This is a genomic window from Nitrospiraceae bacterium, assembly GCA_020632595.1.
Taxonomy (GTDB): Bacteria; Nitrospirota; Nitrospiria; order Nitrospirales; family UBA8639; genus Nitrospira_E.
Map to the genome: position 1 here is coordinate 1 of JACKFF010000001.1, position 57,671 is coordinate 57,671.

At 51.2% G+C, this 57,671-nt stretch carries 51 protein-coding genes and 1 pseudogene (1 of these 52 running past the window's edge); 19 read left to right on the plus strand and 33 right to left on the minus strand.

What is annotated here, in order from left to right; translation table 11 throughout:
* On the plus strand, nucleotides 1-636 hold a 636-nt coding region (locus tag H6750_00005), incomplete at its 5' end, for an efflux RND transporter permease subunit (GenBank protein MCB9772692.1).
* 236 nt (nucleotides 637-872) lie between these two features.
* Here the strand turns inward: H6750_00005 and H6750_00010 are convergent.
* Genes H6750_00010 through H6750_00025 form a run of 4 tightly spaced genes read right to left on the minus strand, consistent with a single transcriptional unit; the run spans nucleotide 873 to nucleotide 4,211 of the window.
* A complete protein-coding gene (locus H6750_00010; protein MCB9772693.1) occupies nucleotides 873-1,457 on the minus strand; it encodes a hypothetical protein in 585 nt (194 codons plus the stop codon).
* The gene (locus tag H6750_00015; GenBank protein ID MCB9772694.1) at nucleotides 1,454-1,774 is read right to left on the minus strand and encodes an AbrB/MazE/SpoVT family DNA-binding domain-containing protein; all 321 of its coding nucleotides are present in this window, start codon (nucleotides 1,772-1,774) and stop codon (nucleotides 1,454-1,456) included. Before H6750_00015 ends, H6750_00010 begins: the two co-directional genes overlap by 4 nt.
* Before the next feature lie 17 nt (nucleotides 1,775-1,791).
* Nucleotides 1,792-2,808 (minus strand): hypothetical protein, encoded by a 1,017-nt coding sequence (locus H6750_00020; protein MCB9772695.1) that lies wholly within the window; start codon nucleotides 2,806-2,808, stop codon nucleotides 1,792-1,794.
* Complete coding sequence (locus H6750_00025; protein ID MCB9772696.1) at nucleotides 2,808-4,211, minus strand: hypothetical protein; 1,404 nt, start codon at nucleotides 4,209-4,211, stop codon at nucleotides 2,808-2,810. Before H6750_00025 ends, H6750_00020 begins: the two co-directional genes overlap by 1 nt.
* 785 nt (nucleotides 4,212-4,996) lie before the next feature.
* On the opposite strand from H6750_00025, the gene H6750_00030 reads away from it, so the two are divergent.
* Entirely contained in the window at nucleotides 4,997-6,256 is a 1,260-nt protein-coding gene (locus H6750_00030; protein MCB9772697.1) for a DEAD/DEAH box helicase, read from the plus strand.
* A gap of 633 nt (nucleotides 6,257-6,889) precedes the next feature.
* On the opposite strand, the gene H6750_00035 is transcribed toward H6750_00030, so the two are convergent.
* The 5 genes from H6750_00035 to H6750_00055 form a co-directional block, all read right to left on the minus strand.
* The gene (locus tag H6750_00035; protein ID MCB9772698.1) at nucleotides 6,890-7,246 is read right to left on the minus strand and encodes a hypothetical protein; all 357 of its coding nucleotides are present in this window, start codon (nucleotides 7,244-7,246) and stop codon (nucleotides 6,890-6,892) included.
* 9 nt (nucleotides 7,247-7,255) lie between these two features.
* Nucleotides 7,256-7,552: a hypothetical protein gene (locus tag H6750_00040; protein ID MCB9772699.1), complete on the minus strand. Its 297-nt coding sequence runs from the start codon at nucleotides 7,550-7,552 to the stop codon at nucleotides 7,256-7,258.
* A gap of 535 nt (nucleotides 7,553-8,087) precedes the next feature.
* Entirely contained in the window at nucleotides 8,088-9,119 is a 1,032-nt protein-coding gene (locus H6750_00045) for an IS110 family transposase (GenBank protein ID MCB9772700.1), read from the minus strand.
* 1,314 nt (nucleotides 9,120-10,433) lie between these two features.
* Complete coding sequence (locus H6750_00050; GenBank protein MCB9772701.1) at nucleotides 10,434-11,561, minus strand: hypothetical protein; 1,128 nt, start codon at nucleotides 11,559-11,561, stop codon at nucleotides 10,434-10,436.
* A gap of 312 nt (nucleotides 11,562-11,873) precedes the next feature.
* Entirely contained in the window at nucleotides 11,874-13,067 is a 1,194-nt protein-coding gene (locus tag H6750_00055; protein MCB9772702.1) for a hypothetical protein, read from the minus strand.
* A 1,216-nt stretch (nucleotides 13,068-14,283) separates the two neighbouring features.
* Between H6750_00055 and H6750_00060 the strand changes: the two genes are divergently transcribed.
* Nucleotides 14,284-16,008 (plus strand): hypothetical protein, encoded by a 1,725-nt coding sequence (locus H6750_00060; GenBank protein MCB9772703.1) that lies wholly within the window; start codon nucleotides 14,284-14,286, stop codon nucleotides 16,006-16,008.
* A gap of 257 nt (nucleotides 16,009-16,265) precedes the next feature.
* Here the strand turns inward: H6750_00060 and H6750_00065 are convergent, their stop codons facing one another.
* The 3 genes from H6750_00065 to mtgA form a co-directional block, all read right to left on the minus strand.
* A complete protein-coding gene (locus tag H6750_00065; protein MCB9772704.1) occupies nucleotides 16,266-17,189 on the minus strand; it encodes a DUF4365 domain-containing protein in 924 nt (307 codons plus the stop codon).
* A 366-nt stretch (nucleotides 17,190-17,555) separates the two neighbouring features.
* On the minus strand, nucleotides 17,556-17,861 hold the full coding sequence (locus H6750_00070; GenBank protein MCB9772705.1) for a nucleotidyltransferase family protein: 306 nt from the start codon (nucleotides 17,859-17,861) through the stop codon (nucleotides 17,556-17,558).
* 241 nt (nucleotides 17,862-18,102) lie between these two features.
* Nucleotides 18,103-18,885 carry a monofunctional biosynthetic peptidoglycan transglycosylase gene (gene mtgA / locus H6750_00075; protein ID MCB9772706.1) on the minus strand — a complete coding sequence of 261 codons (783 nt, stop codon included), beginning with the start codon at nucleotides 18,883-18,885 and terminating at the stop codon, nucleotides 18,103-18,105.
* Between the two features lie 424 nt (nucleotides 18,886-19,309).
* Here mtgA and H6750_00080 point away from each other — a divergent pair, with 424 nt between their 5' ends.
* On the plus strand, nucleotides 19,310-20,311 hold the full coding sequence (locus H6750_00080) for a zinc-dependent alcohol dehydrogenase family protein (GenBank protein ID MCB9772707.1): 1,002 nt from the start codon (nucleotides 19,310-19,312) through the stop codon (nucleotides 20,309-20,311).
* Nucleotides 20,312-20,481: 170 nt separating this feature from the next.
* Here H6750_00080 and H6750_00085 read toward each other — a convergent pair whose 3' ends face one another.
* Both H6750_00085 and ggt read right to left on the minus strand, forming a co-directional pair.
* Nucleotides 20,482-20,928: a CBS domain-containing protein gene (locus H6750_00085; protein ID MCB9772708.1), complete on the minus strand. Its 447-nt coding sequence runs from the start codon at nucleotides 20,926-20,928 to the stop codon at nucleotides 20,482-20,484.
* Between the two features lie 66 nt (nucleotides 20,929-20,994).
* Nucleotides 20,995-22,776, minus strand: coding sequence for a gamma-glutamyltransferase (gene ggt / locus H6750_00090; protein MCB9772709.1), 1,782 nt, complete (start codon nucleotides 22,774-22,776; stop codon nucleotides 20,995-20,997).
* A gap of 307 nt (nucleotides 22,777-23,083) precedes the next feature.
* Here ggt and H6750_00095 point away from each other — a divergent pair, with 307 nt between their 5' ends.
* Nucleotides 23,084-24,379 carry an MgtC/SapB family protein gene (locus tag H6750_00095; protein ID MCB9772710.1) on the plus strand — a complete coding sequence of 432 codons (1,296 nt, stop codon included), beginning with the start codon at nucleotides 23,084-23,086 and terminating at the stop codon, nucleotides 24,377-24,379.
* Between the two features lie 24 nt (nucleotides 24,380-24,403).
* Nucleotides 24,404-25,084: a nucleotidyltransferase domain-containing protein gene (locus H6750_00100; GenBank protein MCB9772711.1), complete on the plus strand. Its 681-nt coding sequence runs from the start codon at nucleotides 24,404-24,406 to the stop codon at nucleotides 25,082-25,084.
* A gap of 161 nt (nucleotides 25,085-25,245) precedes the next feature.
* On the opposite strand, the gene H6750_00105 is transcribed toward H6750_00100, so the two are convergent.
* Complete coding sequence (locus H6750_00105) at nucleotides 25,246-25,566, minus strand: hypothetical protein (protein MCB9772712.1); 321 nt, start codon at nucleotides 25,564-25,566, stop codon at nucleotides 25,246-25,248.
* A gap of 97 nt (nucleotides 25,567-25,663) precedes the next feature.
* Nucleotides 25,664-25,831, minus strand: a complete 168-nt coding sequence (locus H6750_00110) for a hypothetical protein (GenBank protein ID MCB9772713.1) — start codon at nucleotides 25,829-25,831, stop codon at nucleotides 25,664-25,666.
* Nucleotides 25,832-26,177: 346 nt separating this feature from the next.
* Here H6750_00110 and H6750_00115 point away from each other — a divergent pair, with 346 nt between their 5' ends.
* Nucleotides 26,178-26,714, plus strand: coding sequence for an Hsp20/alpha crystallin family protein (locus tag H6750_00115; GenBank protein MCB9772714.1), 537 nt, complete (start codon nucleotides 26,178-26,180; stop codon nucleotides 26,712-26,714).
* A 434-nt stretch (nucleotides 26,715-27,148) separates the two neighbouring features.
* Complete coding sequence (locus tag H6750_00120; protein MCB9772715.1) at nucleotides 27,149-27,607, plus strand: hypothetical protein; 459 nt, start codon at nucleotides 27,149-27,151, stop codon at nucleotides 27,605-27,607.
* 796 nt (nucleotides 27,608-28,403) lie between these two features.
* Here the strand turns inward: H6750_00120 and H6750_00125 are convergent.
* Complete coding sequence (locus H6750_00125; GenBank protein MCB9772716.1) at nucleotides 28,404-28,850, minus strand: hypothetical protein; 447 nt, start codon at nucleotides 28,848-28,850, stop codon at nucleotides 28,404-28,406.
* Between the two features lie 815 nt (nucleotides 28,851-29,665).
* Between H6750_00125 and H6750_00130 the strand changes: the two genes are divergently transcribed.
* From H6750_00130 to H6750_00165, 8 genes are all read left to right on the plus strand, one after another.
* Nucleotides 29,666-31,204, plus strand: coding sequence for a DegQ family serine endoprotease (locus H6750_00130; GenBank protein MCB9772717.1), 1,539 nt, complete (start codon nucleotides 29,666-29,668; stop codon nucleotides 31,202-31,204).
* 442 nt (nucleotides 31,205-31,646) lie between these two features.
* Nucleotides 31,647-32,606 (plus strand): J domain-containing protein, encoded by a 960-nt coding sequence (locus tag H6750_00135; protein ID MCB9772718.1) that lies wholly within the window; start codon nucleotides 31,647-31,649, stop codon nucleotides 32,604-32,606.
* Nucleotides 32,599-32,925, plus strand: coding sequence for a hypothetical protein (locus H6750_00140; GenBank protein MCB9772719.1), 327 nt, complete (start codon nucleotides 32,599-32,601; stop codon nucleotides 32,923-32,925). The genes H6750_00135 and H6750_00140 overlap by 8 nt, the downstream gene beginning before the upstream one ends.
* A 440-nt stretch (nucleotides 32,926-33,365) precedes the next feature.
* Nucleotides 33,366-33,554: a hypothetical protein gene (locus H6750_00145; GenBank protein MCB9772720.1), complete on the plus strand. Its 189-nt coding sequence runs from the start codon at nucleotides 33,366-33,368 to the stop codon at nucleotides 33,552-33,554.
* Nucleotides 33,555-34,015: 461 nt separating this feature from the next.
* Complete coding sequence (locus tag H6750_00150) at nucleotides 34,016-34,621, plus strand: hypothetical protein (protein ID MCB9772721.1); 606 nt, start codon at nucleotides 34,016-34,018, stop codon at nucleotides 34,619-34,621.
* Between the two features lie 70 nt (nucleotides 34,622-34,691).
* Nucleotides 34,692-35,057, plus strand: a complete 366-nt coding sequence (locus H6750_00155) for a cytochrome c (protein ID MCB9772722.1) — start codon at nucleotides 34,692-34,694, stop codon at nucleotides 35,055-35,057.
* A 132-nt stretch (nucleotides 35,058-35,189) separates the two neighbouring features.
* Complete coding sequence (locus H6750_00160) at nucleotides 35,190-35,630, plus strand: IPT/TIG domain-containing protein (protein MCB9772723.1); 441 nt, start codon at nucleotides 35,190-35,192, stop codon at nucleotides 35,628-35,630.
* 159 nt (nucleotides 35,631-35,789) lie between these two features.
* On the plus strand, nucleotides 35,790-36,140 hold the full coding sequence (locus H6750_00165) for a cytochrome c (protein MCB9772724.1): 351 nt from the start codon (nucleotides 35,790-35,792) through the stop codon (nucleotides 36,138-36,140).
* Between the two features lie 77 nt (nucleotides 36,141-36,217).
* On the opposite strand, the gene H6750_00170 is transcribed toward H6750_00165, so the two are convergent.
* The 6 genes from H6750_00170 to H6750_00195 form a co-directional block, all read right to left on the minus strand.
* Complete coding sequence (locus H6750_00170; protein ID MCB9772725.1) at nucleotides 36,218-37,450, minus strand: anion transporter; 1,233 nt, start codon at nucleotides 37,448-37,450, stop codon at nucleotides 36,218-36,220.
* A gap of 73 nt (nucleotides 37,451-37,523) precedes the next feature.
* Nucleotides 37,524-38,789, minus strand: coding sequence for an alpha/beta fold hydrolase (locus tag H6750_00175; protein ID MCB9772726.1), 1,266 nt, complete (start codon nucleotides 38,787-38,789; stop codon nucleotides 37,524-37,526).
* Nucleotides 38,790-39,109: 320 nt separating this feature from the next.
* Nucleotides 39,110-41,986 (minus strand): PAS domain S-box protein, encoded by a 2,877-nt coding sequence (locus H6750_00180; protein MCB9772727.1) that lies wholly within the window; start codon nucleotides 41,984-41,986, stop codon nucleotides 39,110-39,112.
* Nucleotides 41,983-42,156: a hypothetical protein gene (locus H6750_00185; GenBank protein ID MCB9772728.1), complete on the minus strand. Its 174-nt coding sequence runs from the start codon at nucleotides 42,154-42,156 to the stop codon at nucleotides 41,983-41,985. The genes H6750_00180 and H6750_00185 overlap by 4 nt, the downstream gene beginning before the upstream one ends.
* A 1,135-nt stretch (nucleotides 42,157-43,291) precedes the next feature.
* Complete coding sequence (locus tag H6750_00190; protein ID MCB9772729.1) at nucleotides 43,292-44,770, minus strand: tetratricopeptide repeat protein; 1,479 nt, start codon at nucleotides 44,768-44,770, stop codon at nucleotides 43,292-43,294.
* Nucleotides 44,771-45,008: 238 nt separating this feature from the next.
* A complete protein-coding gene (locus H6750_00195; GenBank protein MCB9772730.1) occupies nucleotides 45,009-45,176 on the minus strand; it encodes a hypothetical protein in 168 nt (55 codons plus the stop codon).
* Nucleotides 45,177-46,118: 942 nt separating this feature from the next.
* Here H6750_00195 and H6750_00200 point away from each other — a divergent pair.
* From H6750_00200 to ylqF, 3 genes are read left to right on the plus strand one after another with little or no spacing between them, the layout of a single operon-like run.
* Nucleotides 46,119-46,343: a hypothetical protein gene (locus tag H6750_00200; protein ID MCB9772731.1), complete on the plus strand. Its 225-nt coding sequence runs from the start codon at nucleotides 46,119-46,121 to the stop codon at nucleotides 46,341-46,343.
* A 2-nt stretch (nucleotides 46,344-46,345) separates the two neighbouring features.
* A complete protein-coding gene (locus H6750_00205) occupies nucleotides 46,346-47,953 on the plus strand; it encodes a DEAD/DEAH box helicase family protein (GenBank protein MCB9772732.1) in 1,608 nt (535 codons plus the stop codon).
* A 29-nt stretch (nucleotides 47,954-47,982) separates the two neighbouring features.
* On the plus strand, nucleotides 47,983-48,840 hold the full coding sequence (gene ylqF / locus H6750_00210) for a ribosome biogenesis GTPase YlqF (GenBank protein ID MCB9772733.1): 858 nt from the start codon (nucleotides 47,983-47,985) through the stop codon (nucleotides 48,838-48,840).
* 953 nt (nucleotides 48,841-49,793) lie between these two features.
* Here the strand turns inward: ylqF and H6750_00215 are convergent.
* From H6750_00215 to H6750_00260, 10 genes and pseudogenes are all read right to left on the minus strand, one after another.
* The gene (locus H6750_00215; GenBank protein MCB9772734.1) at nucleotides 49,794-50,153 is read right to left on the minus strand and encodes a hypothetical protein; all 360 of its coding nucleotides are present in this window, start codon (nucleotides 50,151-50,153) and stop codon (nucleotides 49,794-49,796) included.
* Between the two features lie 450 nt (nucleotides 50,154-50,603).
* Complete coding sequence (locus H6750_00220; GenBank protein ID MCB9772735.1) at nucleotides 50,604-50,927, minus strand: GYD domain-containing protein; 324 nt, start codon at nucleotides 50,925-50,927, stop codon at nucleotides 50,604-50,606.
* Nucleotides 50,928-51,125: 198 nt separating this feature from the next.
* Nucleotides 51,126-51,506, minus strand: a complete 381-nt coding sequence (locus tag H6750_00225) for a DUF427 domain-containing protein (protein MCB9772736.1) — start codon at nucleotides 51,504-51,506, stop codon at nucleotides 51,126-51,128.
* Nucleotides 51,507-51,600: 94 nt separating this feature from the next.
* Nucleotides 51,601-52,359 carry an alpha/beta fold hydrolase gene (locus H6750_00230; GenBank protein ID MCB9772737.1) on the minus strand — a complete coding sequence of 253 codons (759 nt, stop codon included), beginning with the start codon at nucleotides 52,357-52,359 and terminating at the stop codon, nucleotides 51,601-51,603.
* Between the two features lie 84 nt (nucleotides 52,360-52,443).
* Entirely contained in the window at nucleotides 52,444-53,442 is a 999-nt protein-coding gene (locus tag H6750_00235; protein MCB9772738.1) for a glycerophosphodiester phosphodiesterase family protein, read from the minus strand.
* Between the two features lie 40 nt (nucleotides 53,443-53,482).
* A complete protein-coding gene (locus tag H6750_00240; GenBank protein ID MCB9772739.1) occupies nucleotides 53,483-54,028 on the minus strand; it encodes a YIP1 family protein in 546 nt (181 codons plus the stop codon).
* 244 nt (nucleotides 54,029-54,272) lie between these two features.
* Entirely contained in the window at nucleotides 54,273-54,758 is a 486-nt protein-coding gene (locus H6750_00245; protein MCB9772740.1) for an LEA type 2 family protein, read from the minus strand.
* Nucleotides 54,759-54,971: 213 nt separating this feature from the next.
* Nucleotides 54,972-56,678, minus strand: a complete 1,707-nt coding sequence (locus H6750_00250; GenBank protein ID MCB9772741.1) for a tetratricopeptide repeat protein — start codon at nucleotides 56,676-56,678, stop codon at nucleotides 54,972-54,974.
* A gap of 142 nt (nucleotides 56,679-56,820) precedes the next feature.
* Nucleotides 56,821-57,132: pseudogene (locus tag H6750_00255) on the minus strand (GIY-YIG nuclease family protein).
* 54 nt (nucleotides 57,133-57,186) lie between these two features.
* Nucleotides 57,187-57,671 carry the 3' portion of a lyase gene (locus tag H6750_00260; protein ID MCB9772742.1) on the minus strand. The gene runs 490 nt beyond the window's last position, so only the last 485 of its 975 coding nucleotides appear in the window; its start codon lies off the right edge, out of view — the gene reads right to left on this strand; the stop codon is at nucleotides 57,187-57,189.

Below are 57,671 nucleotides of genomic sequence, written 5' to 3' on the forward strand. Positions count from 1 at the left end.
GCAAGCTTAGGCGTAGATTTGATCGGCGGCTTGGGAAAGGGGCGATGCCGGAAGATGGATCGTCACCGTCAATCCACCGCCCGGGAGGTTGGCCAAGCTGATGTCTCCACCATGATTGCGAACGATGGATCGGGCGATGGCCATGCCGAGGCCGATGCCTCCTGTTTGTTTATTGCGGGATTCCTCCAGCCGCACAAACGGCTGAAAAACCCGTTCAAAATCCTTCTCCGGAATTCCCGGACCGCTATCTTGAATCACAATCTGAAATTCCGTGTTTTCAATGACTCCTTAATCATGATTGACTATGCCAATACCAGGCGGCGGGAAGGACATCATGCGTTTGAGGCCATCTGCCAGGCCGGCATCCGCCGGTTCCGGCCCATTCAATTAACCACCCTCCCCACCTTCGGGGGGTTGGGTCCCATGATTTTCGAAACGTCCCGTCAGGCACGGTTTATGATTCCCATGGCCATTTCATTGGGATTTGGAATTCTCTTTACCACCGCTATCATGCTCGTGCTCATTCCCTGTCTCTATCTGGTCGCGGAGGATGTGTTGGGCCTGTTCACCGTTACGGTCAAATCGCCTTCCCCGGAAAAGGTTTCGAATGAACCCGAAGCCATCGCTTCCGAGTAAGAGAGGGGCTATTTACATAACTAAAAAGCACTCTCCACATCAGCATATATACAAATGGCAAAAACAAGGGAAAGCTTTCGTGATTCAAGAACTATGCCTAATTTTCAGTAACCATTGTTCATGTTTTACCGTGTTCACGTAGCCTCCACATCCAACAACCACTCCCCAGTTCTTAATGTTTTAGCCGTTTAGAGGAGACCCTCCGGGATTGGAGTGCTCAAACAGAAAGTCGTGTGTTACTTTGGTGGTTTTTTAGAACCTAGGCCGATCGTGTCCGGATTGAGATTGGACACTACCCGACCCTCCATGACCCACGTTACGAGTTGCTTGATGCATGATTCATGATCCATTAGGTCGGTGCGAAGAATCGGGCTCCCCGAGCGCTTGGCCAGATCCAGATAAACGGCAAGATAGTACTCATGCCACTCCAGAGTTTCAGAATGTTCGTCCCCCCGGATCGCTAACCGAGCTTGTGTGATATTTAATTCCGCCCAGCAAAGTACTGTCGGGATCCAGGTATTCCATTGTGAACAAAATTCTGCAGATTCCGGAACAAATGAGGCTACGGTCATCCAGCCACGATCAAGAACAATTGGAATGTTGCCAGGCACTGAGGAAACTGCATTCTCAATTGCAGTGCTCCCGATCTTCACAAGCTCGACAACATCCCTGTTCGCACCGACTCTCAGCAGTTCGGTACCAATAGACCCGGAAAAAGGGCGTACAGCCATACCACCGAGACGAGTGGCAAGCGCAGCCGCAAGGGTACTCTTTCCAGCACCATCATGGCCATCAAGCGCAATAATAAGCCGCTCTCTCATTTGAATGGATTTAATTTCAGGACACCGGACCCGTCATTACATTCCATCCAGTAGTGACGGCCCACACCTGCCGTAAGCGTCGATTGTGCCTCACCCCGTAGTTCTAGCTGCCCTTTTGGGGATACCCGGAATCCACCGGTTTTGTTGGTTGGAGCCAAAATTACCGCATTGTTTTCCACAGCAACAGTCACTCGACACCCCTGTCCTTTTTCCATTTTTAAAGCCTTGCGCGCTGAGACAGGAAGAGTGATGATTCCGCCCGGTGACATTTTGAGTCGACGATTTTTCACAATCATTGGCTTAGATTTTTGAGCCATGGCTTTGTCTCCTTTGGTTAAAAGCTGATTTGAGGTTTCTTTGAAGGTATGGCAGCCTTACCGAATACTAATTCGTAAAGCCGCCAATACCCGGCTAAAATATCTTCAGGAGTCCCTCCGGATCTCCACAGATCCTTATCGAACGCCTCTGCATTCGCGGATGCACTACTTCGCACACGCATGCAATCCGGGCTAATCTCTCCATACAGTACGGTCCCGGTGCGATCGATAAAAAAACAAATATCGACGAGCTGCAAGCCAGCCCGGGCAAATCTTTTCTCAATCCATAAAAACGCACTTCGTGCAAGTCTCTTGGCAGCGGCAAGATCGTCAAACCACAGTGCCGCATAATCATCCGGTAACGGCTCATCAGCAAGACGATTCCCATCTTCATCATGGAGTGGATGTCGCCAATCAAAGCACACCACCGGTTCTTGAAAACGGGTCCAGCGCTGTAGAGGTAAGCCACTCTTCCGGGTGGGATGACGATCGGCATATAAATACCGATGCAATGGTGATCCAATATGAAATCGTTTGACACGCACCTCAAGATTACATACGTCTACCACTTGTTCCGCAAGAAGATATCCACTCGTTGTTTTAACGAGTCCCAGAAATGCCGAACCAAGGTGATATGGCCCGGGTTCTTCAGCCATCTTGCGAAAAATTTCCGCGGAGAATTGCGTACGAACTTCATCAGTGCGGGGAGCTACGCCGTAACGGTTATATGTATAGGAGTAGACCGTGGGTAGGAGCTTTGCGAGTGCTATCCGTGGAGTGAGCAGTCGGATCTCCTTACTATCCCCACGCACCAACAATGGTAACTTCTCGAACTCAACATCTATTTGTGCCAATACCTGCTCGATAAGACTGGCATTTGAATCTCCCGGCTCAACAAGAATTGTCTCCCCGAATGGGCCGGAAAGAACAATTCGGCCATCAAGCTTTGAGGACATTTGAGTTTTGACATGTAGATCAAGGTCCTGGCATAGATCAAGCAAATATTCAACCTCTTCTGAGCCCACTGCTGCCATCAATCAACAAGCCTCCTTTCCTCATTATTGATAAACTCATAAGTTTGAACCACGCCGAGATCGGTATTTAATGCCAATAATGCGCGGCCGGTTGCCAGTGCTGATGAGGCTAGTCCACCTAATTCGTTTCCGGACATTACTTGTTTTTGTGATTCCGGTGTATTGAATCCGATCGTAGAAAGGAGCCAATCGTGTATTTGCTCTTTTGGCAACCGCTTGCCAACCGCGCCGAACGTCCCCTTCGCAACATTAGCTGGAATCTTGACGAAATATTCATACAGGTTTCGTCGATCGGGACCAATTATTTCTGCGGTAGCCATTTCACGACTCAGCATGCCAAATTGCTGCCGTTGACGAACGACGCCGAAACTAAAATTGCGGGCCAACAATTCTGGAACCGGCTTTCTAATTACCTCAACTTCACCCCAGATACATACTCCATAATCTAAAAGGTTGTCACCCGAAAGACGCTGCATCACCAAGAACTCAGACGGAGAATAGACCCCGAGGTTCAATTCTTTACCTTGCCAGGTCGGGGATGTTCCTGCGAGCTGTAAGAGCGCCGATTCCGGGTTGTCCACAATAACCACGGCATCAATATCCGCAAATTGATTACTTAAGACACTTGATCCATACACCACAACTGCCTTAAGCCTGTGGCCAAGTTTTTGCCGCAATCCTTCTATGAATTCAAACCTCCCATCGGTATATGATGACAGACAAGACTTTCGCATGACTTCCACGATTCCCGTCTGGGGTGCGATAAGCCTCCAAGCCTCCATGAAAACCGCACGTAGAGCAAAAAGCCGCGTCACGTCGTTAGAACTATCCACCGCCAGGGTGGAAACCCGATCGTGCAATCCCAGTGGTGTCAACTCCATCGCCGCCCCGGAGGCAGATAAGGTTCCAGCATCCCAAAGTCGATCAAGCTTGCTTCCTATTGTTCCTGAAGAAAAGCGATGCTGGACGATGGCGGCCGAAAGTGTTACCCCTGACAAGAATAATACTGACTGCAGCCAAAGCCGTGATAGAGCATGGAACCCGGTAGGTAAACTGGCATCTTTCCATTCCAACGGTTCAACTAATGTTGGACAATCCGTATTGACCGAAATAAAAAAGCGTGGGTGGAATAATGATGACCATTGTACTAGCTCCGGAGTGATTACCCTGGGATTGGGCATTTTCAAAGCCACCGCCCAACGGAGCAAAACAATCAACTCCTCGGCATTGACCTCGCGGTTCACCAGCATATAAGACAGTGTGTACGGTTCCCTACGCCATGTTGGTGGCCGAACCACCGATCGAACGTTTACCTCAATATCAATAGGCGGTTTGCCAGGATTGAATATCACAGTAATCATAGGGTTTTCGCCTGTCATCGGGCTTTCTGTGCGGATCGGCAAAACCACCCTCCTGCTCGCTCCAACGCTCATACACCAGACTGATATAGACTAGGGCGATTTTTAGTCAATTGACGGAATTAGTCAAGCTTTTGGCCTAAAAAATGGAACAATGGAATAGCGGATATGGAAAGGTTTTTTATTGTTTTTTGAGGTCTGTCCTTGCGAGCTTGCCCCCTCTTTCGCCTTCACTCATCTCTTGCATTGCGGAAGAATTCGCTGTCCTACTTCTGGCTCCAGGCCCTAACTGAAAAGTACTTGAATGGTTTTTCAATGCCAGGTTTCGGCCCTGCAGCCCATGGGCCGATTTGAAGGAAAGTGTAGGGAAAAATCTGTGGAGTTTTCGCCGTATATGACGAAATCTCCTTTGGGCTTCACTCAACTATCCTCAGGCGGACCAGTCCGATGGCGCATGGCAAGCTGACCCCAAACATGACCCCAAGCACATTTCTTCGCCCTGATGTTTTTTGCCTGTCTGATCATTTCCGAGTAGACTGTGGCACAGTCCGAAATCAAAAGGTTTCTGTTGAATATTTCAAAAAAAACGCCCGTAATCACCCAACAGGGATTCGATATTAATGGTCGACGGGAATGATTAGAACAGTCGTTCAGGCCTGTTCCGAGTCATGCCGAAGGAAAGGCCGCGGCCGTTTTGGGACACGGAGCGTACTTTTAGTAGGTGAGCACGACAAAATGGCGAAAACGCCGCTGGCGGCATTTTCAGCATTCCCAGAATAATCCACCCCTGTTGTGCCGGATTTGATGAAAAAAAGAGGAATTGAAACACTATGAAATTTGCAAAATATCCCATTTCAGATGCTTTAAAAAACAACCTGTCCCGACTCGGGTTTGTAAAAACCACGGACATCCAATTTAAAGCCATGCCCTCGATCATGGCGGGGGAAGATGTTCTGGCCATCGCCCAAACAGGAACAGGGAAAACGGCAGCATTTGCCATCCCGATCATCAATCAGATTGACCAATGGAAAAGGAGTCAGCGCTCCGAGGGGATCCAATGTATTGTCATGGTGCCCACGCACGAACTGGCGATGCAGATTGGAGAAGTCTTTGCCCAGCTTTCTAAGCAGACCAAGGTCAAGGCGTTTGCCATGTATGGGGGCGTGGAGCAGAACCCGCAGATACAAACACTTCAGAATGGCATCGATGTACTCATTGCGACACCCGGTCGACTGTTTGACCTGATCAGTCAGGGGTATGTTCGGCTGAACCGGGTCCAAACCCTTGTGTTGGATGAAGCTGATCACATGCTCGATCTCGGATTTATTGGTGATATTCATGCGATCAAAAAAAAGCTGCCACACAAACATCAAACGCTCTTTTTCTCAGCAACCATTAATGCCGAGATCAAAAAACTGGCCTATTCTCAGGTGAGGCATTCAGCTATCCGGATTCAAATCTCCCCCGACAATCGTGTCTCCAAAAATGTCTCTCACTATGTGATGTTCGTTGAAATGGATGATAAACGGTTTTTCCTGGAGCGGTTCCTGAACGATAATCCTGAGAGCCGGGTGATCGTGTTTGTCAGGACGCGGGTGCGCGCTGAACGGGTTGCCAGGGCAATGGGTCGTGTCGGAATAGAAACGCTGACCATTCATGGGGAAAAGGATCAGCATGACCGGGCAGCGGTCATGAACGCTTTTAAAACAGGTGCCTGTCGGGTTTTAATTGCCACAGATGTCAGCGCACGCGGCATCGACATTCCGGATGTCCATTATGTGGTGAACTATGACCTGCCGGATAAGGCAGAAAACTACGTGCATCGTGTGGGAAGAACCGGGCGGGGCGTCAAAAAGGGGATTGCGATTTCGTTCTGCAGCAGAGAAGAAAAGACACAACTTGAGGAGATTCAGGTGTTTTTAGATCAAGAGATCGAGGTCGTCAAAATCACCAAAAAGGATTATGCCTTTACGGTGACACATCCCAGCGGGGAACTCAGTTTGGAAGAGTTGTTAAAAGAAATTGAGGAGGAAGAGGAAAATAAAAACAAGAAAAAAAGAAAACCTCAAAAGAAGAAAAAAAAGACCTAATGGTTCGTTAAAGAATAGGAATCAATCAAAATTTTTGTGGGCTGAGGATACGTTTCCCGCTCAGGTGGCCTAACATTCCAGTACCGCCCCTCAACCAACCTCCTCAATAACACGTTGAGTGCTCCCCACCCATTGTATCTATCGCCGGGTTTCGGCCCGGCAGCCGAGGTCCCTTCGGCTTGGCTCAGGGCAGGCCTTTTGTTTCGGCAAAAGGACCCAAAACCATTGACGCCCAGTTCGGCCTCTTTAGATTAAGCGGACGCAGGAAATAGGAGAGCGGGCCAACTCGCCAGGCTCAAACAAGGCTCGCCAATGCTTGAAGAGCGTAAGCCAATAAGACCGAACAGCAGGCGTTGATTCAAAGAAAAGTGTAGGAAGATATCTGTGGGGTCTATCTGAGATTATGTCCTGTGCCAAACAATCCGCTTTCGGCTTCACTTAACTACCACCAGCGGTATCCGCTATCATATTGCAAGACCTAACTACAGGCGGATAAATTGGGCCAGTCAGGCCGAGAACCCGCTAGTTCGCTGCACGAAATACTCAGTAATCACGTAAAGCTTTTTCCGCTGCAATATCTTGATCGACACACGCCTTAACCATATTCCAACCGTATGACCCCATTTGGGATTGTCAACGCGCTACGATCGATTTGTAGTCAACAGCATAACTTTGTAATGCAGTCTGTGCTTCAATATCTTGATCTACACAACCTTTCACCATATTCCAACCGTAGGGCAGCATTTGTCCCTTACAACGTTCAAATAGCTCTTTGGATTCACTTGGATATTTCAATAATGCGTTGAAAGCAACGAGGTCTTGGTCTACACACGCTTTAACCATTGTGCTACCGTATTCACTCATTTGCGCACGACATCTTTCGATTATGTCGTCCCCTAGGACTCCGTGTGTTGTTTTGTCTCCCAGGGAATGAGAATCTCCTGCGGAGAGCAATGAAGCTGCTAGGCCAGCTGCGGAAGGAAAATCCATATTGACACCCTACACATGTGATCGAATCATGTAGTCAAGAATGTCCATTTCCTTTTGACCTGTTTCCTTACGAAGTGCAACAAGGGTGCTACCAGCCCGTGAGTAGTTCTCCTCCGTCTTAGGTAATTTGTAGAGTTCGATCACTCTATCGAGACGCTCCTTGATCTGTGTCTTCGAGTAATTGCCCTTGAAGGCGATTACCATCTGATCAAGGGGATCCTCGGGCAGGTTGCCAGATTGCCCCTCTCTAGGCAATACGGTAAGCAATAAGGTCAGAGACAATCCAAAAACAACCCATCTGGGCATCGTTCTCCTCCTCCGATACATGAGTCGTTTCTCCTCACTAATAATGATTAGGGGGACCAGCTTCAGCTGGGGAAATTCGATTTCCTGTCCAAGTTCTTAGGGTCACCCATTAGAAGGCTCCGGTCAAGTGGGCACAGATCTCCTCTGGTTCTGAACGTTCTCAATGACTCCGACAACTTCCCCTCACCATCACCAGCCACTCCTTTTCACTGCGTCCGAGTTTTCTCTGGTTGTGGTGTCGACTTCGTATTCTGAGTCGCACCAGTCACCCATCAGGATCAAGGCAAGACGCGGAAGCGCTCCCGCCCCTGGCCACTCGTTGGCCCCAGAAAACCGTTGGTACCCAAGCATGTCCATCCGAGGCGATCACAGATCTCGTGGTTGCCATGTGGCTCCAACCTCTTCTTGGCTCACGCCTGAGGCAGCTCAGGAATCCTCACTGGTTCCGTGAGGAGAAACCAAGGGCAGGTGGCTGTCCAATCAGATCTCGTGGTTCTCCCAACCCCAATTCGAGCTCAGCCGTCCTGCCCAATCGTCATGCCGTCTGTACCGTAAACGCCTTATTGAGTTCGAATGGGACCTGATCGCGCAGCACGTAATAGCAAGCCCGCGCGAGTTTATGAGCCACCGCCTTGATGGCCACCACCCCATGCGTCTTCGCTTTCTTGCGCTGATAAAAGCGCTGAATGTCCGGATAATACCGCACGGCGAAATTGGCCGCTTCAAGAAACGCCCACGCTAAATACTTATTGCCATTCTTGGTGTTACCCTGGCCTTTGCGTTTGCCATTGCTCAGTTTGGTGCTGTTCACGCAACGACAATAGGACGCCCATTGTCCCACCGTGGGAAATCGCCGCATCTCACCCGCTTCGAGCATGATGGTCAAGGCTAAGGTCTGACCAATCCCGGCCACGGTGAGTAACTGCCGAAAGGCGGGGCGCAGGGAAAGGCGGGCCTTGATGGTGCGTTCTAATTCCGTAATCTGGTCGGCCACGCAGCGCATCACGGTCAGGGTACTCGTCACCGCTAAGGCCAATTCGGCGGTCGGCAGAACATGTGGCACCTCCTCCACAGTCAAAGTTTTAATGCGATTGCCGGTGAGGGAAGTGCCCGTATTCCGCGTGACCAAATTTTGAATACTGAGAAGATTGCTCGTCTTCTGCCGGACTAATTGACTCCGTTTCCGCAGCAAGTCACGGATCGCTCGCTCTTCTTTCGGATAGATGTAGCCTGTGGGGAGAATGCCCAAGCGTAGGAGCTGGGCTAACCACCGCGCATCGCTGTGATCAGTGGTATGCTTAAGCCCATCGTATTGTTGAATGGCCGTCGTGTTGGCCAAGTGCACCGAGTAGCCGGCCTCCATGAGGCCATCGACCAACCAATACCAATTGTAGGTGGATTCCACAACGAGTCCGTGAATCCTGGATTGAAAAGGACAGAGCTGAGCAAGAATGTTCGGCAAGTCATTGGGCATTCGCTTTTCGTACACAACTTGTTCCTGGTCATCGACCAGTACAATCACAGTGTTGTTAGCATGGAGATCAATCCCGCCGTATAAGTTCGTCATGGCTCCTCCTTGGGTTGGAAAGGCGAAGAGATGCTTGACTCATCTCCCAACTGTACCGCCCAAGCGTGGAGCCTTCTAGATGATTATCAGGTCTTGCAATCATGCAATCCGCTTTCGGTTTCACTCAACTATCCCAAAGCGTGACCATCCACTCTCATATTGAAATATCTGATTCCAAGCATATTAGACGCCATTCAATTGCGATTTCTGACGGCCATGATTTTTGAAATATCAGGAACCTACATGCTCATGGTTTCTTGAGTATCGGCATCACAGCTTTCCCTGCCTGAGCACCCATCTCGTAAAACAAGCCACAAGTGGCGAAGAAGATTCTTGGTCAATTGATAAAAATGTCAAGGCGTAAGATGTCACTACGAGTTAAGGATGTTTCAGCAGAATATCGCATTTGAAAATCCGCTTTGTCTTCCCGATCCGACGCCTGCCGATCGGCCCCAGGGTCTGATGCTCCCATGAATCGGCGGACCTTGTTTGAGCAGAGCGAGTTGGTCCGCCCCCCATTTATTTGCATCAGACCCATCCAAATGAGGCCGAACGGGGCGTCAATGGTTTTGACCACTTTTGCCGAAACAAAAGTGGTTCGGCTGCCAGGCCGACCCCCGGCAAAAAAATTCATTGAAGCTTACAACCACTTTTCTTTAGACCCCGGGACTATGAACCTGCAACCCCACCTCCTTTAGCCAATGTTCCACCGAGAGGCACCACTCTCAACAATTGATTTGCCCCCCGGTCTTCACTCTGTTGCGCGTTTAGTCTCCGTCTGACGATAACTGAACCAGTAGCTTACCAAACGGTTTCCGAGTTCCCTACCGCCGCAATTCTGTTAGAATCTACCACCACGGCTAATGAGACTCTGGACCATCTCAATTCTTACGGTGAAGCTTCCTTCATCCGCCTCGCGGGAACTATCTTGATCAGGCAAGATTCCGGAGTTTTCCTGCATCTGAGGCGCATTCGCTTGATCGCCGCTCCGGACGTTAAGCAATCCGCTCGTCCATCGATCTGCAAGAACTTTACCTTCCGGGTTTGCCTGAAACCTGTTGGCCAATCAACGAATCCTTTAGTTTTTCCCCTCGAGATTGAAACCGTCGTGCCGGGCGGCAGTGATTCTGCCGTAATAGCCCTATTGGGAGAACTCCTTTCTTCCTCTTGGGCTTTCTCCTGGTATGGGTTCCATAGAGCGCCATGGGAGGATTGCGTCAGCCTTCCCTGGATGCTCTGTTACCACCATTTCCATCTTTTGGCCTTCCCCCTTTTTCGAAACCTTCGAGATGCTTTGTACATATGCTTTCTTAGTCAGTCTGCCGGCTCTCTATAAACCTGCCAAATTCGGCTACTGGCCTTCTGTGTGTTGGGAAGAAATTCCTTGTCAAACCAGTCCTTCAGCTGCCTCGGGGTTTTGCGGACAGACTGACCGTCCTGAATTTCAAAGTACTCGCGAGAACTGCCTCCCGAAGTGACGTGAACTGCGATTAGGAACGTGTGAAAACTCACCGCGCTGGCCAGAAAAAAATACCATCCGTCGCCAGCATCAGACAGTCGATCGAACACTGATACCGGATCCTGCGCGTGGTGGCCTTTGTCGGCGGAGCCAGTCCAACGGAGCACGGTAATGGGTCCGACCAAGCCCTCCAGACGTAATTCGGACGCCATGATGGAGAGCGTGCCGCCACCATGAGCTTGCTTCTTTTCTTTACGTTCCTTAGCAACCTTTGAGTAGCGTTTTAGGGCATCGGCGAGCCGGCCCTTTTCGTCCGAGAATAGTTCCGGCAGACCTTCGTGAGCCAGAAAATTCAGACATTGGCCGAATTCGGTGGCCTTAGCAGCCTTGGATAGTCGCTTGTGGATCCCGCTGCCCACTTTTTCGTCGAAGCGGCCACGGGCCGATTCCTTTTTATCCGATTGGGGAACCACGTCGGTAACAATTTCGATCATTTTGTTCATCTTCGCCGAATGGCCGAACGACGGCCAGAGCACCAGAATCCATTCCATCATTTTAATCTGACTAACTGACCGGCCATCGAGCATTTGTTTGAGTTTCGCCTGGTCGGCGACAGAGAGAGACGCGCCGCCCCCCTTGCGGACATCCTTGACGAAATCAGTGGCCTCCTTGGCGAGCGACTTGCTCTTTCCCGAGCCGGAAGACTTCCCGCCTGAAGGTGCCTTGACCATCGGACTGACCATGGTCCGAAAACCGGTCCATTCGTCGGCCAGCTGGTGGAAGTTGGCCTCTTTGGGATCGAGCGCGCGCCCCGTATCTCCGGCCATTCGCTCGGGATGATGCATAAAAAAGACGAGATTGGTGAGGTCATCGATACCCTTGATGCCACCATCAATCGCCTGGCTTACCGCCAACGGCCAGAGCACGCCGCCTTTGTGAAATGTGGATCGGGTATCGACAGGAAATTTGGCTAAGCTAAACATGATGGTCCTCCCGTTTCAGGTAGAACGATGAAAGTGTTTGCCTGAGTCATCGTGCTATCTCAGTCGTTGAAATAGGGATATTGAGTGGGCACGTAACAATCAAACAAGGTTCTGCTCCATCTATTTGTGGGCCTCCAGTTCAGGTTTATAAAAAAGCTGTATTCCCCTCCCTGGAGACATTTCACCTTGCCTGGACTAACGCACATTGCTCAATCTTCTTACCCAATATGGCTATTCCTCACTTCATCAGAGGTCGGTCCCTCATGGTTTCCCTATGAATCTTTTGGTTCGCCTTTGCCTCATACTATTCGCTCACATGTGCTTTCCGTGCACCGCCTTTGCCCGCAATTGTCTCTGTGCCAATCTGATGGCCAGAGCTTTGTGCCCTTTTTTCTGCGGCTTCGGTTTGCCTATGAAGTGAGCGATGAAAAACGGTGCTGCCTTTTGCGGTTTTCGTTTCAGAGACTTAATGGATGCAATCACCGACTCAGAGTGAACCTTCGGCAACTGAGCCTCCCTCGGGTTGTCCACAGCAAGAGATGCCGCGTCATAGAGGGCATCGATATCCTTCTCCAGGGTATTCCGCCATTCATCAAGCTTCCCAACCGGAATCGGCTCATAGACTTTGATGTTATTGGTCACCAATTCAAGATCGTTCAACGCGGCGTCGTACCGTATCACAAGCTGAGCCGCCTCATTGAGGACCCGCTTTTGCTTTTTGAAATCCATAAAATTTGGCGCATCCGGCAACGGAAGTGTTTTGTAGCTTGCCACCAGACAGCTGTAGGGGATCGGATTCCGAGCCACGATGTCCGGGAAGGCCTTTAAACGAGCCGTGGCTTCCTCGATGGTCGGTGTGAGGGAGGCTTCGTTGCCTTTTCCACCGCTCTGTAGCATGGCCACACTGAACTCACAGGTCGACGAAGATTGCTTGACAACTTTGTCTACACTGACACTCACCGATCCACCGCCGACTAGGAATTGGACGCCAGCCTTCACATCGGCGCCGACTTTGCGGGCCACATCCCTCGAACTTGAGGTAATGCTGATCACGATGTAGAACTGGCCGCCGTTCTGAAACCCTCTGACAAAGGAATCCCCATAGGCTTCTCTGAACCGGTCAGCCTGGCCCTTGGAAAGCAGTGCGGCGGCGTCTGACAAGAGGCTCGGGTGCAAAGTCTGCAAGAAGCTGTTAATCACGGTGCAGCTTCCCACAACGTAGATGGACTGGGTGTTGACGTGCAAGGACTTCGAAAATTGGAACTTGGCACTAGCACTGCCAAACATGTATCTCGCGTTGGCTTTCACATCGACGTCGAGCGCATCATAGAAGTCTTCGACCGATTCAACCATGCTGTAGTTGTATGAAACGTTCTGACCGCCTGCCTGGGTGACAGGTTGAACGCCTCCTGGTTTGACCCCAATGCCCATGGGTATGCCAGTTGACTCATCCACGCCGACGCCAAAATCAAACCCTTGGTTATAGTCCAGCATTTCTGTACTCATCTGGTTCCTCCTTTATTGGTTATCTGCTGCCCTTCCCTTGGAATTTGGTATCCACAAAAGCCCATGGCCTTTTAGTAAAAAGTCCAAAAGCAGATCCTATGCCACATCCCTTCCAAATAAAGCGCTTGGATTTATTTGCCTTAGCGATGCCTTTTGAGAATTGAATATTCAGTGGCTGTATCTAGATGGATACCGCTGTGTATCGCATCAGATACCGAAAATTTTGGAAGAGATGGTTGCTGGCCTCTACCATTCACAGGGACTGGGCATGATGGGCTAGCCAGGAATTCCTGGACACCGGGTTCAGTAGACCGTTGGCCCCTAAGCTCGCCAACGCCTCACTCACTCGTCTTCCGTTCAGTCAGACGTCTTCCACCATCTGGAGGATCGCGAGGTTTGGTATGCTCATCAATCCTCCTCCATCTTCACTTCACATTCTTCTCTTATCTACCTGGCAGATAATCAGGGATTCATTGAATACAACCTCCTTGAGTCTTTTGTCCTCGCCCTGCGGCCGTCCGAGATCTGAGGCATTGAAGCATGCACGTTCAGGATTCCGGTCACTCAGCATCATTGATGAACATCGCATGGGCTATCGCAGTACTCTTGATCGGTCAGTTGCGCTTTCACAACTGAAACGCCAGCAAAGCACGAAAAGGCATATCCAACTCTGTCTTGAATGTTTCGGCCGGGATGGATGGCCAATACTTATGGAGTGGGGAATTGCTAACCCGGACGGAAGGGATTTTTCTTGAATCAATCTCCCCGAAGTGACACTCAATACCCCAATGCTATTTTCCTTTTGAGTTCTTCAGAAATATGACGTCGAGGTAGAAGGAAAATCCTTGCATGAATTTTCCCATTCATCCCAAAGGTGAGGTAATTTCTCACATGAGTATTAAAAATTTGAGCGTAAGAATATTAGAAATTCGAGGGCGATCACACACAAGAACATGCGTATCTGATTCGATACGACGTGTATCGTCATTGATACGCGCAACGCATGTGGAGGCGAGAGCAGCAGTATCACCAAGAATGTGAAGATGATGGCCAATACGAGCTATTAATTGGTTTCCGAAAATGTCTCTCTCGCACACCCGTTTTGAGGGGAATGGGTTTTGCTTATCCGAGCAACACAGAGGATGTTTAGGAATGAGTAAATGAACGGAACGTTCGCAATGGATAAGTAAGGTAAGAAAGGGATCACGCTATGAGAATGTCTCGTAAAATTTTCATGTCAACACTCTGCGGAATGTTCATCGCGATGAGTTTCTGTGGGACAGTGGACGTGTGGGCTCAGTTGACCGGTTCAGAAAAACTGGTGCCGGTAGTATGGAATAACGGCAAGGTCTATTTCTTCCAGGGAAAGGAGTATGCCCGATACGACATCGCCCAAGACAGGGCGGACAGTGACGATGGCAATGGCAATGCATACCCTCGCCCTATCCGAAACAACTGGCCTGGACTTTTTGAGGAAAACATGGACGCGGCAGCCTTCTGGCCTGCGCCGCCTCCGGGAGGAGCAGAAATCAAGACGGTCGCCTACTTCTTCAAAGGCAATCAGTTCATGAGGTATGACGTTGATGCTGATCGCGCGGATGCGGCGGATGGTGCCGGCCGGGCCTACCCACAGCCGATCTCATTGAAGTGGCCTGGGATCTGGACAGATCGGGTGGATGCCGTTGTGGTTTGGCCTGTCCCGAGGAGCGGCAGGACCGTCGCGTACTTTTTCCGGGATGATCAGTATATCCGCTTTGATGTGAAGAGGCATCGAGCTGACCCGGGCTACCCGAAGCCCATTGCGGGCAATTGGCCAAATTTCAAGTTTCCAGGTGGAATCGACGGCGCGGTGGCCTGGCCGATGAAGATCGAGGGGAAGTCGGTTGTGTATTTTTTTAAAGGCAATCAGTACATGCGGTACGACGTTGATGCGGATCGGGCCGACGATCAAACCGGGGGAGGGCTGGGCTATCCTGCCCTTGTTGCCGGGAATTGGCCAGGGCTCCTCACCACACCGGGAGGAACGGATGCCCTTGCAGCCTTTGCCCAGGAATGCGATCAGGCCATCGGCGTGTCTGTTCCCGACTTCGATGTCGACAGCCCTTTGGGGACAACGGTTCCAACCGATCATCTCACTCCGGCTACTGCGACCTATCCAGACGGCACCTGTGATCGTCCGAACGTGCTCAACGGAAAATGCGATCGTGGCAGCCGCTTCCGGGTGCTGATCAATACGCCAGACGCCTATGTGGTGGCGCATGCCCGAAAGATGGGCCTACCTCAAGGGCAGTATGGCGACGTGGCCATCATCCAGCACAATAAAGTCAACGGCAAAACCTGTTTTTATCAGGGAGCACTGGAAGACTTTCACTTGAGCCATGATGGTAAGGTCAAGGCGCCTTCCAGGGGAGTGGGCAATCCAGCTTTCTGGATGACACCGTCACAAATTGTCAACAGTAAATTCCCCTGTGTCAGTTGCCATGACAACGGGCCAATCATCCGATCCCCGTATCTCGCCCAGATATCCGGCCCCAACCAACTGCCCGGTGCGGGGGATGTCACCTTCAACAGCGACCCCGAGCCCTATTCCTTTGTCGGCGCTGATTTCGCCTCGTGGAAAGCCTATAAGGTTGAGGTCAGCGACAATCAATGCAACGGCTGTCATCGCATGGGGGTCAACAACGTGAGTAACACCGGCATCGTCGGGAACAATGGCACAGCGCTTGATTTAGGTATCAAGGCCACAGCCCTTTCCCAGGAGAGTAAGCACCCCCACTCAGCCACATCACCGATATGGATGACGCCCGGGCAGATCACCTTTGACCAAGGGACGGCTGATGCTGCACTGGCAATTAAGCAATGCGCCGAGCAGTTCCGTGCGGGAATGCCATTCCTGCCCAATTCGCCAAGGTGTAAAATCACGCAGTTTACGACACCATAGACCCCATATCGTTGACGATCGAACGGAGGGTAAGAGTCGGCAATTGAGTAGATCAGTCAGGTTGAGAAACAGGTGAAGTTGAAAAGGGTTTATTGTGATTTCTTTAAGCCTTAATTCACATCGCCCTCAAAAGAGAAGGTGCTTTAGCGTGTGGGCATGCGACGGAGGATCAGCTCTTTTTTCCTTTCCCACATACGCTGTAGTCTCAGTCGGCTGGTGGCGTTCCGGGCTGGGAGACAAACCGTGCAAAACAAAAATCAATGAAAATTTAACCTGGGAAGATTCATTTTCAATAGTGACGAACATATTCTATAAAAATTTATTTCTTCTACAATCCAATATTCTGCCTCATGTTTTGTGACATAATTTTTGGCAGCCTTAAGGCACATCCCATAAGCGGGGTAAAGCTCTCGAAGTAAGGAGACAAAAACCATTTGAGCTTGCTTGGACTTCGAACGAGCGCTAACTTTCGGAAGTGAATTCATATGTCGGTTAAGGCGATCCCTCTCAACAGCGTAGGACGTGTACTCTAAAATTATCAAACAGGTCTGTACTAAACTTCCGCAAACAATCCAATCCTGTGGGGTAAACGTTAATTCCCTAGTAGGTACAACAGCCTTTTTGAATAACTTAAAATATTGATCTTGATGAGCAACGATATCAAAAAGTCGCTCTATAAAACGATCATAGCCCCGCTCTCGGTAGTAGCTCTGCTCGAATATGTCTTGGCCTAGTGGATTTGTTAAATCACATAATCGGGATAGTCGGAAAGCAAATGCTTTGTTTTTGCGAAACAAACCATAGTTACTGCGAATTGCCGGCTTCACGGAAACGAAAAAGACTTTCCCCGTAGAAATCTCTGCAATGCATAGGAAAACGGGCTGTTGAAGTCCCATCCAATAGTTCACGGTCTGCTTTTTAATAGGTCGAGAGCGAAACCAATCCGTGAGGTCTTGACGGCTTCCGCCACTCCATTTTGGCCGTTCCATTGCTTTGAGCTGAACGGCTGCAACGTGCCCCGTGACTAACTGATTTTCACCAACCATCTCAATAAGACAATCTATGCCATAATCCCTTTCGTCAATTTTTCTGCACAGCCATTTCCGCGGCAGTGCTTCAAAGAGAATACGGTAGGAATCAGTCTCGAAATAATGACTTTTTGACCTCTTGGGGAATGTCATAACGGGTAGCTGAATAGGGCCGTTGCCGAGTTCCTAATCTAAAAGGTCCCACGCACAGGGAAGAACCATCCAATTTGTTCCCGTAAATTGATCAGCCACACGTTAATCATAAATTCTCTCCTGCTGCTCACCTTCCTAAATTGGAAGCAGCCCTTTGGAATTCAAGAATGGAAACGAACCATTACGACCACGTTTGACCTGGAGTCCTCCGTTGTCACTTGATAGGCCGCCTCCCCAATAATTTCAATATCTTTGACCAAAGCCAACACCAATTGACGATCACTGTTTTAGTCAAAGCGGGTCCGGCCACGCACAAATTCAATGGCTTCGCGGGCGGCATCCAACATATGTCGAAACCGGATGAGGTCATCCTCCCTCATATTGGACCTCTGCTTCTTCCAGGATTCGCTGACGAAAATACCGGCTCAAGTCCTGAGGCGTGCGAAGATCAACCTTCCGTCCGCCCAGCAGCACTGAAAGCTCTCGTTCCATGCGCGCGATCCCGAAGAGGCCAGGGACCTGGTCGGGTTCAAACTCAACCAGCAGATCAATATCGCTTTCAGGACGAAAATCAGCACGGAGCGCCGACCCGAAAACCGCCAACCGCTGGATACCATGCTCACGGCAAAATGCAGCTATGGCGTCTTTGGGTATTGAAATTTCAGAATTCATTCCTCTACCTCCATAACTATCCAGCTTTTGATGTCCCGATTCGTCAACGCACTTGAACCCGATGCCGAGGAGCTTAGGTGGGCCATCCATCACATGCGAAATAGGACAGCCAAATTCTTCGTCAATTGAGTAGATAAGTCAAGTTGCGAAACAGGTGAAAGGGAAAAGAATGTATTGTGAGTTCCTTAAGCGAAATTTCACAATCGCTTGACCATTTGGCATAGGGAGCAGAGGAGCTCGCTCACCGGGTGGACATCCGGCGGAGGATGAGCTCTTTTTTCTTTTCCACGTAGGATGTGGCCTCCGTGGGTTGGTGCCGAAGGGGGCTGGGAATAACCGCTGCCAGGCGGGCGCCCTCATCCATAGAAAGCCGCGAGGCCGGCTTATGGAAATAACGCTGGGCGGCGGCCTCAATGCCAAACACGCCTGGTCCCCATTCAATGATATTAAGGTAGAGTTCCAGGATACGTTTTTTACTCAAGGTCGATTCCAACATCCAGGTGATGAGGAGTTCTTTGCCTTTGCGAATCGGATCACGGGAGGTCGAGAGGTATAAGTTCTTGGCCAATTGCTGGGTTATGGTCGAGCCCCCCCGAACTATCCGTCCTTTCTCCAAATTGGTCTCAATAGATTCCAGGACCTCATGCCAATCCACGCCGGTATGAGAATAAAATGTACCATCCTCGGATACCAGAATGGCCATACGAACGTGACGCGGAATGCTTGAGAGCGGCGTCCATCGGTAATCGATTTTCAGCGTGGTGCCTTGAGCGTGTGCTTCGTCGATGCGTTGCCGCATAAGCGCGGACTCTGTGGGATTCTCCGTGGGCAACCGGACGATCGAGAGAAACGGAAAGGTGAAAATCTCAAATAACACATAAAGGCCGAGAAGAATAAATATCGCTTTAAATGGAATGATGCGAATCAACCGGAATCGTCGGACACGAGGCTTTCTCTGCGAACCGATATTCCAGAGAGGTTTGGGGCGACGGGGTTTTGCGGCTTTCGGCCTTGATCGCTTCATGCTGTGTTCTTGACTGCCCTTCACCTGTCCCGACGGATACGATATGATGAGGCCCCGATGGACGGAACCAACTCGATGTTGCCCGGAGTACGTATCAATTTAACGAGACAGTTGTCCAATGATTTCTCGAAATAGTGCGATCCCATCTCACACAAACACGAGGAAGGTAAAACTCGGACCGGATTGGGTTTTATGATATCGTGGCTCCACCGGGGCACAGATTCTTCGCCATTGGCTCAGAACGACAACTCTGCCGTCATCACCGGATCGCTGGCCGGGATCTATCCGAAATAGGATCAAGATGAATTCCCGATCACCCATATCCGGAATGACGAGGATAGAGATGGATGAAGAACATGGGCCTCACCTGTTTGCTTAAGACCTGAATGGGATAATCTACATTTTCACCGCATAGGAGTGCATGATGAATGCCATGATCCTCGAACAGGACGCCGATGTCTCAACGGGTCCTTTACGGGCTCGCGATATCCCTAAACCTGAGCCGGGTCCCGGACAAGTTCGCGTCAAGGTTCATGTCTGCGGAGTGTGCCGTACTGATCTGCACGTCGTCGAAGGCGAACTCCCCCCGTCTACGCGTCCTATTGTTCCCGGGCATGAAACCGTCGGCATCGTGGATCGTGTGGGACAGGGAGTCAAACAGATCAAAGAAGGTGATCGAGTAGGAATCGCCTGGCTCCAGGGAACCTGCGGGACCTGCGAATTCTGCAAGGCCGGGCGGGAAAATCTGTGCGCACAGGCTACCTTCACCGGTTATCACGTCCACGGCGGGTATGCCGAATACGCACTGGTCTCTGAACAATTCGCCTACCCTATTCCATCCGTGTTTACGGACGAAGAGGCCGCCCCCCTATTGTGTGCCGGCATCATCGGCTTTCGTGCCTTACGCCGCAGTCAGGTGAAACCCGGACAGCGCCTGGGCTTGTACGGATTCGGTGGCTCCGCCCATATTACGATTCAAGTCGCCCGGCATTGGGGTTGTGAAGTCTACGTGTGTTCCTTACGGGAAGAACATCGCGCCCTGGCTCGTCAACTGGGAGCGGTGTGGGTCGGGACGGCCTCAGAGATGCCACCAAACTCTCTTCACTCAGCGATCATGTTTGCCCCGGCAGGTGAACTGGTGCCTCCGGCACTTCGGGCTTTGGAAAAAGGCGGCACCCTTGCCTTAGCCGGCATCTACATGACGCCCATTCCATCCTTGGACTATACACTCGATCTGTTTCAGGAGCGGACACTCCAGAGCGTCACCGCTAACACCCGGCAGGATGGATTGGACCTGTTGGAGGCCGCCGCCGACATTCCCATTCATACCCATACGGTTCCCTTTCAATTAGAAGAAGCCAATCTGGCACTCCAACAATTAAAAGCCGGAACCGTCCAGGGCGCCGGAGTCTTACATGTGCTGTAAAGGCCTAGGAGTCTGTCGGACTTAGTGGATCGAAAGCGAAACAGCGGCTGAGCGAGGCCAGATTTTGACGATTTCGCAGGCCCATAGTGAGGGCTATGGGCCAAGAAAGCGGTGAAATATGGACTGCTGAGACACTGTTGCAGCCGATTCTTCCTAAGTCCGACAGGCTCCTAACATCCTCGCTCAAAAAACAGGCCGCGATTGATATCGCCGATGCTGACCATTCCCATCAGTTTGCCGTTTTCGGCGACGGGGATTCTCCGGAAATTTTTCACACCCATGTAGGAAGCGGCCTCTAAGATCGGCGTGGTGGGCGAGACGGTCAAAGGATTCCGGCTCATCACTTCCTCAACCTTTTTTTTCAGGGCGTCCGGATATCCATCCTCCATTTCGGTGAAATCCCGGCTGTGAACATTGTCATGGATATAGTCACCAAAATTGGGGAAAAGTGGTAAGATAACGTCTCGAAGCGCCACCAACCCGATCAGATTCTCTTGTTGATCAATGACCGGGATCGCCCCGCAATGCCGACTCAACATTTTGATCACAACAGTTCGAACCGAGTCCGTCGGAAACGCCGTCAACACTCCTGTGGACATTACTTCACGTACAAGCATACCCACCTCCTGCGTTGAGGGTGATTGAGATAAATACTGTACTCCCCTCAAATTGACATTGTCAGCTTAGTACCCGGCGGCCAGAGAGTCCGGTTTGCGAGGATCGGATGCCCCGTAAAATCCCTGCGGCCCCTTAAGAATACTTTGAGCACCACCCATGGTTTCCCCGACCGCGATGGTGTGACCCCATTGTTCAAGAAGGGTCAACGTGTCCGGACTCAATCCGCGTTCCACTCGCACTTCGTCGGGCATCCATTGATGATGAACACGGGGAGCCGCAGTGGCAGAGGCCAGGTTCATATCATGATCAATGACATTCAAAATAAGTTGAAGTGTCGTGGTAATGATTTGACTTCCTCCCGGGCTTCCGGTGGCGAGAAACGGTTGTCCTTTGTGTAGAACCAGTGTTGGGGTCATTGAGGAGAGGGGGCGTTTTCCTGGTTCAATCGCATTGGCCGCCGATCCCATCAGGCCATAGGCATTGGGCGTTCCGGGTTTGGCCACAAAATCATCCATTTCATTGTTCAACAGAATCCCGGTTCCCTCAGCCACAATGCCGCTGCCAAAGCTGAAATTGATGGTATAGGTGTTCAACACGACATTGCCGTCTTTATCCATGACCGAAAAGTGTGTGGTATCGCGCCCCTCGTAAGGCAACGGGTTGGAGGGCCGAATACCTGATGAAGGACGAGCCTTCTGCGGATTAATGGAGGCATGTAACTGTTTCGCATATGCCTTGGAGATCAAACCCTGTACGGGCACCTCGACAAATTCAGGATCGCCCAGCCATCGGCTCCGGTCCGCATAAGCAAGCTTCATACTCTCAACCAGCCAGTGAATAGTCCTGGCACTATTGTGGCCGAATATTTTTAGTGGCTCGTGTTCCAGGATGTTCAGCATTTGAATCAAATGAACGCCCCCGGAACTGGGTGGTGGCATCGATACAATGTCATACCCCCGATACGTTCCCCGCAGTGGTTGCCGCCAGACTGCACGATAGCGACCCAGGTCTTTTTTGGTCATCAACCCTCCGTGGACACGCATCTCGGCGCTCACACGCTCCGCGATTGGACCGTCGTAAAAAGCACCTGGACCCTGCTCGGAAATTTGTTGAAGCGACCACGCCAGATCGTTCTGAATCAACCGATCCCCGGACCGGTGCCTCGCCCCATCCGGTTGAAAAAAAATGCGGCGAGTGGAGGGCCATCGAGAAAGCTGTGTCGCATGCTCTTGCATCGCTGAGGCCAAATCAGAGGAGATGATGATTCCTTCCCTGGCAAGTTGGATTGCCGGAGCCAGCACGGCCTGCAGAGATAGGGTGCCATATGTTTCAAGCGCTTTCACCAAACCCGCGACCGTGCCGGGAACGCCCACAGATTGATGGCTGTAGCGAAGGCGTGACAGGTCGATTGTGCCTTCCGCATCAAGAAACATCTGTGGCAATGAGGCAGCAGGAGCGACTTCGCGATAGTCGAGGGCCATAACAACAGGCTTTTCTGCTGTGTAAATCAGCATAAACCCGCCGCCCCCGAGATTCCCAGCCTGGGGAAGCGTAACAGCCAGCGCAAATCCCACTGCTACCGCGGCGTCAATCGCATTCCCTCCGGCTTTTAATATGTCCACACCCACACGGGTTGCCATGGCCTCTTGACTGACGACCATTCCGTGTTCAGCATAGACGGGATGAAAGATTTCCCGGTGGGTAAAGAGGGGCGTCTCTTGCGCCAACCCATCATCCAAAACGCTTCCCACCAAGACACATGAACACACTATCCATGCCAGGGAGGCCCTGCCTGCCAGTGCCCAACGAGATGTATACTTCATGTGGGAAACCTTGTACGTTATCATGCCGGATACCCTTTGAGACCTTTCACCGAGACAACAACAAACCACGTGGGATGGCGAGATGCCTCCATCTTGCTTTGCACCCTCAAATTTATAGAGAAACCGGATCTCAGAATACCTTGAAAAGTTCTGAAAACAAAACCGGGCCTTTCACCCAACCAAGGACCATTTCCCCTATTCCCCGAGGCATTTTCTATTGAGCCCGCTTCTTGCTTCTCACATTATATTGAGTGAGTATTGGGTAAACATCTGATACATAAATGGTTCTCAACCGTTTACCCTTATTTTCCTGTTTCAATAAAACGTGACCATGATGACGATTGAAGAATCCATTCTTGGCTTTCTTGTGGCCCTCGCCGCGGGGGCTTTGATTGGCTTGGAACGGCAGCAGGATCTGGGCGCAGAGCGCAAAACCGGCATCGGTGGCGTGCGGACCTTTCCCTTGATCGCCCTTGCCGGAGCCATGTCGGCGTTTATCTCACAGGTCCTTGGCGTGTGGCCCATTATTGCCACACTCCTGATTCTTGGCGCGCTCCTGGCTGTGGCCTCCGACAAGGAATGGGGTCGGAAAGATCCGCCCGGGATCATCACCCCACTCGCAGCTCTGATCACGTTTCTACTAGGAGTTCTTGCCTTGCTCCCTGCCCTCCCGATTGATACTCCACATCGGTATCTCCTCATTGTCGGCAGCGCAGGGGTCGTCATGGCCTTGCTGTCGTTAAAAGAACGGCTGCATCATGTGGTACAACAGGTGTCCGATGATGATATCTATGCGACGGCCAAATTTGTCATTTTAGCCCTGGTCGTCTTGCCTCTCCTCCCCAACCGCACGTTCGGGCCTCTAGATGTCCTCAACCCCTTCCATACCGGCATCATGGTCGTCCTCGTTGCGGGCATTAGTTTTTTGGGGTATCTCTGCACTCGAATCATCGGACCCAATAGAGGACTTGCAACAACGGGCATCCTGGGAGGATTCGTGTCGTCAACCGCCGTCACCATGAGCATGGCTAATCAAACACGGGAGGACCCACGTCTGGCGCTACCGGGAGCCATGGCCATCCTGGGGGCGTCCAGCACCATGTTTGCCAGGATGCTGGTCATCGTCAGCCTTCTTCAGCCGGATCTGTTCCTGATGCTACTCGCGCCGCTGGGAGGCATGGCCCTCTGCGGGTATGTCATGAGTTTCATGTTGTATGGCAAAGCGCAACGCACAGTGTCCGATGGCCAAGACATCTCCCATCGTAATCCATTTGAATTACGTCCAGCCCTGGGATTTGGTCTATTGTATGCCGGAGTCCTGTTCATCTCGAAAGCTGCCCAAACCTACCTGGGTGATCAAGGATTGTATGCGTCCAGTCTGTTAGCGGGCACCACCGACGTCGATGCCATCACCCTGTCGGTCATCCGGTTACAGCAGGATGGACTCCTGGCCTGGACAGCCGCCACGGCCGTCACTCTTGCTGCCATGACGAATACCGTTGTGAAGGCTCTGTTAGCAGGATGGTTTGGAGGAAAACCGCTCATGAAATATGTGGCGCCGGGGATGATCGCCATTTTAGCAGCCGGCAGTCTTATCCTGATCGTTTTTGGCTTCACGCACCCTTAATTATTTGAATTGGAAAAATTGTTCATGCACCTTCAGCCGAACGCTCGCACCCATACGATCCTCAAAGTTCTCGTGGGCTCCCATGCCCATGGCTTGGCATCCGACAAGAGTGACCGGGATTACAGGCGGATCTATGTCATTCCGACGGAGGAGATGTTTCAGTTGGGATTTAAATATCCCGGCTCGCAGTGGACCAAAGATGATGGGGATGAAACAGCTTGGGAGATCGGCCAATTTCTTCTGCTGGGGACGCAAGGCCATCCCCTGATTCTTGAAGCGCTGGTGGCCCCCGTCATCACAGCCGATGCCTGGGGAGAACAACTGCGCATGCTGCTGCCGGCGCTGTGGTCGCCCCAAAAAGCCTTTGAGGCCTTTACCAACTATGCCAAGAATCAACGCACCAAATTGCTGGATAAGAAAGACGGACGTCCGGCAAAGTATGCAGCGGCCTATATCCGGGTTCTCTACAACCTGTGTGAATTGCTCAGGTCAGGAAGCTTTCACATCCGCATTACCGACACATCGGCAGGAGAACGGCTGGCTCGCATCAAAAATGGACAATACCGATTAGGAGACGTGATGGATTGGGGGGAAGAACTCACCGCACAGGCAGAGCAATTAATTGCTGCCTGCGGGAATGAACCCGATTTACCACGCATTAATGAATTTCTGGTGGCCATTCGCCGGGCATTTCTGACCCCTTAGCCTGTGGGGGAAACGCATGCCCTTGCCAAGGGAAATCTTTCAGCTTCTCGTCGCTTTCGACCATCCTGCATAAAAAAGAGGGGATCATTTGATCCCCTCTTTCAATACCCCTGTTCCTGGCTCCGGATTGCCGGTGACATGGATAATCGTCATATCGCCATTCACTTTTTGCTCTTATCGTTATTACCCGATCCCATAGGGACAGCCCTCTGCTCGTTATGAACGACATTGGGTCGAATCTCATTCATGGGGTTGATGGCATGAGCATCATGAAACGCTGCGGCTCGTTTCAATGACTCTTCCTGTGATGGTGGGCTCTCTCCCGGGTCATTCGCCGTCGGCATACCTAAGACGGGGTCTTTGAAATGACCCATGGGATAGCCCGGATGCTTTGGGAGTAGGCCGGGATTCCCAAACGCCAGTGACCCCATCAACGCCAGACTTATAAAGACTGTTGCCACAACGAGACATCGTTTCATCATTGACATCCTCCTTTCTCTCTTGGCCGAAGCAGGAACAGGAGCGAAAAAAAGGAAATCATTACAGGCCTGCTATGACGCAGGCCTGAGAATCTCTACATTAGGCAGCAACCCGCCCATCACTGGGGAGAATGGTACGGGAGTTCTGGGAAGACCCACTCAGCTCTGATGAGCTTGGAGCATTTCCAACCAACAAAGCCGTGAGGGCGATCATTACACCCGCCGTTAGTCCCATGATGGCAATCACGCCTTCAATAATACCACCCATAACACTCACCTCCTCTCAACCTCACTCTCCAAACATTCCTGATTGATATTTTTAGCCTTCAAAATAATCTCCTGCCCAAAAAAGTCAAGAGACAGGAAAATCGTCTAGTCTGGGTTTGCAACCGGCTTGGTATTGCGGCTGCCCTGCTTCCACCCCCTCAGGTGGCTTGACTTTGTCGAAACCTGAATTAGCTCTATTATAGATACAAGATATTTAAACAGCGGAAGTTGATGCTCCTGAGCAAAGAAGTCATGGCTGGTTGCTTTTACCTGAGTGGGATTTCCGGGACACCAGGCATGAAAAACCTTCTTCTTTAAATTATTCAGACGAAAGGAGAACACACATTATGGAACTCAAAAATCTACTTACCCCCTGGAATTGGTTCAAAAAAGAAGAAGAACAATCTCAACCAGCACGAAGTCAGAACGTATCCAGATCGAGCGACCATCCACTGGCTCGGTTCCATCGTGACCTGGACCAACTGTTTGACAGCGCCTTCCAGGGATTCCCTCTATGGGCGGAAGGAAGGGAAACCGGAAGTTCGTGGGGAGGCTTCATTCTGCCGCACGTCGATATCAGTGAAGACAAGAAGCAGTACACCATTACCGTGGAGGTGCCAGGCGTTGCTGAAAAAGATATTCAAATGACGCTTGCGGACGGGACCTTGATGATTCAGGGCGAAAAACGAACCGAGCAGGAAGATAAACATAAACACTATCATCGAGTCGAACGTTCGTACGGGTCCTTTCAACGCATACTGTCTCTCCCAACGGATGCGGATGAAAACACCATCGAAGCAAAATTTAAAAATGGCGTCTTGACCATCACTATAGGGAAAGATCCCGCCGCAAAACCGGCTGTACGAAAAATTGCTATCACGTAAGGCTTTTCACCTTAGTTCGGTTTGTGACCCGGCGGCTGGCAGAAAACGCCAGCTGCCGGACATCGCAAACATGATTTCTCCTGATCACTCCTCCTCCGGCATCAACGGGCACTACGGCATGCCACCCTCTTGAGATGTAGGCCCCACTCGAGATGGTTCAGTGTTACCTGACATGTAATTGTCTCCTTTTTCCGTAATTTGAGAAAGAGTTTTTCCGCATTTTCCGGTAGGATTTAAACGGCCATGGTGAAGAAGCATGTATTGATTTTTTCGATTCTATTTATAATTTTTTTCGATTTGCCTCTATGCTTCTCAGGGCTTATCTTTTAGATATGAAGGGCTGATAAAAGCTTCGCCGAATCATTCACGACAACACGTCATGACAAATGAAGTTGAACATTCAGATCCTCACCTCAAGGAAAGGAGGTCAAACGATGAAGAACATCATGATGTTATTCGCAGCACTGATCTTCATGGTTGGAGCGGGGGGATACACGTTTGCTGGTAGCACAAAGCCTTCGCTTCAGGTTGCCCCAGTAGAGTGGGGAAGCCATACGGCTGAGTTCCACCTCACCCAGGCCGACAAACTCGAACAAGAGGCCACAGACTTGGCGGCCAAGGTGAGAGGATTGAATCAAAAAGTCGCCAAGTACGAGAAAAAGCCATACCTGGACACCAAGGGATTTTACCGGGATGGTCTAAAAATGATTATTGGGACAACTTTACAAAAGGTAAGTACCCTCCAGGACCAAGTAGCCTGGCATCGTGATGAGGCCTCACGGTTGACGGCTCTTGAAGAAAAGCCTCAAGACCGTGCTTCTAATTCAGAAGATACGACCACTTCTTTGCATGGCACTTCTCGCTCACGCTCGCACAGTGAGAGTCCATCTTAAATAAATCGTGATGAAGTGGAGTGTCTGAATGGGTTGTAAGAAAAAATGGTTCGTCGTACTGAGTACTGTAACTGGGTTGTTAGGACGGGGAACCTATCAGGAGCAGTTGAAATCATCTCGAAATTGAAAGGAGGATGAGCTTGCGAGGAGAAGCACGCATCGCTAGGCTGTGGCCCATGTTGATGATATGGATCCGCAATTTGGGCTTCCTTAAAGGAGGATACAGACCACGAGCCGGGGTTCCTCCGTCCCAGGGAAAAAGTGGCGTAGCCGGATGGGGGATCGAGCCGGGCCTCGTGTTGTGAACGGAGCGTTTCTCTTGGGCAAGGGAAATCACGTCATCTCCATGAGAAAAATTTTATATGACTGGTCCGGCCCTTCCCATGATTCCCTTATTTTCCAGCCAATCTAGCGGTTCTTTGTTTGGCGAGATCTGAAAGCGCGAGGAATAACGTGTAATGCTCCCCTTTCGAGCCACCTCTTAAAAATAAAGCAGGTGGTGATAATTAAGCCAATCCATCTGTTTACTATCACTGACTCAAGAGTTGTCCAGTCAATCTCACACCTCCAATCCAGAATTAATGCGTAGGCTTTCTCGTAGCCACATATAGCCAGTGGCATCGATCCCTCCAATTTTCCCAACCAATTCGCGTTAATCCACATATTTCCTCAAAATCTTCCTGAGAAAGTATAGAAGGTACAAAGAAGCCGGAGCACAAGCAAAAGAGCATGTGGGGTTTTCCCTGACCGGACTCAGGTAATTACATCAAATGGGAATGCACGCATGGCATGTCCGTTAGATACCCATTTTTCTTTGGAATTTCTTAGCATCTCCATACGGAGCAAAATCAATGTGATGAGCCGGTGGATGAAACTTCCCGCCGCTTTGGTGTTGGATGGGACAGAACACTTTTTCTGTTTCGGCTGCAATTCGAGAAGCGTATTGGAGTAATCCATTGGCGTATCCACAATAGAGACAACCGGCTTTCTGAAACGGATTCAGATAGGGAAGACGATGCCGGTCCAGCCGGATATACTCTCGACCTGATAGGAGCGGGAGTCCCAGTAAAGGGAAAACCACCCGCTGATACACTTCCACACAGAGATCGAGAACCCACAAAGGGATGATCATCGCATAGATAAAAGGCGTGGCCACCAGAATAGTCCCATGGGGAATAAGGTTCATCCAGCGCCAGCTTTTGTATTTCCTGCCGTATTGAAAACGCGACCAAACGTTGTCCATAACGTTAAACACCGTTTCAATTTCCCAAATGTAACACTCAACCCCCTTCCCACTGCCGATTCAACGCAAATAGCCCCACATGGACTCCTATTTCAGGATATACTTTTGACCTTAGAAGTTCCCCTTTCCATTCTTGGAGTTACGTGAGTGTGAATTGGTAAAAAGCCGCCAATGATCAATTATATGATGGCTTCAACTATTTGAATAATCATGCTTTCTATAAAGGCAAGTCATTTCATTTATCCCCCAAATCGGAGATCCGTATATGAGAATTGCATAAATTCCCCATGAATAATATGCTTTCCGTGACTTCCTGGTTTTGATGAATTAAAACGGCCCATCTTCATAAATCATCCCTCCTAAATGAGTCATTTCGAAAATCCCCGAATACACTCTTCGTTCAATTATCCTTGAAGCCCGATATCGAATCATGAACGTTACCGGGTAACGGGATTTCCATAACGTCCGTCTCTTGACTCCAGAATTGTTTGGTCTTATTTCACAAACAGGCAGGAGCGTTACTCCGGTTCAACAGCGCGGCATCCGACATCCTATTGACTCGACCCCCTACACGGGAAATGACAGGAGGTGCCCCATGTTCGAATTGCTTATCTTTGGGTGTATTGGAGTGATCGTATTTATCAATGCGCTGATTCTGAAATGGTTCATTGGATTTTTTGAATGAACTATCCAGGAAACAGATACAAGCTTTTAAATATTTTCGGAAGCTTTAAGGCTTTGTCGTTATTGATGGGAAACAAGACTGCTTGGATGAGAGTGCTTTTCCCAAAATCGAATCTACTTCGTGAGGTCCAATGATGAGTCAATCCCAAACAAGTCATAGATGGAATGGACGACGCGTGGTCACCTTCATGTTCATTGGCATGGCCCTGCTGATCGCTGGTATATATTTGGGCCTGGGAATCGCCGGGGACTCAAGTCTCCTGCCAGGCCTCTCACCACAATTGAAGGTTGGCGACACGTCTTTTTCGGATTCCTCGCCACAACCCTTGGTGACCGGGGCGCTCCCATTGGGGCAACAAGACGCCCAGGCTCAGAGCACCGCACTTATTCAGGTAGCCAAGCTGGCGCGTCCCGCTGTGGTCAATATTTCCACAACCGGCACGGCCAAAACCCCGGAAACATTGCGATCACCCTTTTTTGATGATCCCTTTTTCCGTCGATTTTTCGGGGATGAATTTGAGCGGCGTTTCGAACCTCCTCCATCCCCTCGTCAGGAAGGCGGAGGCTCGGGAGTCATTGTGAGTGACGATGGGCATATCATCACCAATAATCATGTGATTGAAAACAGTGATACCATTCAAGTGCTGTTATCCGACAAACGGACTTTTTCAGCCAAGGTCATAGGGGCTGATCCCAAAACAGATCTGGCTCTACTCAAAATAGAGGCCAAGGATCTGCCTGTCTTGCCATGGGGAGATTCCCATCAATTACAGGTCGGTGAAATTGTGATGGCCGTTGGCAATCCCTTCGGGCTAAGCCAGACCGTCACCATGGGAATTGTCAGTGCGGTGGGTCGGGCCAATGTGGGGATTGTCGATTATGAAGACTTCATTCAGACCGATGCGGCAATCAATCCCGGCAATTCGGGTGGGGCCTTAGTGAACCTCCAGGGAGAGTTGATCGGGATCAATACGGCCATTTTCAGCCGCTCCGGGGGATATATGGGCATTGGCTTTGCCATTCCCAGCAACATGGCCAAGTCCATTCAGGCCAGTCTCATTCAGCATGGGAAGGTGGTCAGAGGATGGCTGGGCGTTTCGATTCAGGATATCACGCCGGATCTCCAAGCCCAATTTGATAATCCTGATACGCAGGGTGCCTTGGTCAGCGAAGTGATGGAAGACAGCCCTGCAAAAAAGGCCGGTATCCAACGCGGCGATATCATTCGAAAATATGATTCGCAGACCGTGGCCGACACCCGGCATCTCCGATCTTTGGTGGCGGAAAGTGTGCCCGATTCCCCCGTAACCTTACATGTCCTCCGGAATGGAACCCCCCGTGAATTCCAAGTGACCCTTTCGGAAATGCCTAAAGATGTCAGGGCACTCGCCTCGACGGGAGAATTGAGAGGACATCATGCCTTATCGGGGATCACCGCGGAATCCATGCCCCTAGGGGAAAAGGGCATGAAAGTGATAAAGGTTGATCCCGAGAGCGCCGCTTTCCGGGCCGGCATAAGAGAGGGCGACATTATTCTCGAAATTAACCGTGAAGCCGTCAATAACGTGGAGGACTTTCAACGGTTAACAGGGAAAATCGGATCCAAAGAAAGAGTCTTGCTGCTTCTCCAACGCGGACGGAGCACGATCTTTTTCTCCATTACCCCCTAATGTTGAATGGATGAAGGTTTCTGGATCCTGCGAAATGGGGGGCACCCCTTGAGTGCCCCCCACACTGAAAAACTGAGCCACCAAAAATTTTGGCATGAAATTTCGGTCCATAAGAAAAAGTTCGAATTGAATTTCATTGTTTATGGCTACAAAAGGAGGTGAGATCCCGCCATTTGGTCGAAAAGAAAGGACTTATACAGGCTCTGAACCGGATTGTGATATCCAAGGCTGATACACATGAAGCGTACTAATCCTCCTTCGTCCGCTACAAACGATGATACGAGTCCCCGGCTCATAGGTACTCCGCTACGAAATTTTCTCAAAGAGGCTTTCACGGCCTTATCCTGGGCTCTTGTATTCTTTTAGGGAAACACGCTAGCTTTACATCTTGTCCTTCTCCATGAGCCGAGCCCTTTCTTAATTTAGTCAAGGATTTTTATCTATGGCATCCGCACAACGCGATCTTTACGACATACTGGGAGTCAAAAAAACCGTTGACGCCAAGGAGCTCAAAAAAGCTTATCGTCGACTGGCACGTCAATATCATCCGGATTTACATCCTGGCGAAAAAAAGACGGAAATGGAAAGGAAATTCAAAGAGCTAAACGAAGCCTACGAAGTCCTTGGGGATGAGGAAAAAAGAAAAAAGTACGATCAATACGGCATGAACTGGAAAGAAGCCGAGGCCTATGAACGGGCCCGCCAACAGGGGGGCGGAGCGTATCCGGGGGGAGGGCCTGGCGGGTTTACCCAGGGAGGCGCCGATTTCAGTGATATTTTTGAGAGCATGTTCCGGCAGGGGGCTCAACGGGAAGGGGCCGGTTTTCGTGGCTTCGCGATGGCGGGGGCCGACCTGGAAGCCAATCTGCCGATCTCACTCCGGGAAGCCTTCACCGGCACGCGCCGCGCCTTAAATCTTTCTGATGCCGGTGGAACGCCTCGCTCAATCGAAGTTCGCATTCCAGCCGGCGTTCGAGATGGCGAACGACTTCGGGTGAAAGGAAAAGGCGCGCCCGGTCGCGGAGGAGGACCACCAGGGGATTTATTTTTTCATGTACAAATTGCCCCTCATCCCGTGTTTCAACGCAAAGATTCAGATATTGTAGTCACCCTTCCCCTTTGGCCGTGGGAGGCCGTATTGGGCACCGACATTCCAGTGCCCACGTTATCGGGAACGGTTCGTTTGAAAATTCCCGCCGGGAGCCAGTCCCAACAGCGAATGCGTTTAAAGGGCAAGGGCCTGCCCAAACGAACAGGAGGACATGGAGATCAATTTGTGATTCTGGACATCGTTACCCCTGAGGCTCCTTCTTCCGAGGAACAACAACTCTATGAGCAATTAGCTAAGTTCGATCACCCTGATCCCCGTTCAACCCTTCTTCGTGAGGCCGCCAATGAATGACAATTCAGAACCATCATTAGAACAGGTGACCGCGGAAATCATTTCCTTCGGAAGAATTCGCCGGGAAGAAGTCTGTGCCCGACTAGGGATCGGCGAAGACATGCTGGAGGTCTGCTTGCAATGGGAAATCATTCAACCACCGGAACCGGACCCGGAGGGGACGGTCTTGTTTCCCGAAGACGCCATTGATCGCTTAAGCCGCGGGCTCCGGTTACATCGAGATTTAGGAATTAATTGGCCGGGAGTCAGCGTGGCTTTGGAATTGTTGGACCGCATCGAGGAACTGGAACAACAGATTCACAATCTTTCCAACCAGTAGACTCCAGCGATGCCTTAGTTCTTAAGAACAACCCTTAAGATCGACAGACCAAGACCTCCCACCATAACCGCCGACCAGAAAACGATCAGTCTTCCCCCCTCCCTTTGTAGATGTCGAAAATGAACACAGAGCGATTGCCCCGCCTGCCGGTTTGGCCAATCTAAGAAACCATCCCGAAAAGCAAATCCGCTTTCTACTTCTCCTCTCTGTCAGTTCTATCTGGAATGTCTCAAACCTCCATCCGGTTTGGCTCCCCCTCAATCCCGGAACTTCCCCGGACTCCTTAGCCAGCACACACGAGCCATTAATTCCCCATCTTTTGAGGCATGTTCATGCCAGTCTCACCCCGGCTATAAACTTCAGTCACTACGGCGCTCCATTGAATCGGAAATCATTTGGATTTCACCTGGTTGGCACTCCAGAAAATGATGGAAAAGCCAATGAGATCATTCACCAATCAGCCTGTAGGTTACGGCAATCATCAGAATAAGGGGCGCTTCATGAGGTTTCTCTTCATCATTTTCATGGGCATCCTGTTGTCAGCGCTGGTGGCAACAGCCGTCGGGTCCCTATCCGGCGAACTGATTCATCGACTTTTTTTAACCGTGAATGAGACATTGATCCAATAATATTGTGCCTTTATCCCCAAGCAAGACAACTCGTATATCGGCATCGCTCTCCACGAAGTCCAGACAATATAGCTCTTACCCCAAATCTTGACATCCTTAACGTTCTGAAGTTTGCAATTAATGTCGACGGTAGGCCATATCCCGCCATTGTCAAATTGCCTGACGTGTCAATTATCCTTCCCAGCTCAACCGACATCGGTTGAACAATTATCACTCCCCCACTCTGTAGATTGGGGCAAAGTGGGACGGATGAACCCCTTCGGCCTGTGGCAGGATGGGGCATTTTCAATATGCCTTTTTCTTCAATACATTGCCAACGACATCAAAAAAAATTTTTGTGGGTGACATTTTCGTTCTTTCTTATACAGAAAAATTCGATTACACACGGCGGCATGAATCTTGGACTTACTTAAAATTGGCGTTACACCAGTAATGTATTCACTATGAAAAGCGAGGCACTCATGATGGCAATTTCAAAACGGCAAGGTTATTCCACATCCTACAAAAAGAAAGAACTGACAGGGGATGATCCCTATTCAATGAAATCGGCCCCCAAGGGAATCCTTCAGTGTCCGGAATGTCAGGCCGTGTATCACCGAAAACGTTGGAGCCTTCCCGGAACGTCCTCGCCTCGTTCGTCCAAATCCACCGGTGCTGCTCCCCAAAAACCAACCAGGCAGGTCATGGTTCCACAAAGCTTTGTCTGCCCTGCCTGCCGGAAATTACGAGACGGCTATGCGGAAGGCTACCTGACCATTCACTGGCCGGACTGGAGCACACACAAAGCTGAAGTTTTAGGTCTCATTCATAACGAGGAAAGTCAGGCCAGTCGCAACAATCCTCTGGAACGGATCATGGCCATTCGCACACGTCCTGACGGAGCGGATATCGAAACAACGACGGAGCACTTTGCACAACGCCTGGGGAAACATCTCGATCGGGCGTTCAAAGGAAAGATCGCCTACCAATGGTCACATAAAGACAAATTAGCGAGAGTCGAATGGCAAGGCCCCAAAGGCTCGGTACGTTCGCGCCAAAAATCCAAAACATCACAAACTCAAAACTAAGACGGATCGCCTTCGCATCCCGGGCCTCATCCGATTATGCCTTATGGACACTCACAAGGAGAAACATCTCATGAAATCGCGCATCATGGTTTGGAGTCTGACACTGCTAATCGGATGGCCCTTAACCACTATAGGCCAGGAACCGCAGGTCGATCCTATGCAAGGCGAGGTTGTGTATCAGGACCACTGCCTGAGGTGCCACGGTATTCAGGGAAAAGGCGATGGACCGGACGCTGCCGCGCTCGTCGTCCCCCCCGCCAATTTTCAACGCACGGAATCCAGGGCCAAATCAGAGACGGACCTCCGTTCAGCAATCATCTGGGGACTGGCCTTCAGTCCTATGCACGGGTGGTGGAACAAACTCAGTGTCGAAGAAATTCGCGCAGTCACCGCCTACATTAGACGAATAGCGCCTTTTGAACCTTCGGTGCCATAAAATTAGGTAGGGAAAAGACTGCCATGAATCTGGAAGAAAGGGCTAGCTTTAGGGGATTCACTCAGGGTTAAATAGAACATCATTAAAGTAGGTATGACTTGTTTCTCACTTTTATACCAGAGAGGAATTCCTATGAGACTTACAATTCTACTCTTGATCGTGATGGGATCCCTTGCCGGATTCGACAACCTCTGGATGACCGAGGCAAAAGCCCAATCAGGCCATCCCTCCCAAATGGCCACCACCGAATCACCTTCGGTCTCAAGTGAGGAAACAATCAAGGCGGATCCGGTTTGCGACCCAAGCCGCCGGCCAAAAATTACAAAAATTGAGCCCGATGAGTTTCAACCAGGCGCTAAAGTGACCATCATTGGAGAAGATTTTGGGCAAAAAAAGGAATGTCTGCATTCGGTCACGTTCGGGTATGAAAATGCGAAGGATTTCACCCTCAAGGGGAATGAGAGAATAGAAGCAACGGCGCCTGACAACCTTTCCACAGGAATAATTTTTGTGAATGTCGAGACTGGTGGCGGTTCAGTACGGTCCGCAGTGCTCATCAAGAAAAAGGAATAAAACCTAAACGCGGCAGAATGGGGTTGCCCCGGAGCAAACGGGTTCCCAGTTGAACAGGAGATGCCAATTGGGATGGACCCCACCGGGGTGACGATGGATTGACCCCGAAGGTTTTTGAAGATATGGGGCTCTGAATCATTTATTTTGATTGTTATTCAAATGAAACCTTTGCACTCATCTGTGAGAGCGATCATCGTCTCGACCATCATCAGCCTGATACCCTTCCTCCCGGCTTTAGCCATGGAAGAGCAGGTCCAACCCGGCAAAGCGCTCTTTCAACAATATTGTCAAGATTGCCATGGTCCTCAGAGAGATGGGAGAGGAGTCCTTCGTCCTTTCCTGGAACAGGATCCTGCCAATTTGACCTCGCAGATGACACAGACCAAAACCGACCAGCAACTCTTTTCCATAATCAAAAAAGGGGGAGGCGAAATGCATGGCTGGGCGGACACCTTCACCGATGAACAGGTCCTGGACCTGGTGCATTACATCCGTGCACTCTCACCGTAAGCCTCTTGCCACACAGCATCGCGGTCAGGCATGAAGCGGATGATGAAGCATTCCGCAACACTCACCTGAGACATATCCTATTCAAGATACGCGGCGTAGACCAGCGTTTGGAGAATCGTCAACGGCATTCCGATCCAAGTAAAAGTCCTGAAACTCAAGGTGTAACCTTCCTGCTCCGCCCGCTGGATAATTATCACATTACTGGCCGCAGCAAGAATCATCAGATTACCCGCAATCGTACTTCCGACAGCCAAAGCCAGAAGGCCCATGAGGGAACCACCGGCTTCGGACACCAGAGGCAGATATAAGGCCACCAACGGAACATTCGAAATCAGTTGGCTCAGAATGATACTGAGACCAAGAATGGAAGGCAGGGAGGTGAAGTCCATCTGCAGGTGCGCGGTCCACTCCTGGAAAACTCCCGTCTGCCAGACACTCGCCATTAAGACGAACATGGCGGCAAAAAAGAGCAATGTGGACCAATCCACCTGCCGCAGCAATTCCAGACGCCGTCGACTACACACCAGCAGCGGCAACGCGGCAGCCATAGCCAGAAAGCTCAGCGGAAACTCCAGCGGCACAGCCAGAGACACACACGCAATTTTCACCGCAATCAGGCCGATTATCAGAAACAGTGCCAGACGGGCCAACCGTGCCAGAGCAGGATCGCTTACGGCCACGACGCTATGCACGAGAGCGGAGGCGTGAAACGCCTTCGGCCACATGACCCGTAAGACCAGATATGTCAGTACCAGATTGAGTAAAGTGGGGAGTGCCAGGGCCTGAAGAAAGGTCAGAAAAGGAGAAGGAACCGGCCCGTCAATCGCAATCAAAAGATTTTGAGGGTTCCCAATGGGGCTCAACAGGCTCCCGGTCGTCACGGCCACGGCTAACGTCATCAGGAGTAAGCAGGGTTCGATGCGATGTTCACGGGCTAACCGCAGGACTAAAGGCGTCCCGACGATAGCCAACGTGTCGTTCATCAATACCGCCGAAGCAAGTCCTGCCCCGAATAGGATCATCAGGACCACCCCGTCAACTGATTTCACCCGATGCAAAATCCCATAGGCAAGCGAGGAAAGGTAGCCGCTAAGAATCAATGCCTCCCCAACCACAAACATCCCGAACAAAAACACCATCACATCCAGATTGATGGCCTGTAAGGCCGAAAGGGGGGAAATCTGGCCGGTTATCAGAACCAATACGGCACCGGCAGTCATGGCGTGCCAGATCTTTACAGAGATGCCACCGATTTTCCGGCATGCAATGACCAGATACACACCCAGCAGAATGAGCAGGGAAAGATTCATGTGGAAGAGGTCGTCAAGACAAGTTCATGTAACGCGCAGTCAAATAAGAAGTGACTAGGATTGCCATGGTGTCCTACCGTCTATCGAGAAATTTTATGATATCGCCTTGGATATCCGGGGTCGTGACCAATTCAGTATGTCCAACCTCATAGTCCCGTAAGATGGAGTGAAAGCTCTGACGATAGGCTTCCGGAAGCCAAGCGGATGACACCGTGACTGTTCCATCTCCATCCGCATAGACAGTAGGATGATGCCCTTCAGGACCTGCGGCTAAGGGGTCTGGATCCTCAAACAACAAGGAATCAGAGGACTTTCCAGGGTTTCCCGTCCACACCCCTTTGGCCAAGGTCGATGTGCCTTTCGCATACAGGTACAAAAGGGAGGGTTGATAGGGGCTTGGCAGAGAGAGAGGTGCATGAAGTCGTTCTAAAAACTGTTCCGATCGACGAAGCCAAAAGGACAGGTAGGCGGCACGCCGATCAACGATGTCTTTGGATAAGGTTTGTATATGCTTGAGCAGTCCCCATTTGGACTGTCGCCACTGTCCGGTATTTCTGATCACACCGTATAAGGGCTTCAGTTCCGGTGTGAGCAATTGATCAGATTCGGCAACCGGCAGGAGATAGTAACTGGCGGGGAAAGACGCGTAAGCCTCATAGCTGAGCAAAGAGGAGTTCCAACCAAAGATCGCCCCATAGTTCATGTTTCGAAACGAACTCATGGCTCCAAGGAATGGGACGCCGGCCATCACCACGCGGCTGATTTTCCCTGCTCCCTCCCAGGTCTCCACCGCCGTATCGAGATCCTGGGTGCCATACCGTAAATAGTAGCTGACGATCAAACCGCCCATACTATGCGCAACAACAGAAATATCCTTTTTCTCTTGGTCCCGAAGCCTGCGGATGAGGGCGTCCAAGCTGTGAACAGCATCCATGAGATCCCCCCGCCAATCATAGGTAAACGGAATCACGTCCCGGCTTGTATTGTTGGAGCTCCGCAGCCGTTCCAGCAATGAACCATAGACATCGACGGAGTAGAGGAGCGGAACGACACGGACCGCATCAAGAATGGCGTCGGGTTTCAAGGCAGTCGTTTCTTCAAAACCTAGGCCGGGCACGGGAATAGTCAATGCCTGCGTGCCGAACAGCAACTGGTTGAGAGAAATAAACACCAGACTGCCATCAGACTCGCGAACCAAACGCGTGCCGTAATACCCAGGGACGACGATGATCGCCGAATCGAATGTCCGGGAATGCTCGTGTGAGGAAATCGTTTTCTGACTACAGCCTGACACCATAAGGAACACCATCAATACGGGCAGACCATTCACGAAGTTCATGAAATTTCCCATACGTCTTGTGCAAACCCGCATTTCATCCCTACCAACGAAGAAATACAAGATGGTCCTCTTCACTTCTTATTCTTCTCATTTGCCCCATACTGAAGAAAGCCGGAAAATGAGCCCCCAGGGTAGCCAGGTGAAATGGAGGGGAAAAGGTAAATAACCGGCCATAGACAGGAATAAAAATAAGGATATCTCGAAGATGAATACTGAGAGTGGATTGAAAGCAATCGGTCAGAAAGAAAAATCTCCACGACCACAGTGGTGCAAGGGTATGGATCAATGACCCTTCACCTGACCGATGCTTACATAAAAAGTCATGACCGCTCAAGAAAAAGAGCACAGATGGCCTGATAGAGTTCTTTATCGGTCCCATTTTTCTGAAGACACTCGACCGCGCCGGCGTCGAGCATCGCCGCCCGAATCTCCTTTTCATCGAGCATGGACAAACCAATGACTTTAATAGCCGGCCATTCACGACAAATGTACCTGGTAGCTTCAATGCCGTTGAGTTTTGGCATATTGTTATCCATGACCACGACGTCCGGCTTTAACTGAGGCACCAACATCAAAGCTTCTTCACCGTCTTTGGCATCTCCCACTATCTCTAAATTCTGATATCGTGCCAGCAATTTCTTCAAGCCCTTTCGAAGCGTCGCATGATCGTCAACTAACATGACACGAATCCGCGAAAGGGTTGAGGTTTGTCCGGTGTTCGTTGCCTCTTCGGGTTGTACATTCACCCCGGGCGTTCCCTCCCGGGTTGCCTGTTCAAAGCATCCATGGGGAACCTGTTTCTTGCCAACCTCTGGTGGGATGGACTCCTCAATCGGCAACACTAACCTCACATGTGTGCCAATCTCTGGGGCCGAAGTAAGTTCCACCCGCCCACCCATCGCCTCCATCCGCTCCTGGACCGCAAACAAACCCAGATGACCGGGCTCCATGGCTTGCACCAACGCATCACCATGCAGCCCCTTTCCGCGATCCTCCACCGCAATGCACACCTCGCCGCGCTGTCCCGAAGACATCCGAACAGTCGCCTCATTCACGCCGGCGTGTTTGAGCACGTTAAATAATAATTCGCGGACCGACTGAAACAAGAGGATCACCCGATCTTCGGAAAGATGAGCAGGGTGATAGGCACCGGTATGAACCTCCACCCGTAGACCATGTTTTTCCATCCTCTCGGCCAGCCACTTCAATGACACTGCCAACCCGGCTTCATGCAAGGCGGGGGGACTCAGTTCGGCGATGGTCGTACGCGAATACGTCAACGCCTGCTGCAGGACGTCCTCCAATTCCCTCATCAACCCCTCCGCCTCCGGAGAGAGCGGCACATTCTTCTTCAATTCATATAATTTCATTCTTCCCACCACCAGCAATTGCACGAGATAATCGTGCAAATCACTCGCCAACTTTCGACGCTGGTGCTCTTCGGTCAAACTGAGTTGGGAGGCCAATGAACGGAGGCGATTCTTCGAAGACAGCAACTCTCCGGTTCGGGTTTGCACACGGACTTCCAATTCATCCTTCCAACGGCGCAGTTCCGCCTCAGCCTGCTTGCGCTCGGTAATATCTTGAAAGACGATGACCACACCCACAATTTGGCCATTATGGTCTCGCAGGGGTGAAGAGGAATAGGAAACCGGAAAGAAACTCCCGTCTTTCCTGATAAAGGTATCCTCAAAGTTTCTCAAAACCTTACCGTTGTGGAAGACTTGAAAGCCTGGACATTCTTCTAAGGGAAATGGTGACCCGTCCGGATGTTTGTAATGCGCCACCTGATGCATTGAGCGACCAAGCAATTCTTCGGATTTCCATCCCAGTAATCGTTCCGCCTCCGGGTTCATATAGGAGACCAGACCCTGCGAGTCGATGGTGTACAGACCCTCCCCCATATTCATCATGATGGTCTGATTCAGCGCGAGAAGCCGGCGCGCCTCAGCCTCGCTTTCCAGGAGCAACTGCTCAGCCTGCTTCCGCGCAGTCATGTCAATAGCCATGCCGCCGATCAGGACCGGCCGGCCATCGGGCCCCAGTATGGGAAATTTGCTCACGATCGAATGATGGAGCACGCCATCCTGATGTTTGAGGGTCTCAATCACCTGGACTCCGGCTTGACTCATCAACGCCTGTCGATCGTTCTCCCTGAATTGGTCTACTACCGCCGCCGGGAATATGTCCTCATCGCGTTTGCCAAGGACCTCCTCACGTGAAGTCTGAAATACCAACCCGGCGGCCTCATTAACGTAAACGTACCGCCCCCCCAGATCTTTGATCCAGGCCAGACCGGGCAAATGGTGCATGAATTTATTGAATCGTTGTTCGCTCTCCTGCAAGGCTTTTTCGGCCTGCGTTCGATCTTCCACGTCAAGGTATTTACCAATCCATTCCCGCACCACACCATCCACATTCCGGATCGGTACACCTCGCGCTTCGAAATGGCGGTAATCATTACTTTGGGCATGCCACAGCCGCCCTGAAGATTCATAGAGCGTTTCAGACACGCACGCCGCATTCCAGGTCCGTTGAATGGTTTCCCGGTCATCAGGATGAATGGCCTCAATCCAGCCGAAATCACGCGATTGCTCCCAGGACTGGCCGGTATAAGAGGACCATCCCGGTTGGGGTACCATAAACCGGCCTTTAGCATCGGTGGTCCAGACAATAGACGTAATCGCCGCCGTTAGTGAGCGGTAACGTTCCTCGCTTTCGCGCAAGGCCTCTTCAGCCCGTTTCCGCTTGGTAACGTCCACCAGGGTCACCACTATCCGATCAAAGGCCTGATCGGGGGAAGGAAAGCTGATGGTGAACAAAACATGGAGACGGTCACCTCGAAGAGTTTTCAGGATCATTTCTGATTCGAAAAACCGTTGACGTTCAGCAAGGGTTACCAATGCCTCTAGAAACACCGCGCGGGTTTCCGGCAGAAAAATTTTGTGAAGCGATTTCAATAGTTCCGAACGTGTTGCCGCGCCAAACATCTTAACCGTGGAAGGGTTCACATCACGAACTTTCACCAGTCCCACAGCCCGTTCCACCACATCAGGATGCTCCATGCAATAGCGTCGAAAATTTTGCACACCATCTGTAGCGAGTGAATCGATCAAAGCTTTGACCTCTGAAAAATCTTCCTCCCAGATGGAAACCCCGACACCCTCAAATATATTGCGGAAATGTTCTTCACTCATAGGCAAAAGAGTTCTTTCCGATCGTTTACCAAAAGGAGTAGATGGGCGACAGGCTTTTCATAGGCAAAAAGTCCGTGAAGATACAACCGACGGTTCAATGGATACAGGAAAAAAGAAGGGAGATGCTGGGTGGCTTGAAGTGATATGGAATCCAATCGAGTAGAATCCATGGGTTCGCTTCCTATATGAACCAGATCATATTCTGAAGCGATCCTTTCACGATATAGACTTTTGTGCACATAGCGTGGAGATGGAAAGCAGCTTATGAAAATTTCAAAGGGGATACACGTCCATTGTAAGATCTTCACGTACCAAACACAATTCTCGAATATTTTGAATATTCCACATGACGAGGGCCAGATAGCAGGGCTCATGGGGGCCAGCCGAATCAATGAAGAATCCGGTAGGGGAACTCTGGTGGCGACCGTTCACAAAGACCAGACTGCCGTTAACCAGGAAGGGGATGTGCTTGTGAAATTTGAATATCTCTTCCGACCGAAATCAAATCCACACAGCATTCATCAAGAAAAACACCGCTCCCCCAACACTTCTCCTCATGCGAATATTGATCGACTCTTTGCGGTCTCCTCACTATCGCCATGCGTATTCGGACTACCCTTGCGTTTACGATTACAGATAAAGGGAGTGTTGAATAAAAAAGATTTTCAAGGGAAAATTTGCCCAGGATTAGATTACTCTTCAAAGGCTCCGGGTCGGTTCAAAAAAGCATGCCCTGAGTCTTCCCGAAGGGTCCGTCCAGCAAGGCCGCAGCCGTTTTTACGCGCGGAGCGTACACGTAGTACGTGAGCACGGAAAAATGGCGAGAACGCCGCTGGCGGCTTTTTTCAACAGACCCATAAAGAGAAATGACCATGCGATAGGAACCTTCCTAGAAACGCTGTCCACTTCACCTTCTCTAACTGAGAGAAAAAGACAGATCAAGGGAGTGAGTCAGGAAACGACTTGAGTGTGAAACAATTGAATTATGCAAATTTCCATCAGTTTTAAGCCCGGCCATAAAAGCGCAATGAGGGGGCAAAAGGGTTTGCCCAACAAGCCCGCATATTGTTCGACGTCCGGTAGAGATAACCATTTTTGCCACAGGGAGCGTCCAGGTGAGTAGGCGAACATGACACACGGACAACCTGCCAACGGGTAGGCAATCTGATGAAGCCAGTGAACGCCGCTGGATAAATTTTTTCAACGCTCCCGCCACACAAAATATGCCAGGAAATAGGATTGAACTAAGAGGTGAGGTGAAAGCTCGAATTTTTATGTCATTGAGGGCGGTCACGGAGACATAACTCAGTTTTGCTGAACTTCCTTCCTGTCTAAGGCATCGGTGAGCGCGACCTTTGCCTGTTCATCGTTCGGGTTGAGCTGTATGGTCAATCTTAGTTCTTGAATGGCCCGGTCCAAATCCCCTTGCTTGAGGAGGGCCAGACCCAACTGCCGGTGAGCAACACTCAAGCCCTGGTTCGCACGAGAATCATCGGGACGAAGGTCGACAAGTGTCTGGTAGACTTCGATTGCTTCCTGCCACGCCCCGCTTCGGGTCAACGCATCACCCAAATAACCATAGGCCTCCCCAAGGATAGATCCAGAGGGCTGCAAACCAATGGCATGGCGATAGGCCGTTAATTCCCCTTCCCGGTCGTCCTTCTGACCGAGAGCAAGTCCTAGGCGCATCCATGCTCCGGCATCGTCGGGGTGCTGACGGATCACGTGCTCCCAGGCGGAAATCATGTGATCGACCAAGTCCCGCTTGCCGATCAACCACTCCAACCGGCCATGCACCTCGGCCCCGTGCCTGAGTTGAATGGCCTTCCGCCAGGCGCTGCCAGCCTCTTCGAATCGCCCCGTTTTCCCAAGGGCATAGGCCAGATTAAAATACGCCGGGGCGACATCCGGATTATCGGGCTGTCGCCGGATCGCTTCCTGATAGACGGCAATCTCTCCAGTCAGATCTTCTTTCTGCCCCAGCGCGATACCGAGACCCACATAGGCCATGGTCTGATCGGGTTGGAGACGAATCGCTTCCCGCCATGCCTGAATTTCACCCTCGACATCCCCCGATTGACCCAACGCAGTCCCAAGGCTGGCATGAATCAGCGCTTCGTCTGGATGCAACCTGGCCGTCTCCTCCCACCTCTCCACGACGCGATCAATCTGTTGTTTGTGCCTGAGGGCCAATTCAAGATTGCGTCTGGCAGGGACCTGTGCCGGATTTAATCGCAACGCGGAGCGCCAAGCGAAAATGGCCTGATCAAGATCACCAGCCTGCTCAAGCGCATAGGCCAGATTGACATAGACTTCAGCAAAACGGGAGTCGTCCGGAAATAACCGGACCGCCTCACGGTAGGCATGAATGGCACTTTCCGTGTCGCCTTTTCGTCCCAGCACATATCCTGCGTTATAGTGTGCGTCGGCATTTTCAGGGTCCAGGGTAATGGCGGACTGAAAGGCCGAAAGGGCCTCATCCAGATTTCCGCGGTTCAGCAGGTGTTGCCCGTGCTCAAAATGAGCCTGCGAAAGATTCGGAAAGGGTTCTGCCGCATGGAGATTGCCGGGCAACGACAGGAAAACCTGTCCCACACTTAACAGAAGACCGAGTCTGAGAATTGTGAGAAGAACCGTCCGAGAAGCAAAGCAGAAACAGGGAAAAACTAAAATTAGGGGTAAAGAAAGAACCGGAATGGGCACGCGGGCTATAGGAAATCCCCCTACCGCAAATAAGCGGCCACCCGCCACACCGCCTTGGGGAACAGACACGGGAGCGACCATCACGGCGTCCTCCCAACTGTGAGCGAGTTTTATTGTAAATCAACCGGATGATCTATGCCAGGGGGTGCCTCGCCACCACGAGGACACCGGGGAAACGCGCAAAATTTTGAACACTTGCAAGAGAAACTTAGATCACAGACGAGGCATTCCGTGCCAGGGCGCATGCCCCCGGAGTTTTCATCATGAGGGATGATATGACGATGAGATTCGGCATTGACTCATAGTTAGTGAGCCGGCCCTAGGTTTCCTCATCGCCCTCAAGACAATTGGTACATTCATCCAATTTTGGGTCACCATGGCGGCTACAAAAATGACGGCCGCATTGCCGGCAGGTCATAAAACTCATGCGAATTAAATCCGCATGCTCACACACATAACAATTCTTTTCTCGTTTCGCTTTTGGCATCGCTCTTCTCCTTAAATGGCAATCTTCTCAAAGAATCTCAAGACACAGAGCGCACAAGACACGCCCCGAAGACACAGATACGGCGCCAACGATTTCAGTGTGTCATGGCCAAGAGTGGCCTTAGACCATCTTCATGAAATTGGCATGAATGTCAGGGAGGGCGTGCATCTCGCAATGACGAGGGGAGCGGACGCTGATCCGTAACAGGGAGGGGGAGCCTACCGCATGATCGAACCTTCTGGCAATGCTTAACGAGCCTTTAACACCTCTAGCCCTTCTACGGGATGGAGGGCGGGCAAAATTCCAAGGGACCTTGGCCTCCTGCAGATGATGGGTTTACAATCCTTTCCTCACGTTCGAAAGACATCTCAGTCCTTCTGCGGAATGTCAATTGGGATTGCGATCCTCAGGATCGCTCAATTTTTAAGGCAGCGCGTCATTATTCGATTGCAAATTGTCGACATTTTGGGTATGTCTATCCATTCTGAAGTGGTCCCTGTTTGGCAAAATTCTCACTTATTCAGCGATATGCACGAAAGACAAAGGCAGAAATTGGTACAGATCAGGTAATTCCCCTACGGTGGCCTTTATGCGTATGGCCACATGCCGGCAAAGAGCGTGGCATGGACCCGGTGTTTCCAGGTCCATGCCATCAACAGGTAAATCCCTAAGAGAGGGAAAACCGCTACGCTCTCCATGTGCATTCCACAATCATCAAGTGCAATTTTCTCAATGGTTCACAGAGGAATGGCGAACAAGAAACCTTCCGGTACACCTTTGTCACTTGTGTATCGGTCGCCTATTTCTCAATAAGGGGGATTTCGGAGTTCAGGCTTCGGTAATGCCCGACAACAGATCAGGAAAGATCTCAGGGAAGGACTCGAACAGCATGAGACACCACCCTGTCACAACAAATGTCTTATTGAAGAAAGGAAGTTCTCTATGGCCTGCAAGCGATGTGGTGGACTGATTGTGAAAGAGTCCGTTTATGATAGAGAGGGCAGCAGTCAATTAGTCCTCATGGACCGTTGCCTCCAATGCGGAAATATTGAGGATCCCGTTAGCGCGAGAAATCGCTCGCAATCCCCCGTTTCTCCATCCCAAAAGGGCAAAGCCCGTCGAATCCCTGAGCATCCCAGGACTCCACTGGAGATGGCCGAGGGATAAGTATGGAGCTACGGCGGCACCAGAAGGAATTAGCGGACATCTGCGACCAAATTCTAGGCGGGCGAGGCCTGACAGACATTGTCTGTGCGGTTACACCCGGTGGCGGCAAAAGCCTGCTGCCTCAGATACTGGCCTCCCGCTTGATTCCAGCCATTGCCGACGCCCTGTGCTGGATTGTCCCACGCAGTGTCTTACAGGATCAGGGTGCGCGAGGCTTCCAGGATCCCAGCCACCGGGCTCTTCTAGGCCACCGGCTGGAAGCCATGATGACCACCAATCAGGAACATCCAACAAGAGGATGTGCGGCCTATGTCACAACCTATCAGGCCCTGGCCGCCGATACCCGCAAGATCAACGCCAAAGAATTTCGCCGCAAGCGGTATATCCTTGTTCTGGATGAACCGCATCATCTCGAAGAGGGTGGACTGTGGCATGAGGCCATTCAGCCACTCTATGACCGGGCGGTTCTGCGTGTGTTGATGAGTGGGACCTTCGAACGTGGTGAAGGCACACCGATAGCCTTTCTGCCCTATTCAACCTCCGACCGGGGAAACCGGCTTGACTGGGACAGCACGGAATCCCGGGCCGTCATCCACTACACCTTAGCCGATGCTCTGCGCGAACATGCCTGCATTGATTTGACCGTCCATTACGCGAACTGTCAGGCAACCTGGTTGGACGCTCAGGGAACCGAGCACCATGTCGAAAGCCTGGCACATGCGGGGAAACAGACGGCGGCGGCACTCCTGACGGCGCTGAAGACGGAAGCAGCACTGGAACTCTTGAGCACGGGCGTGAAGGATTGGCAGGTACATCGCACCACCCATTCCCGATCGAAGTTGTTGGTAGTGGCCGCAAACATTGAGCAGGCGCAAAAGTATACGGCCTGGCTCCAGGAACGGGGCGTGCCGGCCAAAATTGCCACGAGTGAGGATTCCACGGCAGCCTATCAAGCCATCAAAGCGTTTAAACGACAGGGTAGCGGAGCCGTGGACTGCCTGATTACGGTGGCCATGGCCTATGAAGGCCTGGATGTGCCGGCCATTACCCATCTTATCTGCTTGACCCATATCAGGACCAAGCCATGGATCGAACAGGTCGTTCATCGAGCCACACGCATGGATCCGCTGGCGGGACCTTATGCCGAGCAACGGGCCTATATTTACGCTCCGGACGACCGGCCATTCCGGGAATGTCTGGGATACATTCTGTCCCAACGCACAACCGCAATCGCCAACAGTCCTTCATCAACACAGATCCTCGGAGAAGGGGCATACCCCGATGCACAGGGCCTCCTCCCGACGGATCGGGCGGAATCAAGCATCCAACCCCTGCGGTCCGGCGTCCTTGAAATGCGCAATCAAGGGTTATGGGCGAACCTGGCGACACAGGGCCAAACAGAAATCCCCCAGGAGACCCCAAAAGAACGATTAGATCGATTGCGAAAAACAATCGAACAGCATGTCCGCGCGCACGAGCAATCACGGAAACTGTCACATGGTACGGTCAATCGGGCGGTCTATTCGAAATTTCGGAAATCCCGCGCCGCCATGACCGAATCTGAACTCCATAAAGTCATGCAATGGGTCCATAAGATCTATCCGCTCTGAGGTCATTTTTACCAGGAAACCTTTTTCACATGTCCATACAATGGTTTCCCGGCCACATGAATGTCGCGCGCAAGGAAGCGGCCAAAGCGATGGAAGCCATCGATGTCCTGGTCGAAATACTGGATGCGCGCATGCCGAACGCCAGCAGCAACCCGTTGATCACCGAACTACGGCTGCACCGCCAGCGACCCTGTTTGAAGGTGCTCAACAAAAGCGATCTCGCCGACCCCGCCGTCACTCAAGCCTGGTTGACCGAATTCAACCGGGAACCTGACGTCAACGCCGTCGCCCTCTCCTGTCACCAGGCCGGCCAAGCCGCCAAAGTGCCCGGTCTCTGCCAGCTCCTCGCCCCGCATCGTCACAGCGCCAGCAAGCCGCTTCGCATGCTGATCATGGGCATCCCCAACGTCGGAAAATCCACACTCATGAATAGCCTGCTCAAACGCCGCCTCGCTAAAGTCGGCAACGAACCCGCCGTGACGAAAGTCCAGCAACGCCACACCCTGAACGACCACATGACGCTCATCGACTCACCCGGCCTCCTGTGGCCAAAAATCGAAGACCCCCTGGTGGGCCTCATGCTCGCAACCATCCACGCGGTCACCGCCAAGGTGATGGTCGAGGAAGAAATCGCCGAGTTTCTTGTCTCCATCCTTCTCGCGCGCTACCCTACCCTGCTGACCAAACGCTACGGTTTCCTCACAGACGGACTGGATAGCACGGGCGTGCTCGAGGCCATCGCCACAAAACGCGGATGTCTGCGGAAAGGAAAGGGCGGAGAATTGGATCGGGAAAAAGCGGCGAAAATTCTCTTGACGGAATTCCGCAATGGCACGCTGGGCCGGATTAGCCTGGAGACGCCGGAAATTCGAGAACCTCGCCTCTAAGGTCAAACTGCCTTAACGGCTTTTCTGCAGACAAATAATATGACTGAGTCGCAAGAGGGATCAACCTGGCCCCAGATCCTTTGCCATGCCTGCCTTGAGTCCTTCGGCTTTTCCTCAGGATAAACTCCGTCGGATGAGGCTCGGGATGGAATCAAAGATTACTTTACTGAGAAATCGGCCTCTCATGAGCTCAATACTGGAAAACTGACCTTTTCAGCATCCTCTAGGGAGTGTTGAATAATAATTTCCAAGGGCATATGACCCCCAGGCACGTTGCATATTTGAGGCCTCGGGGCGGTTCAAAAAAGCATGCCCTGAGTCTTCCCGAAGGGTTCATCCAGTCCTGCCCTGAGTCATGTCGAAGGGAAGGCCGCAGTCATTTTTTCGCGCAGAGCGTACGTCCAGTACGTGAGCACGGAAAAATGGCGAGAACGCCGCTGGCGGCTTTTTTCAACAGCCCCCTCTAGGTTTCTTCGTTGCCTTCCAGGCATTTGATACATTCATCCATTTGCGGGTCACCATGGAGCCGGCAAAAATGCCGCGAGCATTGTATACACACCAAATAACTTAGACTTTCCGACCCTGCTTCCTTACATAAATAGCAGGGCTTTTCCCGTTTCGCATTGGGCATATCTTTCCTCCTGCAATGGGATGGGGTGAGCATATCTCTGGATACCCGAGATACCCGCAACTCTACAGAGAGGACCGGCATTCCACCAAAGATCAGTGCGAGTCACAACCAAGAGAAAATATGGAAGACATTGCTGAATGCGCGTTCGGAGGGAAATAGCATCACGGTAGGATTGGACAGACCGCAGTCTCATCAAGCCAAAGACAGATTGTCTGTGACTAAGTGGTCTCCTGTGACCTTCATGGAAATCGCTATTCAACATGATCGTCCCAGGCGAAATCCGAGGGAAAATCTGTACAGGATTCCAGCCGAACCCCTCACGCTAACTTTCCATCATCTCCAAGCGGGTATCAAACTCATGGCCGCAGGACACACACCGGATACAATCGGATTCAACCACCGGTTCATCATCCCGGATCCCCATGCCACCACAATCCGGACATCGTGCCAAATGCAACACTTCGTCCTTGAGGTTTTCATAACGGGTGCCACGTAAGCAAAAAATCGGTTGACCATCGAGCAACCACGGTTGACAATCTTTATTGACCACAGGGAGCACAAGATAATGATGAGCAGCATAATCCTGGATCGACTCATGGGTAGGAAACCCATCCTTAATCAAATTCCCTGTTTTCGCATCATAGATCCCACAGTCTTTTACGACAGCTTTCGTTGGCCCCATAAGATACCTCCTTCCGGCAGGATGAATTTGTTCGTCAACGGTGATCCCCGACAATTATGCTCTAGCAAGATGCTGAAAAAGTCCGCCAACGGCGTTCTCGCCCCTTGGCCGTGCTCACAGACTTCTCTGTATGCTCCGCCCGCCCAAGCGGCTGCGGCCTTCCCTTCGACCTGACTCAAAGCAGGACTGGACGGGCCTTTTTGAACATCCTGATTCCCCTCATGGAAGATCGTAAATTTTTGGTTCCTGATAGGTTCTCAGAAAAGTTTTGAATCTTTCAACAGCCTGTTAAAGATCCGATGAAAGATTATGAGGGGAAAAGGCCTAGCTGCACAACCACAAGCATGCCATGAAACGGAAAGGAAATTGAAGGCAATCCAGGCCTCGCCCCTTGGAGATCAGAACAATCACGCATTGCCCGGCTCGATGGCAAATGAGGGCAAGGGGAGGTCACCCTCGCTTCTTCTTTTTGGGTATGCCCCACGTTTCGGTCAGGACCGATTTCCACTCATCGCGGGATACCGCCGGCATCGTCTTAATGCGAATATGCCCCATTGAGGCATTCAGCACAGCGGCCTTCATGGCCGCGCGATTATTGGGAAACTCTAAAATGGCCACCACATCATATTCCCCTAGGCAATAAAAGGCATGCAGCATTTTCCCTCCCAGGGATTCGACATTTTTCTTTACCATGTCCGACCGCTGCACACCCTTAGCCTTCATGGTCATCAGCCCGTCATGGGTGAAATTCACTAAACTCACATAGATCGGCATAATGTACCTCCCCTGGAAAAAGTGAATAATGATGAAGATGTTCGGCTTCGTGTCGAGATAGACTTATCCTAATGAAAAGAGGCAATAAAAAATAGTCCTTTCCTGATACCTGGCAATGACCACGCGCGACTTTTGGGCAAAGGATGTCATCGTGTGGGAAAACCCGCATTGAATCCGAAAGGGTTCAATCCTTAAACATCATGGGGCAGGAGAAAGCTCCTCAATGGCATCCATCTTCTCGGGATAAAAGGCCACGTAATCTCGAATGTCAGCCACGGAGGCGAAGGGCGTCTCATACGTCCAGACGGCATTCTCGGCTGTTTTACCCTCCACGCTCACGCTGAAATACGACGCGTCCCCTTTAAAAGGGCAGTGCGTGGAATGGGTCGTGGGACGAAGGTAGGACATCGTTACATCTTCACGCGGAATATATTGAGCCGGTGGCACAGGCCCCTCCCGCAATGTCAGGGCTCGCCTGGTGTCCGCAATGACGGTTCCGTTAAACGTCACCTTGACCCGATTCGGATTGGGCGTAATGGTAATGGCATGAGGATGGCTTTGCGCAGTCATGGCGATCATTCCTTTCCTGGGTTTAAAAATTCCGCCAGAGGCCACAGCGATGAAAAATGGTGGCAGACAACCTCTGATGTTCAAAAAAGCATGATCCGGCTTCCTACTGAAGCTGTTGAGCAACATCCAGGAATGTCTGAAGATTAGCAGGGCTGCTAAACCGATGATCCCCGGTCTTCAAAAGCAGTTCGATAGGATATTGAGGATCTTGTGTGAGCAGGTGTTCGGTAAATTCCCAGCTTCCTTTTGGAAGGATGACCACGTCCTGAAGTCCATGCACAATGCGTGTGGGCACCCTCTTGGGCGAATCCAATCGCCTGGCCCATAAGGTCTCGCTTTCTTCCACCCATTTCCATGAGAGCGGAAAGTCTTTATGCAAGGCGTCATCGTCCCAGGGCATCCATCCGGTCTCCTGCCACCGTTGGCGTCGTTCAGGAGCAATATCCTGCGCGCGTTTTCCCAGCATATTAAACGCCGGAGCCAGGAGGACCAATTGTTGCACGTGAGGAAATTCCTGTCCAAGGAGCCATGCCAGCCAGCCACCTAACGATGATCCAATAATGGTCACAGGCAGACCATCGGCCAGCATCTTCGTCACGCATCGCGCATCCGCAAGCCAATCGAACAACGTATAGTCCGCGAACACGCCCTCTGATTCGCCATTACCCCGAAAATCAAAACAGCAAAATCCCCATCCTCGCTCCTTACACAAATCGGCCAGAGCCTTGCTTTTATTGCCCCACCGCTTGGAAAGAAAACCGGTCACAAAAAGTAATTGTCGTTCTTGCCCGGAAAGGCGGTCACCGACAATGCGTTTAGAATCCGCTCCGGGTATTTCAAATCTGGTCGATTGATTCATCATGTTCCCTGTGCTGTCGGGTGAATAAGAAATTAACGTGTTCGTGAAGAACGTGAACGGAAAGATCCACAGAAGGAGTGGGAACCATCATCGTGCAGGTGTGCAGCGAGGAGGCTCACTGCAAGTGAAGGGAGAAGTGCCATTCCAGTGCGGAACCACCGGAGTGATTCCCAAAGCGCACGCCCCTTCCATGGCCTGTCCGACATGATCAACCAATACAAAGTCCACCCCTCGGGCGAACAGATCCCCCAGGTCTTGTCTGAGCTCGCTCTCGTCTTCATCCCCGAGCCATGAATAGTTCACACGGATTCCTGCCTGCTTCAGTGGATCCATGGTCTCAACGCCGGGTCGCCCGCGAAGAAAGGACAGCTGGATGAACTCGTCACAGGAATTAATGGTGGTGTCAACGTACTGGGAGCGAAAGATCTCCCGGCTCATGTTGGCGACCCAGCTCTCTTCTTCGACCTCCCCTGCCACACGGCGCACGGCCGGATCGGTATCGTCACGCGCGCCGAAGATAACCTGGTCGAAGCGTTGAGCTTTGGCGACCATCTCGGCAACGAGCCTTCCAACCAGGGGATTGTTCTCTTTGATATCCACATTGATCCAGATATTGTGCGGCATAACGGCAAGAGTCTCTTCGAATGTGGGAATACGCTGTATTGCCACCTCGCCTGCACATGGCTCGAGCTGCAGGTTCCGGACTTCGGCGAGAGTCGACTCGGAAATGCGCAGCGTTCGGCCCTGCTCGTCTGTCACGCGATCATCATGTGAAACAACAAGCACGGCATCCGCAGTGGATCGCACATCCAGTTCAATCTGATGAACGCCAAGGCAGATTGCCCGCTGAAAGGCACCGTTCGTGTTCACCGGACATCCCGACTGCCCCCCGCGGTGCGCGGAGATGCCTCGCTCAGGAAGGTCGGCCGTCTCCAAATGAGAAGCCTGACAGAAACCCGGAGCCACTCCGGACGGCGACGAAGTACATCCCAGGCAGAGTGTCATGCCGGCGAGTGCGGCTCCGTAGAATCGCCACGTGGCTTGCGGGGACTTCGTGCGTGGCCAGTAGTATGTCATCACACACATCGGGACAGCCGATCATTTTCAGGAGATCTGTTGAGAGAGGTCACGGTGGCTCCAGCATGAGTTCAGGTACTCCACCCATCGTCGTCACCAGCAACGCGAGCAGGATGGCCTGAATAATCCAGCCGATAAGACACACCCCAATGGCCCGGTAGGTGCTCTGAAAATCCAAGGCTTGGCGCACCGCAATGACCATAGCCACGAGCATCCATACACCGGCCAAAAGATTCACAAACCCGCTCAGAGCCGGGATAATACCGAACACTCGAATGAGGCCAGGGGCGCTGGAAAAGCCGATCGTCCGTAAGAGTTCACCATGATCCGCGTGGGTTTGCGGTTCAGGAAGCAGTTTGGTGCCAATAAGGTAGGTCATGAGCGCCCAGACATACCATCCGAGCAGGGACCCGACTGTTCCAATAACCAGCCCCATCAAACCGGCCTCCTGCATAAACCCGATTCCACCGGCCAGGCTGGATAACAGCACGACGCCCATCGCCTGCCCCATTGAACGCCTATCCGCTTCCACCTCTTCATAAAGGTGAACATCGAGTTTAGCCGCGCGTATCATCCGGTCAACAAACAGACTCATATGATCTATCTCCTTTCCCTGAGGAGGGATGAATTCCATGACAATTGAACAGAATTGTGCCCGAGGAGGAAGACCACAAGCAATTGTGGGGAAAAATTGTGTTTTCCACTTTGCTCAGAGGGTTCAGGGAAATTCGAGTCCCACTTCACTATCTGAACTTGCGCTTTTTGAAAATAGCGGGGAATAGGCTTTCTGATAAAAATCCTGAAGGAGAAATACCTGAAAGAAGGGAGGAAGAAATCATTCATGAACCAGGAGATGAGCCGGAGATTTCATTTGTATTTAGCAAGACTCCCTTGTTTTCAAAGGGTAAGCGGGTACCTTGGCTATAGAGGACACCGTCGACCTGATAGGAGACTTCCTGCCGTTGGGAGAGCTTTAGGAGGTGTCGTATGACATCGAGTGTGGAGGTCGTGGTCTCAACGGAAATGACGGCATCCCCCAGCCTCGGGATCGTCGAGGTCTTATTTGTCAGGCCGCGGGCAAGTCGTTGATCATTGAGATGCAGGGTGAAATCAAGGCCGGTGACCTCCAGATCAAAATCATTGGGATTCCGAACGCGCAAGTCGACTTGCAACCGTTGTTCAAACATCGTGGCGTCTAACGGGGTGATATTGACCAGGAGGACTTCCGGCGATGCAGGCTGGACAGACAATGCCGGAGGAGAAGTGCACCCGATGAGAAACAGGATTCCACACAGAAAAGGAAATACGAGAGAAAGTCGTTTCATTACCATAGAGAATCATACCTCAATTTAGAGGGCAAAGCGATGCCAAGGGGATGGGCATGTTAGTGGCACAGGGCGCATCCTCGAAGCAGTCGCCAGGCTTAGGTTCTCAGTTCTTCTATACATGGATACAGTCTCGCTAAAGAATAGCGGGCATGATTCAGTGAGAGGCGATGGATTCCCGATTGCGAATGTCGGGAAAAACCCATGCAAGGATTATTGCTGGACAGCTTGTTGAATGAACTGCCTGGCTTCGTTCACCTCGGGGAGATCCGAGTCGGCCTGATTCCATATGTTGAGAAAATTGCTATAGGCTTGACGAGTCGCCTGGATATGGCCCAATTGAGCTGCCGCCCGTGCCAGACCCAGGAGTGAACGTGCCCGGTTGGGATGCCATAACAGCGATCGTTCAAATTGTTCTTGCGCCTCTTTGGGCCGATCGATGCCCAACAGTATTTCGCCATACAGTTCATGGGTGGGCTTGATAAGATCGGGTGGGCCGGAAGGAGGCGGGAGGGATTCTTCCAGGGCTGTGGCCTGATCAAGCATGCGTAAGGCCTGTGAATGGTCTCCGTTGATGAGATGTTTCAATGCCGCGATTTGCAACTTCCAGATTTGTGCGGTAACCGGCTCAGTTGACTGCGTAGAAGGCTCGGGGACCGGCGAAGCTAAACCAGGGTGTACCCGGTGGGCAACTGATTGATTTCTGAGTGTTGACATACTCTGCGCGAATTCGCGGATATAAACGGACATGGATGGCGACTCGTCACCAAAGCGATAGTCATTCACGTTCCACGCCTGATCGGCTAGCTCCCATCGTTCGGTTTCTATAATAAAGGCGGCCACCATCTGATCATAATTCCGGTTGACCTTGCGGTCATAGCCAAGGACCTGTGTCTGTTGGCCTGAGGACGATTGGGCCATATCCTGTTGCTTCTCCAATATCAGGGCGGCAGCGGCGTTGTATCGGCCTTGTTGAAGATAGGCATACTGCAACCAGTACAAGCTGTGATAATCCTGAAGCGATAGAGGCAACTGCTTGTCCTTGACCCAGGCCTGTGAAGTTTTCCAACCGGCTTTATTGGAGGCCGCTGCCTGGTCCCACATGCCCAGTTGAACAAATATATGGGCGGGCATATGTTGAGCATGATGCGCTTCAGGAGCAATCTTGGCATAGCGACGGGCTTGAGGCAGGGCCAGGATGGCGTGGATTGGATCGTCAAAAGCATGAATGGTGTAATGCGCGGCGCACGGATGATTGGGATTCACTCCATACACCCCTAAGGCCAGGGCCCCGGCTTGGACGCGATATTTCTCTTGGAGATACGGTTCCTCATCATAGTGGATGGCTAACCCAAGCAGGGAGAGGGCATAGAAGCAAGTGGCTTCCAGATCCTCGGGATATTCACTGGCAAGGCTTTCCATTCGGGCCGCATAGGCCTGATCGCGGGCAAACTTATCTCCCTCACCAAATAACGTGTTCACAGCCTGGAGGTATTGACGCTCTCTGACCGTTGCCGACGCCGTATTGGAAACTTTCCCCAGCGCCGCCCGTGCCGCCTCAACATTTTCTTCCTGCCAGACGGGATGATTATTCGCCATCGCCTCACCCCAATATCCCATCACAAAATTTGGATCAATCGTGGTCGCTCGACGAAATGCCTCGATGGCTTCTTCATACCAGAACGAATGCAGGGCCGCGACGCCCCTTAGGAAATGGGGATGGGCTTCCCTGGACCCTGATGCGGGAAATTCAATGCTTCCCAATTGGCCTAATGCCGCACTCCCCTCCGATGAAGACGACGCGTCGTCCATCTCCCCAAGGGTTAACTGTGGAAGCGCCATGACGAAGATGGCGATGAGGAAGTACCCGAGACAGGATCGTCCCGGCCCATATTTCGACGTATAACGCCTCGTGAACATGAAGACTCCTTATTTTATGCGGTTGCCCTTCATTGCTCTCTTAATAATGCTGTTTTCACTTTATCATTTTTTTCAAAATAGAATAAGACAAGAATGAATGATAGGAATGAGTGTTCATGATTTGAACTCACACTTAAGATTGTCATTTCGAACAAAGTGAGGAATCCTGAAATTCGAGACTTAAATCCTTCCATTGTGGATTTTCGCCATTTACTAAGGAGTCCTTTTTCTCTCTCCTCCATTTTTTTATTTCTTTTTCTCGCATGATGGCTGCATTCACTTCTTGAGTTTCTTCAAAATACACGAGTTTGTTTATGTTGTATTTTGGGGTAAACCCTTTCAAAAGTTTCTTCTTATGTTCGTACATTCTGCGTTCTCAGTTGTTGGTCATTCCTACATACATGACATTGTTGTTCCAATTGGTCAAAAGATAGACATAGTAGGTATGTGCCATAGAAAGGATTTCTCCCTCTGGTCGAAATGACAGCAAGGCCAAGAAGGGAGGTTGCTAGGGAATCTTGACGCAACCTATGGTATTGGCATCCGTGCCGAACCAGATGGTTCTAGTTGGTTGGTGATAGAACACATGACGGACGCTTCCACCGCCGCTTGGAATATCGGTCAGACTCATGAACGCCTGGGTTCGTGTATCGAATCCGACGAGGCGATTCGGATGTGCGCCGGTTTCCACAAACCACACCCGGTCCTGGTCATCGACCGTCATCCCGTATGGTTTGGCATCGGCTTCTCCCGGCGCCAACCATTCCTGTATGTCGCCGGTTTTGGCGTTGTAGGATCCAAGATACCCTTCGGCATAATCCACATACCAAATAACACCGTCCGAGGTCACCGCCAGCCGACGTGGTCGTGTTTCGGTCCGTGAGAGCGCAAATTCTTGAACGGTCATTGTCGACGGATCTACCGTCCCCAACTTGTTGGTCCCGAATTCAGTAAACCACGGGGAGTAGGTGGGATCCAGGACCATGCCATAGG

Bases quoted from the DNA above. Each gene is read 5' to 3' on its own strand.
- H6750_00010 (MCB9772693.1), bottom strand. From the start codon at position 1,457: ATGAGAGAGCGGCTTATTATTGCGCTTGATGGCCATGATGGTGCTGGA.
- H6750_00015 (MCB9772694.1), bottom strand. From the start codon at position 1,774: ATGGCTCAAAAATCTAAGCCAATGATTGTGAAAAATCGTCGACTCAAA.
- H6750_00020 (MCB9772695.1), bottom strand. From the start codon at position 2,808: ATGGCAGCAGTGGGCTCAGAAGAGGTTGAATATTTGCTTGATCTATGC.
- H6750_00030 (MCB9772697.1), top strand. From the start codon at position 4,997: ATGAAATTTGCAAAATATCCCATTTCAGATGCTTTAAAAAACAACCTG.
- H6750_00035 (MCB9772698.1), bottom strand. From the start codon at position 7,246: ATGGATTTTCCTTCCGCAGCTGGCCTAGCAGCTTCATTGCTCTCCGCA.
- H6750_00040 (MCB9772699.1), bottom strand. From the start codon at position 7,552: ATGCCCAGATGGGTTGTTTTTGGATTGTCTCTGACCTTATTGCTTACC.
- H6750_00045 (MCB9772700.1), bottom strand. From the start codon at position 9,119: ATGACGAACTTATACGGCGGGATTGATCTCCATGCTAACAACACTGTG.
- H6750_00050 (MCB9772701.1), bottom strand. From the start codon at position 11,561: ATGTTTAGCTTAGCCAAATTTCCTGTCGATACCCGATCCACATTTCAC.
- H6750_00055 (MCB9772702.1), bottom strand. From the start codon at position 13,067: ATGAGTACAGAAATGCTGGACTATAACCAAGGGTTTGATTTTGGCGTC.
- H6750_00060 (MCB9772703.1), top strand. From the start codon at position 14,284: ATGTCTCGTAAAATTTTCATGTCAACACTCTGCGGAATGTTCATCGCG.
- H6750_00065 (MCB9772704.1), bottom strand. From the start codon at position 17,189: ATGACATTCCCCAAGAGGTCAAAAAGTCATTATTTCGAGACTGATTCC.
- H6750_00070 (MCB9772705.1), bottom strand. From the start codon at position 17,861: ATGAATTCTGAAATTTCAATACCCAAAGACGCCATAGCTGCATTTTGC.
- mtgA (MCB9772706.1), bottom strand. From the start codon at position 18,885: ATGAAGCGATCAAGGCCGAAAGCCGCAAAACCCCGTCGCCCCAAACCT.
- H6750_00080 (MCB9772707.1), top strand. From the start codon at position 19,310: ATGAATGCCATGATCCTCGAACAGGACGCCGATGTCTCAACGGGTCCT.
- H6750_00085 (MCB9772708.1), bottom strand. From the start codon at position 20,928: ATGCTTGTACGTGAAGTAATGTCCACAGGAGTGTTGACGGCGTTTCCG.
- ggt (MCB9772709.1), bottom strand. From the start codon at position 22,776: ATGATAACGTACAAGGTTTCCCACATGAAGTATACATCTCGTTGGGCA.
- H6750_00095 (MCB9772710.1), top strand. From the start codon at position 23,084: ATGATGACGATTGAAGAATCCATTCTTGGCTTTCTTGTGGCCCTCGCC.
- H6750_00100 (MCB9772711.1), top strand. From the start codon at position 24,404: ATGCACCTTCAGCCGAACGCTCGCACCCATACGATCCTCAAAGTTCTC.
- H6750_00105 (MCB9772712.1), bottom strand. From the start codon at position 25,566: ATGATGAAACGATGTCTCGTTGTGGCAACAGTCTTTATAAGTCTGGCG.
- H6750_00110 (MCB9772713.1), bottom strand. From the start codon at position 25,831: ATGGGTGGTATTATTGAAGGCGTGATTGCCATCATGGGACTAACGGCG.
- H6750_00115 (MCB9772714.1), top strand. From the start codon at position 26,178: ATGGAACTCAAAAATCTACTTACCCCCTGGAATTGGTTCAAAAAAGAA.
- H6750_00120 (MCB9772715.1), top strand. From the start codon at position 27,149: ATGAAGAACATCATGATGTTATTCGCAGCACTGATCTTCATGGTTGGA.
- H6750_00125 (MCB9772716.1), bottom strand. From the start codon at position 28,850: ATGGACAACGTTTGGTCGCGTTTTCAATACGGCAGGAAATACAAAAGC.
- H6750_00130 (MCB9772717.1), top strand. From the start codon at position 29,666: ATGATGAGTCAATCCCAAACAAGTCATAGATGGAATGGACGACGCGTG.
- H6750_00135 (MCB9772718.1), top strand. From the start codon at position 31,647: ATGGCATCCGCACAACGCGATCTTTACGACATACTGGGAGTCAAAAAA.
- H6750_00140 (MCB9772719.1), top strand. From the start codon at position 32,599: ATGAATGACAATTCAGAACCATCATTAGAACAGGTGACCGCGGAAATC.
- H6750_00145 (MCB9772720.1), top strand. From the start codon at position 33,366: ATGAGATCATTCACCAATCAGCCTGTAGGTTACGGCAATCATCAGAAT.
- H6750_00150 (MCB9772721.1), top strand. From the start codon at position 34,016: ATGATGGCAATTTCAAAACGGCAAGGTTATTCCACATCCTACAAAAAG.
- H6750_00155 (MCB9772722.1), top strand. From the start codon at position 34,692: ATGAAATCGCGCATCATGGTTTGGAGTCTGACACTGCTAATCGGATGG.
- H6750_00160 (MCB9772723.1), top strand. From the start codon at position 35,190: ATGAGACTTACAATTCTACTCTTGATCGTGATGGGATCCCTTGCCGGA.
- H6750_00165 (MCB9772724.1), top strand. From the start codon at position 35,790: ATGAAACCTTTGCACTCATCTGTGAGAGCGATCATCGTCTCGACCATC.
- H6750_00170 (MCB9772725.1), bottom strand. From the start codon at position 37,450: ATGAATCTTTCCCTGCTCATTCTGCTGGGTGTGTATCTGGTCATTGCA.
- H6750_00175 (MCB9772726.1), bottom strand. From the start codon at position 38,789: ATGAACTTCGTGAATGGTCTGCCCGTATTGATGGTGTTCCTTATGGTG.
- H6750_00180 (MCB9772727.1), bottom strand. From the start codon at position 41,986: ATGAGTGAAGAACATTTCCGCAATATATTTGAGGGTGTCGGGGTTTCC.
- H6750_00185 (MCB9772728.1), bottom strand. From the start codon at position 42,156: ATGGATTCTACTCGATTGGATTCCATATCACTTCAAGCCACCCAGCAT.
- H6750_00190 (MCB9772729.1), bottom strand. From the start codon at position 44,770: ATGGTCGCTCCCGTGTCTGTTCCCCAAGGCGGTGTGGCGGGTGGCCGC.
- H6750_00195 (MCB9772730.1), bottom strand. From the start codon at position 45,176: ATGCCAAAAGCGAAACGAGAAAAGAATTGTTATGTGTGTGAGCATGCG.
- H6750_00200 (MCB9772731.1), top strand. From the start codon at position 46,119: ATGGCCTGCAAGCGATGTGGTGGACTGATTGTGAAAGAGTCCGTTTAT.
- H6750_00205 (MCB9772732.1), top strand. From the start codon at position 46,346: ATGGAGCTACGGCGGCACCAGAAGGAATTAGCGGACATCTGCGACCAA.
- ylqF (MCB9772733.1), top strand. From the start codon at position 47,983: ATGTCCATACAATGGTTTCCCGGCCACATGAATGTCGCGCGCAAGGAA.
- H6750_00215 (MCB9772734.1), bottom strand. From the start codon at position 50,153: ATGGGGCCAACGAAAGCTGTCGTAAAAGACTGTGGGATCTATGATGCG.
- H6750_00220 (MCB9772735.1), bottom strand. From the start codon at position 50,927: ATGCCGATCTATGTGAGTTTAGTGAATTTCACCCATGACGGGCTGATG.
- H6750_00225 (MCB9772736.1), bottom strand. From the start codon at position 51,506: ATGATCGCCATGACTGCGCAAAGCCATCCTCATGCCATTACCATTACG.
- H6750_00230 (MCB9772737.1), bottom strand. From the start codon at position 52,359: ATGATGAATCAATCGACCAGATTTGAAATACCCGGAGCGGATTCTAAA.
- H6750_00235 (MCB9772738.1), bottom strand. From the start codon at position 53,442: ATGTGTGTGATGACATACTACTGGCCACGCACGAAGTCCCCGCAAGCC.
- H6750_00240 (MCB9772739.1), bottom strand. From the start codon at position 54,028: ATGAGTCTGTTTGTTGACCGGATGATACGCGCGGCTAAACTCGATGTT.
- H6750_00245 (MCB9772740.1), bottom strand. From the start codon at position 54,758: ATGAAACGACTTTCTCTCGTATTTCCTTTTCTGTGTGGAATCCTGTTT.
- H6750_00250 (MCB9772741.1), bottom strand. From the start codon at position 56,678: ATGTTCACGAGGCGTTATACGTCGAAATATGGGCCGGGACGATCCTGT.